At 69.2% G+C, this 53,243-nt stretch carries 57 protein-coding genes and 1 tRNA gene (1 of these 58 cut by a window edge); 25 read left to right on the top strand and 33 right to left on the bottom strand.

What is annotated here, in order from left to right:
* The 3 genes from B3K53_RS12840 to B3K53_RS12830 form a co-directional block, all read right to left on the bottom strand.
* On the bottom strand, positions 1-83 hold the 5' portion of the coding sequence (locus tag B3K53_RS12840; protein WP_292084807.1) for a Trm112 family protein. The gene continues 112 nt to the left of window position 1, outside the view; only the first 83 of its 195 coding nucleotides appear in the window; it begins with the start codon at positions 81-83; the stop codon falls past the left edge of the window.
* A gap of 162 nt (positions 84-245) precedes the next feature.
* The gene (locus B3K53_RS12835) at positions 246-902 is read right to left on the bottom strand and encodes an LON peptidase substrate-binding domain-containing protein (protein WP_292084806.1); all 657 of its coding nucleotides are present in this window, start codon (positions 900-902) and stop codon (positions 246-248) included.
* Positions 903-915: 13 nt separating this feature from the next.
* A complete protein-coding gene (locus tag B3K53_RS12830) occupies positions 916-1,809 on the bottom strand; it encodes a thioredoxin family protein (protein ID WP_292084805.1) in 894 nt (297 codons plus the stop codon).
* Positions 1,810-2,422: 613 nt separating this feature from the next.
* Here B3K53_RS12830 and B3K53_RS12825 point away from each other — a divergent pair.
* Both B3K53_RS12825 and B3K53_RS12820 read left to right on the top strand, forming a co-directional pair.
* The gene (locus tag B3K53_RS12825; RefSeq protein WP_292084804.1) at positions 2,423-3,676 is read left to right on the top strand and encodes a S41 family peptidase; all 1,254 of its coding nucleotides are present in this window, start codon (positions 2,423-2,425) and stop codon (positions 3,674-3,676) included.
* A gap of 15 nt (positions 3,677-3,691) precedes the next feature.
* Positions 3,692-4,147 carry a MarR family winged helix-turn-helix transcriptional regulator gene (locus B3K53_RS12820; protein ID WP_292084803.1) on the top strand — a complete coding sequence of 152 codons (456 nt, stop codon included), beginning with the start codon at positions 3,692-3,694 and terminating at the stop codon, positions 4,145-4,147.
* Between the two features lie 4 nt (positions 4,148-4,151).
* Here B3K53_RS12820 and B3K53_RS12815 read toward each other — a convergent pair whose 3' ends face one another.
* Positions 4,152-4,682 carry a prolyl-tRNA synthetase associated domain-containing protein gene (locus tag B3K53_RS12815; protein WP_292084802.1) on the bottom strand — a complete coding sequence of 177 codons (531 nt, stop codon included), beginning with the start codon at positions 4,680-4,682 and terminating at the stop codon, positions 4,152-4,154.
* Between the two features lie 86 nt (positions 4,683-4,768).
* Between B3K53_RS12815 and B3K53_RS12810 the strand changes: the two genes are divergently transcribed.
* Positions 4,769-5,509 carry a DUF6065 family protein gene (locus tag B3K53_RS12810; RefSeq protein ID WP_292084801.1) on the top strand — a complete coding sequence of 247 codons (741 nt, stop codon included), beginning with the start codon at positions 4,769-4,771 and terminating at the stop codon, positions 5,507-5,509.
* 146 nt (positions 5,510-5,655) lie between these two features.
* Here the strand turns inward: B3K53_RS12810 and B3K53_RS12805 are convergent, their stop codons facing one another.
* The 4 genes from B3K53_RS12805 to B3K53_RS12790 all read right to left on the bottom strand — a co-directional run bounded on the left by B3K53_RS12805 (position 5,656) and on the right by B3K53_RS12790 (position 8,134).
* Entirely contained in the window at positions 5,656-6,213 is a 558-nt protein-coding gene (locus B3K53_RS12805; protein ID WP_292084800.1) for a CC0125/CC1285 family lipoprotein, read from the bottom strand.
* Between the two features lie 87 nt (positions 6,214-6,300).
* Positions 6,301-6,939 carry a LysE family translocator gene (locus B3K53_RS12800; protein ID WP_292084799.1) on the bottom strand — a complete coding sequence of 213 codons (639 nt, stop codon included), beginning with the start codon at positions 6,937-6,939 and terminating at the stop codon, positions 6,301-6,303.
* Between the two features lie 52 nt (positions 6,940-6,991).
* Positions 6,992-7,522: a hypothetical protein gene (locus B3K53_RS12795; RefSeq protein WP_292084798.1), complete on the bottom strand. Its 531-nt coding sequence runs from the start codon at positions 7,520-7,522 to the stop codon at positions 6,992-6,994.
* A gap of 117 nt (positions 7,523-7,639) precedes the next feature.
* Positions 7,640-8,134: a hypothetical protein gene (locus B3K53_RS12790; protein WP_292084797.1), complete on the bottom strand. Its 495-nt coding sequence runs from the start codon at positions 8,132-8,134 to the stop codon at positions 7,640-7,642.
* A 117-nt stretch (positions 8,135-8,251) separates the two neighbouring features.
* Here B3K53_RS12790 and B3K53_RS12785 point away from each other — a divergent pair, with 117 nt between their 5' ends.
* The gene (locus B3K53_RS12785) at positions 8,252-9,577 is read left to right on the top strand and encodes a PQQ-dependent sugar dehydrogenase (protein WP_292084796.1); all 1,326 of its coding nucleotides are present in this window, start codon (positions 8,252-8,254) and stop codon (positions 9,575-9,577) included.
* 11 nt (positions 9,578-9,588) lie between these two features.
* On the opposite strand, the gene B3K53_RS12780 is transcribed toward B3K53_RS12785, so the two are convergent.
* The 6 genes from B3K53_RS12780 to hemC all read right to left on the bottom strand — a co-directional run bounded on the left by B3K53_RS12780 (position 9,589) and on the right by hemC (position 16,526).
* Positions 9,589-10,821 (bottom strand): argininosuccinate synthase, encoded by a 1,233-nt coding sequence (locus B3K53_RS12780; RefSeq protein WP_292084795.1) that lies wholly within the window; start codon positions 10,819-10,821, stop codon positions 9,589-9,591.
* A gap of 164 nt (positions 10,822-10,985) precedes the next feature.
* Positions 10,986-12,182, bottom strand: a complete 1,197-nt coding sequence (metK, locus tag B3K53_RS12775) for a methionine adenosyltransferase (RefSeq protein ID WP_292084793.1) — start codon at positions 12,180-12,182, stop codon at positions 10,986-10,988.
* A 76-nt stretch (positions 12,183-12,258) separates the two neighbouring features.
* Positions 12,259-14,625 (bottom strand): glycoside hydrolase family 95 protein, encoded by a 2,367-nt coding sequence (locus B3K53_RS12770; RefSeq protein ID WP_292084791.1) that lies wholly within the window; start codon positions 14,623-14,625, stop codon positions 12,259-12,261.
* Positions 14,626-14,752: 127 nt separating this feature from the next.
* Positions 14,753-14,828 (bottom strand) — tRNA-Thr (locus B3K53_RS12765).
* 48 nt (positions 14,829-14,876) lie between these two features.
* Complete coding sequence (locus tag B3K53_RS12760; protein ID WP_292084790.1) at positions 14,877-15,572, bottom strand: uroporphyrinogen-III synthase; 696 nt, start codon at positions 15,570-15,572, stop codon at positions 14,877-14,879.
* Between the two features lie 3 nt (positions 15,573-15,575).
* Entirely contained in the window at positions 15,576-16,526 is a 951-nt protein-coding gene (gene hemC, locus B3K53_RS12755; RefSeq protein WP_292084788.1) for a hydroxymethylbilane synthase, read from the bottom strand.
* Between the two features lie 50 nt (positions 16,527-16,576).
* Here hemC and tsaD point away from each other — a divergent pair, with 50 nt between their 5' ends.
* The 3 genes from tsaD to B3K53_RS12740 all read left to right on the top strand — a co-directional run bounded on the left by tsaD (position 16,577) and on the right by B3K53_RS12740 (position 19,295).
* Positions 16,577-17,713 (top strand): tRNA (adenosine(37)-N6)-threonylcarbamoyltransferase complex transferase subunit TsaD, encoded by a 1,137-nt coding sequence (gene tsaD, locus B3K53_RS12750; protein WP_292084785.1) that lies wholly within the window; start codon positions 16,577-16,579, stop codon positions 17,711-17,713.
* Positions 17,714-17,754: 41 nt separating this feature from the next.
* Positions 17,755-18,753 carry an NAD(P)H-dependent glycerol-3-phosphate dehydrogenase gene (locus tag B3K53_RS12745; protein ID WP_292084784.1) on the top strand — a complete coding sequence of 333 codons (999 nt, stop codon included), beginning with the start codon at positions 17,755-17,757 and terminating at the stop codon, positions 18,751-18,753.
* A gap of 161 nt (positions 18,754-18,914) precedes the next feature.
* A complete protein-coding gene (locus tag B3K53_RS12740; RefSeq protein ID WP_292084783.1) occupies positions 18,915-19,295 on the top strand; it encodes a Rieske (2Fe-2S) protein in 381 nt (126 codons plus the stop codon).
* A gap of 7 nt (positions 19,296-19,302) precedes the next feature.
* On the opposite strand, the gene B3K53_RS12735 is transcribed toward B3K53_RS12740, so the two are convergent.
* The 6 genes from B3K53_RS12735 to B3K53_RS12710 all read right to left on the bottom strand — a co-directional run bounded on the left by B3K53_RS12735 (position 19,303) and on the right by B3K53_RS12710 (position 24,201).
* Positions 19,303-19,464, bottom strand: coding sequence for a hypothetical protein (locus B3K53_RS12735; RefSeq protein WP_292084782.1), 162 nt, complete (start codon positions 19,462-19,464; stop codon positions 19,303-19,305).
* Between the two features lie 68 nt (positions 19,465-19,532).
* On the bottom strand, positions 19,533-19,994 hold the full coding sequence (locus B3K53_RS12730) for a phasin family protein (protein WP_292084780.1): 462 nt from the start codon (positions 19,992-19,994) through the stop codon (positions 19,533-19,535).
* Positions 19,995-20,049: 55 nt separating this feature from the next.
* Complete coding sequence (locus B3K53_RS12725; RefSeq protein ID WP_292084778.1) at positions 20,050-20,811, bottom strand: creatininase family protein; 762 nt, start codon at positions 20,809-20,811, stop codon at positions 20,050-20,052.
* Between the two features lie 86 nt (positions 20,812-20,897).
* The gene (locus B3K53_RS12720) at positions 20,898-21,497 is read right to left on the bottom strand and encodes a TetR/AcrR family transcriptional regulator (protein WP_292084776.1); all 600 of its coding nucleotides are present in this window, start codon (positions 21,495-21,497) and stop codon (positions 20,898-20,900) included.
* Complete coding sequence (locus B3K53_RS12715) at positions 21,497-23,092, bottom strand: DHA2 family efflux MFS transporter permease subunit (protein WP_292084775.1); 1,596 nt, start codon at positions 23,090-23,092, stop codon at positions 21,497-21,499. Before B3K53_RS12715 ends, B3K53_RS12720 begins: the two co-directional genes overlap by 1 nt.
* Positions 23,089-24,201 carry an HlyD family secretion protein gene (locus B3K53_RS12710; RefSeq protein WP_292084773.1) on the bottom strand — a complete coding sequence of 371 codons (1,113 nt, stop codon included), beginning with the start codon at positions 24,199-24,201 and terminating at the stop codon, positions 23,089-23,091. Before B3K53_RS12710 ends, B3K53_RS12715 begins: the two co-directional genes overlap by 4 nt.
* A 137-nt stretch (positions 24,202-24,338) precedes the next feature.
* Here B3K53_RS12710 and nth point away from each other — a divergent pair, with 137 nt between their 5' ends.
* Positions 24,339-25,094, top strand: coding sequence for an endonuclease III (gene nth / locus B3K53_RS12705; RefSeq protein ID WP_292084772.1), 756 nt, complete (start codon positions 24,339-24,341; stop codon positions 25,092-25,094).
* Between the two features lie 176 nt (positions 25,095-25,270).
* Here nth and B3K53_RS12700 read toward each other — a convergent pair whose 3' ends face one another.
* A complete protein-coding gene (locus B3K53_RS12700; protein WP_292084770.1) occupies positions 25,271-26,161 on the bottom strand; it encodes an ATP-grasp domain-containing protein in 891 nt (296 codons plus the stop codon).
* Positions 26,162-26,258: 97 nt separating this feature from the next.
* Between B3K53_RS12700 and B3K53_RS12695 the strand changes: the two genes are divergently transcribed.
* The 5 genes from B3K53_RS12695 (at position 26,259) to B3K53_RS12675 (ending at position 29,122) form a co-directional block, all read left to right on the top strand.
* Positions 26,259-27,293, top strand: a complete 1,035-nt coding sequence (locus B3K53_RS12695; protein ID WP_292084768.1) for an adenosine kinase — start codon at positions 26,259-26,261, stop codon at positions 27,291-27,293.
* A 66-nt stretch (positions 27,294-27,359) separates the two neighbouring features.
* Positions 27,360-28,079: a heme ABC transporter permease gene (locus tag B3K53_RS12690; RefSeq protein WP_292084766.1), complete on the top strand. Its 720-nt coding sequence runs from the start codon at positions 27,360-27,362 to the stop codon at positions 28,077-28,079.
* Between the two features lie 22 nt (positions 28,080-28,101).
* On the top strand, positions 28,102-28,254 hold the full coding sequence (gene ccmD / locus B3K53_RS12685) for a heme exporter protein CcmD (protein ID WP_292084765.1): 153 nt from the start codon (positions 28,102-28,104) through the stop codon (positions 28,252-28,254).
* The gene (locus B3K53_RS12680) at positions 28,251-28,811 is read left to right on the top strand and encodes a DsbE family thiol:disulfide interchange protein (protein WP_292084764.1); all 561 of its coding nucleotides are present in this window, start codon (positions 28,251-28,253) and stop codon (positions 28,809-28,811) included. The genes ccmD and B3K53_RS12680 overlap by 4 nt, the downstream gene beginning before the upstream one ends.
* Positions 28,812-28,882: 71 nt before the next feature.
* The gene (locus B3K53_RS12675; protein WP_292084763.1) at positions 28,883-29,122 is read left to right on the top strand and encodes a hypothetical protein; all 240 of its coding nucleotides are present in this window, start codon (positions 28,883-28,885) and stop codon (positions 29,120-29,122) included.
* On the opposite strand, the gene B3K53_RS12670 is transcribed toward B3K53_RS12675, so the two are convergent.
* The 3 genes from B3K53_RS12670 to ftsY form a co-directional block, all read right to left on the bottom strand.
* Entirely contained in the window at positions 29,119-29,766 is a 648-nt protein-coding gene (locus B3K53_RS12670; RefSeq protein ID WP_292084762.1) for a MarR family winged helix-turn-helix transcriptional regulator, read from the bottom strand. The two genes, B3K53_RS12675 and B3K53_RS12670, sit on opposite strands and share 4 nt — an antisense overlap.
* A gap of 276 nt (positions 29,767-30,042) precedes the next feature.
* Positions 30,043-30,687: an inner membrane-spanning protein YciB gene (locus tag B3K53_RS12665; RefSeq protein ID WP_292084761.1), complete on the bottom strand. Its 645-nt coding sequence runs from the start codon at positions 30,685-30,687 to the stop codon at positions 30,043-30,045.
* A 5-nt stretch (positions 30,688-30,692) separates the two neighbouring features.
* A complete protein-coding gene (gene ftsY, locus B3K53_RS12660; protein ID WP_292084760.1) occupies positions 30,693-31,628 on the bottom strand; it encodes a signal recognition particle-docking protein FtsY in 936 nt (311 codons plus the stop codon).
* Between the two features lie 134 nt (positions 31,629-31,762).
* Between ftsY and B3K53_RS12655 the strand changes: the two genes are divergently transcribed.
* Positions 31,763-33,811 carry an NAD(+) synthase gene (locus tag B3K53_RS12655; protein ID WP_292084759.1) on the top strand — a complete coding sequence of 683 codons (2,049 nt, stop codon included), beginning with the start codon at positions 31,763-31,765 and terminating at the stop codon, positions 33,809-33,811.
* 50 nt (positions 33,812-33,861) lie between these two features.
* Positions 33,862-34,086, top strand: coding sequence for an alkylphosphonate utilization protein (locus B3K53_RS12650; RefSeq protein WP_292084758.1), 225 nt, complete (start codon positions 33,862-33,864; stop codon positions 34,084-34,086).
* 145 nt (positions 34,087-34,231) lie between these two features.
* On the opposite strand, the gene B3K53_RS12645 is transcribed toward B3K53_RS12650, so the two are convergent.
* From B3K53_RS12645 to B3K53_RS12635, 3 genes are all read right to left on the bottom strand, one after another.
* On the bottom strand, positions 34,232-35,128 hold the full coding sequence (locus tag B3K53_RS12645; protein WP_292084757.1) for an alpha/beta fold hydrolase: 897 nt from the start codon (positions 35,126-35,128) through the stop codon (positions 34,232-34,234).
* Between the two features lie 67 nt (positions 35,129-35,195).
* Positions 35,196-35,705, bottom strand: coding sequence for a D-glycero-alpha-D-manno-heptose-1,7-bisphosphate 7-phosphatase (locus B3K53_RS12640; protein WP_292084756.1), 510 nt, complete (start codon positions 35,703-35,705; stop codon positions 35,196-35,198).
* A complete protein-coding gene (locus B3K53_RS12635; RefSeq protein ID WP_292084755.1) occupies positions 35,702-36,820 on the bottom strand; it encodes an AGE family epimerase/isomerase in 1,119 nt (372 codons plus the stop codon). Before B3K53_RS12635 ends, B3K53_RS12640 begins: the two co-directional genes overlap by 4 nt.
* Positions 36,821-37,020: 200 nt before the next feature.
* Here B3K53_RS12635 and B3K53_RS12630 point away from each other — a divergent pair, with 200 nt between their 5' ends.
* Positions 37,021-38,181: a DegT/DnrJ/EryC1/StrS family aminotransferase gene (locus tag B3K53_RS12630; RefSeq protein ID WP_292084754.1), complete on the top strand. Its 1,161-nt coding sequence runs from the start codon at positions 37,021-37,023 to the stop codon at positions 38,179-38,181.
* 5 nt (positions 38,182-38,186) lie between these two features.
* Positions 38,187-39,119 carry a Gfo/Idh/MocA family protein gene (locus B3K53_RS12625; RefSeq protein ID WP_292084753.1) on the top strand — a complete coding sequence of 311 codons (933 nt, stop codon included), beginning with the start codon at positions 38,187-38,189 and terminating at the stop codon, positions 39,117-39,119.
* On the opposite strand, the gene B3K53_RS12620 is transcribed toward B3K53_RS12625, so the two are convergent.
* From B3K53_RS12620 to B3K53_RS12610, 3 genes are all read right to left on the bottom strand, one after another.
* On the bottom strand, positions 39,116-40,789 hold the full coding sequence (locus B3K53_RS12620) for an MHYT domain-containing protein (RefSeq protein WP_292084750.1): 1,674 nt from the start codon (positions 40,787-40,789) through the stop codon (positions 39,116-39,118). The two genes, B3K53_RS12625 and B3K53_RS12620, sit on opposite strands and share 4 nt — an antisense overlap.
* Before the next feature lie 91 nt (positions 40,790-40,880).
* Positions 40,881-41,336 (bottom strand): MaoC family dehydratase, encoded by a 456-nt coding sequence (locus B3K53_RS12615; RefSeq protein WP_292084749.1) that lies wholly within the window; start codon positions 41,334-41,336, stop codon positions 40,881-40,883.
* A 167-nt stretch (positions 41,337-41,503) separates the two neighbouring features.
* Positions 41,504-42,478, bottom strand: a complete 975-nt coding sequence (locus B3K53_RS12610) for a threonine ammonia-lyase (protein ID WP_292084748.1) — start codon at positions 42,476-42,478, stop codon at positions 41,504-41,506.
* A 58-nt stretch (positions 42,479-42,536) separates the two neighbouring features.
* On the opposite strand from B3K53_RS12610, the gene glpK reads away from it, so the two are divergent.
* From glpK to B3K53_RS12590, 4 genes are all read left to right on the top strand, one after another.
* The gene (gene glpK / locus B3K53_RS12605) at positions 42,537-44,036 is read left to right on the top strand and encodes a glycerol kinase GlpK (RefSeq protein ID WP_292084747.1); all 1,500 of its coding nucleotides are present in this window, start codon (positions 42,537-42,539) and stop codon (positions 44,034-44,036) included.
* Positions 44,037-44,076: 40 nt separating this feature from the next.
* Positions 44,077-45,150 carry a phosphotransferase family protein gene (locus B3K53_RS12600; protein ID WP_292084745.1) on the top strand — a complete coding sequence of 358 codons (1,074 nt, stop codon included), beginning with the start codon at positions 44,077-44,079 and terminating at the stop codon, positions 45,148-45,150.
* Between the two features lie 91 nt (positions 45,151-45,241).
* The gene (locus B3K53_RS12595; RefSeq protein ID WP_207824132.1) at positions 45,242-45,712 is read left to right on the top strand and encodes an Rrf2 family transcriptional regulator; all 471 of its coding nucleotides are present in this window, start codon (positions 45,242-45,244) and stop codon (positions 45,710-45,712) included.
* 10 nt (positions 45,713-45,722) lie between these two features.
* Complete coding sequence (locus B3K53_RS12590) at positions 45,723-46,529, top strand: SDR family NAD(P)-dependent oxidoreductase (protein WP_292084743.1); 807 nt, start codon at positions 45,723-45,725, stop codon at positions 46,527-46,529.
* Positions 46,530-46,656: 127 nt separating this feature from the next.
* On the opposite strand, the gene B3K53_RS12585 is transcribed toward B3K53_RS12590, so the two are convergent.
* Entirely contained in the window at positions 46,657-47,355 is a 699-nt protein-coding gene (locus tag B3K53_RS12585) for a MarC family protein (protein ID WP_292084741.1), read from the bottom strand.
* A gap of 97 nt (positions 47,356-47,452) precedes the next feature.
* Here B3K53_RS12585 and pyrF point away from each other — a divergent pair, with 97 nt between their 5' ends.
* Positions 47,453-48,187 (top strand): orotidine-5'-phosphate decarboxylase, encoded by a 735-nt coding sequence (pyrF, locus tag B3K53_RS12580; RefSeq protein ID WP_292084740.1) that lies wholly within the window; start codon positions 47,453-47,455, stop codon positions 48,185-48,187.
* Between the two features lie 71 nt (positions 48,188-48,258).
* On the opposite strand, the gene B3K53_RS12575 is transcribed toward pyrF, so the two are convergent.
* Both B3K53_RS12575 and B3K53_RS16185 read right to left on the bottom strand, forming a co-directional pair.
* The gene (locus B3K53_RS12575) at positions 48,259-49,095 is read right to left on the bottom strand and encodes a hypothetical protein (protein ID WP_292084738.1); all 837 of its coding nucleotides are present in this window, start codon (positions 49,093-49,095) and stop codon (positions 48,259-48,261) included.
* A gap of 87 nt (positions 49,096-49,182) precedes the next feature.
* On the bottom strand, positions 49,183-49,440 hold the full coding sequence (locus B3K53_RS16185) for a DUF1674 domain-containing protein (protein ID WP_313412939.1): 258 nt from the start codon (positions 49,438-49,440) through the stop codon (positions 49,183-49,185).
* Between the two features lie 85 nt (positions 49,441-49,525).
* Here B3K53_RS16185 and htpX point away from each other — a divergent pair, with 85 nt between their 5' ends.
* The 3 genes from htpX to B3K53_RS12555 form a co-directional block, all read left to right on the top strand.
* A complete protein-coding gene (gene htpX, locus B3K53_RS12565; RefSeq protein ID WP_292084737.1) occupies positions 49,526-50,500 on the top strand; it encodes a zinc metalloprotease HtpX in 975 nt (324 codons plus the stop codon).
* Between the two features lie 41 nt (positions 50,501-50,541).
* Positions 50,542-51,282, top strand: coding sequence for a tRNA (guanosine(46)-N7)-methyltransferase TrmB (gene trmB / locus B3K53_RS12560; RefSeq protein ID WP_292084736.1), 741 nt, complete (start codon positions 50,542-50,544; stop codon positions 51,280-51,282).
* A 259-nt stretch (positions 51,283-51,541) separates the two neighbouring features.
* A partial coding sequence (locus B3K53_RS12555; protein ID WP_292084735.1) for a methyl-accepting chemotaxis protein occupies positions 51,542-53,243 on the top strand: 1,702 nt, incomplete at its 3' end.

The following is a 53,243-nucleotide window of genomic DNA, read 5'->3' as shown; positions in this document are numbered from 1 at the left end:
AGGCGGCCGCGCGTGACCGGGCAGACCAGGACCTCCAGCAGGCGGGGATCGACCGAGACGGGGGTGTTGAAGGCGTCGCTCATAATTTTAGGGCCCTATCGTTCGCGACGCGGTCGCTCACTGTTTGAGGGCGTTTTGCGCCCTGAGGTTCGCCGCGCGGCGGCTCGCTGCTTGAGGGCGCCGGTCGCCCAATAGTTCGCCAGAGGCGGTTGCGGTTCATAGCGCCAGGTCGAGGCAGCGCCAACTCACTGCATCGCCGGGCCGTCGTCGTCATCGTTGGCGGCGGCCTCGATGCGCAGGAGGGCGGTCAGGGCCTCGGCGCGGGCGTCAAGGGTCTCGGCTTCCAGCAGGGCCTGCTTTTCGGGGGCCTCGAAGGGCAGGGCCATGGCCAGGCTGTTGATCAGGGCCTCCTGCGGCGCGGCCTCGGCGGTCTCCCAGTCCACGTTCAGGCCCCGGTGCTCCAGATAGGGGCGCAGGGCGTCGAGGAAGCCGTGACGGTCGAAATCAGCGGCGGGATCGGGGGCGCGCAGATCGGCTTCGAACGGCGCGAAGTCGGCGCGGACCTGACGATAGGGCGTCTTGACCTGCAACTCTCCGGCCACGTTGAAGCGGCAAATCCCGGTCAGGGTGATCAGATAGCGGCCGTCCGAGGTCTCGTTGAAGCTGGTGATGCGCCCGGCGCAGCCGACGCGGGCCAGCGGCGGCTGGACGCCCAGACCGCCTATGGGCTGGATCAGGCCGATGACCCGGTCCCCGGCCATGGCGTCGTCGACCATGTTCAGGTAGCGCGGCTCGAAGACATTCAGCGGCAGCTGGCCGCGCGACAGCAGGATCGACCCCGGCAAGGGGAAGACCGGGATCACCTGGGGCAGCTCGATCGCCTTGATATAGCCCTGGGCCATCGCCGGTCTCCGATCAGGCGAAGAGGATGGAGGACAGGCGGCGACGGCCGTCGCGAGCGACCTCGCTGGTGGCGCCCGCCGCCTCGAACACGGTCAGCAGCTGCTTGCGCGCGGCCTGGTCGTTCCACTCGCGGTCGGCCTTGACGATGGCCAGCAGCTGATCGACGGCGCCGTTCAGGTCGCCCGTCGAAGCCAGGGCCAGAGACAGGTCGTAGCGGGCCTGATGGTCGTTGGGATCGGCGGCGATCTTCGCTTCCAATTCGGCGTTGGCGCCCGTCGGCGCGGCTGCGGCCAGGGCCAGCTGGGCGCGTACGCTCTGGACCATCGGGTCGGTGGAATCGGCCGGGGCCATGGCGATGGTCTGGCGCGCCTGTTCGGCGTCGCCCTCGGCCAGATAGACGCGGGCCATGCCGGCGATGGCCTTGGGGTTGTCAGGCTCCATGGTCAGGACATGGGCGAAGGCCTGGGCCGCGCCGCCGAGGTCGTTCAGCGACAGGGATTCCTCGCCCAGCGACAGCAGCTGCTCGACGTCGGTGTTGACGCCGGCGCCGCCGGTCAGCTTGTCGATGAAGGCCTTGATCTGGCTGTCGGGAATGGCGCCCTGGAAGCCGTCGACCGGCTGGCCGTTGACGAAGGCGTAGACGGTCGGGATCGACTGGACCCGCAACTGGCCCGCATAGGCCGGGTTGGCGTCGACGTCGATCTTGACCATCTTCACCGCGCCCTTGGCGCCGCGCACGGCCTTCTCCAGAGCGGGGCCGAGGGTGCGGCACGGACCGCACCAGGTGGCCCAGAAGTCGACGATGACCGGCTGATGTTTCGAGGCCTCGACCACGTCGGCCATGAAGCTGGCGTCGGTGCCGTCCTTGATCAGGTCGTCGGAAAGCTTGGGATCGGCGAAGGTCATGATCGGGTCCGCATCAGGGTCGAAGAATCGTAACGGATCAGATGGCGTCGGGATGCCTCCTCATCAAGCGCCAAGTGAGAGGCCTGAGGCGTCTGGCCGCAAGGGGCGCCGGTCCGGCGTTGAAAAACAGAGTCCAATTCGTCTGGGCCTGACGGGTCTGGGCCTGACCCGCGGGGCGGCGACCGCCGAGCCGATCAGCAAGGCGCCGGCCAGGGCGCCGCCCGCCGCCGGACCGCAGATCGCGTTGAGCGTCCCCGGCCTCGAGGCGGGTAGAGGCGACAGGGCGGTCGATCCGGTCAGGGCCAGACCGACGCCGCCCACGGCGAGGGCTTTCGACAACAGTCGCATGCACCGTCTCCCTTTGAGGGTCTGAGGCCACGAACATCGCTCGCGCCGCGCGAGCGCAGGGCGAAATAACGACGATATTAGGCGGGGCGACGCCGGGGAGACAGGGCGATTCCGGGAAACGCGGCGTTCCGCAAGCGGAAGCCGAAAGGCGCCGAGAGAGAGCGTCGATTTGACAATCGGGATTTATACAACATATTGCGCAATATATTTCAGGATTGAATCGATGATGACGTCACGCGCTTTTGTCTCCTTGGTGGCGTTGGTGATGCTGACCCCCGCGTCCGTCCGGGCGCAGACCCTGGATCAGGGGGCGCAAAGAGAGGTGGTGGCGCGCCTGGAGACGGCGCTGAAGCAGAACTACGTTTTTCCCGACCGCATCCCCGCCATCTCGGCCGAACTGGACCGGCGGGTTCAGGCCGGGCCGATCGAGGCCAGGCCGTTCGCCGAGAGCCTGTCGCAGGGTCTGGTCAAGGCCAGCGAGGACCTGCATTTCACCGTGGCCTTTGATCCCGACGAGGTCGCCGCCGACCGTCAGGCCAAGGCGGGCGGGGAGAGCAGCACCCAGGCGCGACGCGACATCGAGCGCGCGGCCAATTTCGGTTTCCGTGAAGCCCGAAGGCTGGACGGGGACCTGGCCTATATCCGCTTCGACTTCTTCGCCGACCCGCAATACGGCCAGGAGGCGGCGGTGGGGGCCATGCGCTTCGCCGAAGGGGCCAAGGGTCTGATCTTCGACCTGCGCTACAACAACGGCGGGGTTCTGGAGATGGCTCAGTTCCTGATGAGCTACCTCTATCCGGCGGGCAAGGATCAGCTGTTCTTCGACTACAACTACAACGAAAAAGGGTTTCAGGTGGCGCGCAGCCAGTGGAACCTGGCCGCCGTGTCGGGCCCGAGGTTTGCGGACATGCCTGTCGTGGTCCTGACCGGTTCGACCTCCTTTTCCTCGGCGGAGTGGATGGCGTTCTCGCTGCAGCGCCTCGGCCGGGCGACCGTGATCGGCGAGCAGACGGCCGGCGGCGCCCATCCCGTCACCCGGGCGCCGATCGACGACCGCTTCATGCTGCAGGTGCCCTTCGGCCAGATCCGCGATCCGATCAAGGGTCAGGATTTCGAGGGGGTCGGGGTGACCCCCGACCTGATCGTCCCGGCCTCGGACGCCCTGCTGGCGGCGCAGAAATTCCTGCTGCGGAGCCGGGCGGAGGCCGGGGATGCGGACGCGAAATGGGCGCTGGTTCCGGTCGAATGGGCGTTGACGGGCCAGAGGCCCAGCCCCCGCGATCTGGATGAGGCGGCGGGGACCTATGAGGGGCGAACCCTGGTGCGCACGTCCGGCGGCCTGGCCTATCATTGGCGCGAGCGCTTTGTTCTGGCGCTGGACCCGATCGGCAAGGATCTGTTTGCGGTTCAGGGCACGGATGACTACCGCTTTCGTCTGGTGCGGACGAACGGCGCCGTGGTCGGGTTGGAACGGGTGTGGAAGTCCGGCGAAACGGCCGCCTATCGTCGCCTGGATTGAGGAGCCGTCAGGCGAATGATCGAGTTGAACCGGACCTATCTGGGCCGCCTCAGCGAGCAGTTGAGCGAATTGATCGAGCAGCAGTCGGCCGAGGTGTTCAAGCGCGCCGGCCTGGTCATTCCGGTCAAGTCGTCGTCGCTGTTGAGCGCCATCGCCATGCTGGGTCCGGTCTCGGTCGCCGATCTGGGGCGGGCGCTGGACCGTTCGCACCAGCTGCTGCAGCAGAAGATCCCCAAGCTGGTGACCCTGGGGCTGGTCAGCCGCCAGCCCGATCCCGCCGACCAGAGGGTGAACCTGATCGCGATCACGGAACGAGGGCGAGATCAGCTGGCCCTGCTCGATAGTCTGGATGGCGCGTTCGAGCGGGCCTACGCCGAGATGGAGCAGGACGCCGGCCCCGTGTTCGACGCGATCAAGCGCGCCATCCAGTCCCTGCAGGCCCGGTCTCTGGCCGCGCGCATGGACGTCTAGCGACTCAGTCCAGGGCGTCGAAATCCACCACCAGGGGCGCGCGGTCCAGCAGGCTCAGGAGGCGGCGGAAGTCGGCCTGAGACAGGGCGGTGGTCGCTGTATTGGTCAGGGGGTGGAAGTTGACGATGTCGGCGTCCCACAGGCGTTGATCCAGGACGAAGGTGACGCGGCGATCCCCATCGTTGATCAGGCCCAGCGCCGTGACCGAGCCGGGGCGGACGCCGAGCGTCTCCCACATCAGCACCTCGTTGCCGAAGGACAGGCGGTCGGAGCCGAGGGTCCGATGGGCGCGCTTCAGGTCGATGACCGTGTCCTGGGCCGCCGAGATCAGCCACAGCCGGCCCTTCTTATCCTTGAGGAAGAGGTTCTTGGTGTGGAGGCCGGGCAGGTCGGCCTTGAGCTCCAGACCTTCCTCCACCCGGAAGACGGCGGGGTGGTCGTGGGTGGTCTGCGTGATCGCGTTGTCGGCCATCCAGGCCAGCAGGCGGGCGCGGTCATAGGACGGAACAGTCAGTTCAGGGGCGGTGTCGGTCATCTCGGCCTTGTCGGACGGGCGGCGGGGGCGATAGGGGAGAAGACGATATCGTTACCCCCTGTTCGACCTGTTTGGGAGCCCGCGTCTTGGAACTGGAATGCTATCCGATGACCGCCCGGCCGTGCGACCTGGTGCCGGGCCGCCAGTCGCGCAACTGGATGGACGCCTTCGCCAGCCGGCACCCTTATCGCTGCCTGCCGCTGAACATGGCCAACACCACGGGGTGGGAGATCCTCTGTCCCTTCGGCTTCACCGCCGAGTGGAACGGCGGGCCGGCCCAGTCCGACATCAAGATCACGCCCGACCGGCACCAGCCGGAGATGGACCACTTCGTCACCTCGCACTTCTCGCGCGGGGTGCTGACCATGCACCCCCAGTACCTGTTCCGCACGCCGCCGGGCTGGGGCATGCTGGCGCAAGGCTCGCCCAACCACGTCAAGGACGGCATCCAGCCGCTGACCGGCCTGATCGAGACCGACTGGCTGCCCTTCCCCTTCACCATGAACTGGATCTTCACCCGGCCCGGCAAGGTGCGGTTCGAGAAGGGCGAGCCCTTCTGCTTCATCCTGCCGATCGAGCATCGCAAGGTGGAGGCCTTCGAGCCGGTGATCCGTTCGCTGGAGTCCAATCCCGGCATGAGGGGCCAGTTCGACGCCTGGAACCGGGCGCGCACCGACTTCAACACCCGCCTGGCCTCGGGCGATCCCGACGCGGCCAAGGAGGCCTGGCAGCGCTTCTACTTCAAGGGCGAGGTGCCGGAGGACCTGGGCTCGGCGCCGGCCACCCACGCCAACAAGCGCAGGCTCAAGACGCCTCGGGTCGGCTGACATTTTTTTGGGGCCTACCGCCCTTTGGGCTACTTGAGGCCGTGATCACAGACAGAAACGCCCGCCTCAGCGATGAGGCGGGCGTTTTTTAGCGCGGCAAGTGTTCGCTCACGCAGCGAGCCGCCGCGCGGCGAGCGATAGCGCTCTTACCTCGGAGCCGGCCGCGTCACGCGCGGGCCGAGGTTGTTGATGACCTCGCGCGCGTCGAAGGCGTTGACGTCGCCGGCGGGCTTGGGACCGCGGCCCATGACGATCTCGGCCGTGGCCTCGTAGCGGTCGACCTGACGGATGTCGCGGTCGCGACCCCAGTAGGGATCCCAGGTGCTCCAGTAGCCGCGCTGGTAGAAGCGCCACGACGGACCCCAGTAGGGGCCGTAGCGGTCGTAGTAGAAGGGATCGGGCGTCGTGTAGAAGCGGGTGTCGCGGTCGGTGGCGCGGGTCACCGTGGCGAACCAGTCGTAGCCGTTCTCGACCGTCAGCTCGGCCGAACGCAGCAGCAGGGACATTTCGACCTGATCGCGCGAGGTGACCGAGTTGCCCGAGAAGCTGACGGCGTAGCGATTGGCTTCCAGACGCTGCTCGGCGTAGCCGCCGCGCTGGCCGTTGAGACCGGCCGGCTGATAGGGGGTGGCGGTGGCGCAGGCGCCCAGGGCCAGGGCCCCGGCGAGGGCGACCAGAACCGACGTCTTACGAAGATTTCTCATGGGAGGTTCTCCTTGAGCGTTCACTGAACGTCCTTGGTGCTGAACGACAGGTGAACAGCCAAGTTCCTGAGGCTGCGACACAGACGCCTATCCGTGCAATCTGGTGACGATCAGGATCGCCGCAAGGATCAGCAGGGCGCCGACGAAGATGCCGAAGCCGCGCTTGAAGCGGGGCTGGTTCATCCGGTTGGCCAGGGCGGCGCCGCCGAGGCCGTAGGCGCTCATCGACAGGACGTCCATGCCGATGGTGGCCAGGGCGAACAGGGCCAGCTGGGGCGCGACCGGGCGGTTGACGTCTAGAAAGGGCGGCAGGACGGCGGTGAAGAAGAGGATGGCCTTGGGATTGGCGATCTGGACGGTGAAGCCGTCGATCAGGGCGCTGCGCCCCCGCCTGACCTCGACATGATCCGGTTCAGCGGCGGTGGCGAAGGCGCCGCGCAGGGCCTTGATCCCCAGCCAGGCGACATAGAGGGCGCCGAGGACGGCGATAATGCGAAAGACCTGGGGGAAGGCGGCGACCAGGGCGCCGAGGCCCAGGGCGGCGGCGGCGAACCAGACCAGGGTGGCGGCGTTCATGCCGACCACGCCGATCAGGGCCGAGGCGCGGCCCTTCTCCATGCCCGTCGCCACGGCGAACAGGTTGGCCGGGCCCGGGGTGATGGCCATGACGGCCATGACGCCCAGGAAGGCGGCGTAGAGATGCGGATCGACAGGAAGCGCGGCCATGGCGTCCCCTTTCCGGCGGGGGACGGGTCAGGTCAAGCCTTGTCGGACGGGATCAGGCCTCGGCGGGCGGGGCGGGCGGCGCCGGAGGCGCGAGCGGGGCGTCGAAGGCCTCGTGGACCTCTTCGATGGCGTCCAGCGACTGGCCGACGGCGTAGTCGGCCATGAGGCCGTAGGTCACCATCTGGTCGGGATCGGGCTGGGCCCAGGTGCTGTTGACCGCCAGGCCCTGAACCAGGGGGGCGACGCCGGCCATGGCCTCGGTCACGACGGCTTCGATGTCCACATCGGCGAGGGCCTGCTGGGCGATCAGGTTCGCCTGTTGCGCGGCGACGCCGGTGAAGGCGGTCACGTGGGGCTGGTACTCGGACCACAGGGCGGCGATGCGCAGGCCCTTGGCCGTATCGCCCAGAGATGCGTCCGCCTCGATGGCTTCGGCGCGTTCGCCGAACTCCTCCATCTTCTTCTCGAAGTCGGCGGCGGCGGATTCCAGCTGGACCTCGGCGGAGGTCTTGGCCTCCTGCGCCACGGCGGCGGAGACGGGCAGCAGGGCGAGGGCGGCGGCGAGCGACAGGGCGCGGATCATCAGGGGGCTCCTTGAGCGGACGCCGCAAGGTCCGCCGAACGCCGCCCGGCCTCAAGTGAAATCGCGGTAAGGCGAGGGGCGGCCTCGACCTGAAGCCGGACCGCCCCCGTTCTGACCTCAGTTGGGCGTCGCGACGACCGTGGCGGCCGGAGCGGCGGCGGCCGCCGTGATCGCCTGCTGGACCGCGACGCGGATCTGCGGGGCGATGCCGCGAATCGCCGTGCCGACCTTGCCGCGGGCGTCGGTCAGCTGCTGGCGCTCGGCCTCGTCGGTGGACGCCGCCAGTTGACCGTCGAGGAAGGTCTCGAAGGCCGAGGCGAAGGCGTCGAAATCGGGCTGGTAGCTGGCCAGGATGGCGTCGGCGGCGGCCATGCGCTTGGCTTCGTCGCCGCCGTCGGGGCCGTCGACCACGGCGCTCAGTTCAGTCTGCAGGCTTTCCATGCGAGCCTGGAAGGCGGCGGCCTTGGCCTCCATCTCGAGCTCGGCGGGCGACTTGGCTTCGGCAGGGGCTGCGGCGGGGGCGGGGGTCGCCGGGGCGGCGTCCTGGGCGAAGGCGGGCGCGGCGAAGGCGAGCGTCGCCGCGGCGGCGGCGAGGGTCAGATGCAGGGACATGTAAGGAAGGCTCCGGCAGGGCGGGAGTGCGATACTCGCCGCAAGACAAGACCGAGGGTTCGGTTGAAGGCGAAGTTGGCCTTGTCAGACGCCGAGAGCAAGCGTCAGCATGGGGGCATGAAACGATCTTTTCTTCTGCTCGGTCTGACCGTTGCGGCGGGTCTGTTGTCCGGGGGGACGCCGACGGGCGCCCAGACAGGCAGCCCGGCGCGCGCCTATGCGACCTCCGGCGACTGCGGCGGGCGGCCTGCGACCACGGTGCGGACGGCGCCCGGCCTGTGCCTGGGTCTGGTCTGGCAGGGCGCGGGAAGCGAGGGGCCGAGGATGCCGCGCGGCCTGATGCAACTCGCGGACGGCGACTGGCTGGTCACCGACCTGGGCGGCTGGGAGGCGGGCAAGGGGGCGGTCTGGCGCCTGTCGTTCGCGGCGGACGGCGCGGCGCAATGGCGGCGTCTGGCGCGGGGCCTGTCGATGCCGCACACCGTGGCGCGCGGGCCGGACGGGCGCATCTATGTGTCCGAGATGAACCGCATCCTGACGCTGGACCCCGAGGCGGCGGACCCGGCGGCCAGCGTGCGGACGGTGATTGGCGACCTGCCGGACAATCGGCTGCACGACAACCGTCACCCGCTGTCCAGTTTCGTCTTCGACGGCAACGGCGACCTGCTGGTCAATGTCGGGGCGCCGAGCGACCGCTGTCTGGATGGGGCGGGCAAGCCGAAGACGGATGCGCCTAGTGCCGACAAGCCTGGGGCCTGCGTCGAGGAGGCCACTACCGCCCAGGTGCGGCGTCACGCCTATCTGGGGAATGGGCGTTGGGCCGAGGAGAGCAGCGTCTTCGCCAGCGGGCTGAGGAACTCCATCGCCCTGGTGCGCCATCCGTCGGGGACGGTGTTGCAGGCCGAGAATTCGGTCGATCTGCCCACGCCCGAGCATCCGTTCGACGAGGTCAATGTGCTGCGTCAGGGCGGGCACTACGGCTGGCCCTATTGCGTGGACCTATCGACGCCCTTGCCCGGTTGGCCCGCGCGACAGGCGCGCTGCGGCGAGCGGGATCAGCCCGTCGCCCTGCTGCCGCCGCACGCGGCGCCGCTGGACATGATCTATTACGAGGGGGCGATGTTCCCGGAACTGCGCGGCCGTCTGCTGATGACCTGGCACGGCTATCGGCGCACGGCGGGACGGATCACGGCGGTGGAGACGGATGCGCAAGGCGTGCCGCTGACCGACGTGGGCGGGCGTTACGCCATCTATCCGCGTGGATCGCTGGCCTATCCGGCCGGGGCGCCGAGCGTGAAGGGCAAGGTGCTGACGCCGGGCTGGGATCGCGTGGCCGGGCGTCAGCCGCGCGGCTCGCCGGTGGTGATGGCGGTCGCCGCCGACGGCTCGATCTGGGTCACGGACGACCGCAGCCGGGCGATCCTGAGGATCGCCCGGCCCTAGTCTTTCAGGGCTTAGCCCTGGGTGCGGGCGTCGCGCTTGGCCAGGACGCGCAGGCGCAGGGCGTTCAGCTTGATGAAGCCGGCGGCGTCCTTGTGGTCATAGGCCTGGACGCCTTCTTCGAAGGTCACCAGGTCCTGATCATAGAGGCTGTAGGGGCTCTCGCGGCCGATGACCGTGGCGTTGCCCTTGTAGAGCTTGACCTTGACCGTGCCCGAGACCTTCTCCTGGCTCTTGTCGACGGCGGCCTGCAGCATCTCGCGCTCGGGCGAGAACCAGAAGCCGTTGTAGACGAGGTGGGCGTATTTGACCGCCAGTTCGTCCTTCAGGTGCATGGCGCCGCGGTCCAGGGTGATGGACTCGATGCCGCGATGGGCGGCCAGCAGGATGGTCCCGCCGGGGGTTTCATAGACGCCGCGCGACTTCATGCCGACGAAGCGGTTCTCGACCAGGTCCAGACGGCCGATGCCGTTGTCGTGGCCGTACTGGTTCAGGGCGGTCAGCAGGGTGGCGGGCGACATGGCTTCGCCGTTGATCGAGACGGCGTCGCCCTTCTCGAAACCGATCTCGATGACCGTGGCCACGTCAGGGGCGGCTTCGGGCGAGATGGTGCGCTGGTGCACGAACTCGGGGGCCTCGACGGCCGGGTCTTCCAGCACCTTGCCCTCGGACGAGGAGTGCAGAAGGTTGGCGTCGACCGAGAAGGGGGCCTCGCCGCGCTTGTCCTTGGAGATCGGGATCTGGTGCTTTTCGGCGAAGTCCAGCAGGGCCTCGCGCGAACGGAACTCCCACTCGCGCCAGGGGGCGATGACGTGGATGTCGGGGTTCAGGGCGTAGTAGCCCAGCTCGAAGCGGACCTGGTCGTTGCCCTTGCCGGTGGCGCCGTGGCAGACGGCGTCGGCGCCCAGCTGGCGGGCGATCTCGATCTGGCGCTTGGCGATCAGCGGACGGGCGATCGAGGTGCCGAGCAGGTACTGGCCTTCATAGAGGGCGTTGGCGCGGAACATGGGGAAGACGAAGTCGCGCACGAACTCTTCGCGCAGGTCGTCGATGAAGATGTTCTCGGGCTTGATGCCCAGCTTCAGCGCCTTCTCCTTGGCGGGCGCCAGCTCTTCGCCCTGACCCAGGTCGGCGGTGAAGGTGATGACCTCGGCGCCGTATTCCTCCTGCAGCCACTTCAGGATGATCGACGTGTCCAGCCCGCCCGAATAGGCGAGGACGACTTTCTTGGGGGCGGGCGAGGTCATCGGTCGAAACTTCCTTCGGGAAAACGCGGGGAGGCGTGTCTGGCGCGCTTAAAGGACCAGACGCCGCGTGATGCAAGGGCATGATTGTGTTGCGGGCGCCGGATGCGAAAAGGGCGCCGCGACCGAAGCCGCGACGCCCTTTCTCATTCAGGCGGCTGCGGGGCTCAGACGAGGGCCTTCAGCTTGTCGACCAGATCGGTCTTTTCCCAGCTGAAGCCGCCGTCGGCGTCGGGCGTGCGGCCGAAGTGGCCATAGGCGGCGCTGCGGCGATAGATGGGCTTGTTCAGGCCCAGGTGCTCGCGGATGGCGCGCGGCGAGGCGCCGCCGATCAGCCTGGGCAGCTCGGCTTCCAGCACCGCCTCGTCGATCTTGCCCGTGCCGTGCAGGTCGACGTGGACCGACAGGGGCTTGGACACGCCGATGGCGTAGCTGATCTGGATGGTGCAGCGGTCGGCCAGACCGGCGGCGACCACGTTCTTGGCCAGGTAGCGGCAGGCGTAGGCGGCCGAGCGGTCGACCTTCGTCGGGTCCTTGCCCGAGAAGGCGCCGCCGCCGTGCGGGGCCGCGCCGCCGTAGGTGTCGACGATGATCTTGCGGCCGGTCACGCCGGCGTCGCCGTCAGGCCCGCCGATGACGAAGGTGCCGGTCGGGTTGATGTGCCACTCGGTCTCGTTGGTGATGAAGCCCTGCGGCAGCACCTTCTCGACATAGGGTTTGACGATGGCGGCGACCTGCGCCTGGCTGAGGCCGTCCTTGTGCTGGGTCGAGACGACGATCGAGGTGGCGCGCACCGGGCGGCCGTTTTCATAGAAGAGCGTCACCTGGCTCTTGGCGTCGGGCTCCAGGCCCGGCTCCTGGCCTGAATGGCGGGCGTCGGCCAAGGCCTTCAGGATGTTGTGGCTGTACTGCAGGGTGGCCGGCATCAGCTCGGGCGTCTCGTTCGAGGCGTAGCCGAACATGATGCCCTGGTCCCCCGCGCCCTCGTCCTTGTCCTCGCCGGCGTCGACGCCCTGGGCGATGTGGGCCGATTGCGGGTGCAGGTTGTTCTCGAAGCGGAAGGTCTTCCAGTGGAAGCCGTCCTGCTCATAGCCGATGTCGCGCACCACGCCGCGCACCGCAGCCTCGATCTCCTGCTCGACGCCGGGGGCCCAGTTGCCTTCCGTGTCCATGATGCCCTCGCCGCGGATCTCGCCGGCCAGAACCACCAGATTGGTCGTCGTCAGGGTCTCGCACGCCACGCGGGCCTCGGGGTCCTTGGACAGGAACAGATCGACGATGGAGTCGGAGATCTGGTCCGCGACCTTGTCGGGGTGGCCTTCCGAGACGCTCTCGGAGGTGAACAGAAACGACGAACGGGCCAAGGCAGGCTCCTGCAAGACGGTGAGGCCGACAGACATATAAAGATATGCTTATACCTTCAAGTGCGCTGTCGCTGCGTCAGGCGAAGTCCAGGCGCGTCTCTCCGCTCGGCGGGATCTTCACGGTGCGGACGACGTCGGCGTGGCGGACCCGCGTTTCGTCGTCCGGCGCGCCGCGCAGCACCACCTCGGTCGGTCGTCCGTCAGCCCAGGCGACATCGAGGCCGAAGCCGCCGCGCGCCCGGACGCCGCGCAACCAGCCCTTCGGCCAGGCGGAGGGCAGGGCGGGCAGGATCTCGATCTCTCCCGGTCGCGACTGGACGATCATCTCGGCCATGCCGTTGGTTCCGCCGAAATTGCCGTCGATCTGGAAGGGCGGATGGGCGTCGAACAGATTGGGATAGGTGCGTTCCGGGCCCAGCAGCAGCCTGAGCACGCGGTGGGTCCGGTCGCCGTCGCCCAGGCGCGCCCACAGGTTGATGCGCCAGCCGATGGCCCAGCCGGTCGACAGGTCGCCGCGCTGCTCCAACGAGGTCCGGGCGGCCAGGGCGAGATCAGGGGTGTCGCGGCGCGAGATCTGCCAGCTGGGGAAGAGGGCGTAGAGGTGCGAGACGTGGCGGTGGTGCGGCTCGGGCGCCGCCATGTCCCAGTCCTCCAGCCATTCCTGCAACTGGCCAGCCTTGCCAATGCGGTCGGCGGGCAGGCGGGCGCGGGCGGCCAGCACCTCACGGCGGAAAGCGGCGTCCTTGCGCAGGATCTGCGAGGCCTCGGCGACATGGGCGAACAGGTCGCGCAGGATCTGGCTGTCCATGGCGGGGCCGGCGCAGACCGCGGCCCCGAACGGGTGCAGGTTCTCCGGCGACAGCGACGGACAGGTGACCAGGCCCGAGCCGTCCGGGTGCTCGACCAGGGTGTCGAGGAAGAACTGGGCCGCCCCCTTCATCACCGGATAGACCTCGGCCAGATAGGCCTTGTCGCGGCCGTAGTCGTAGTGGTCCCACAGGTGTTCGCACAGCCAGGCGCCGCCCATGGGCCACAGGCCGAAACGGGCCCCGTCGATGGGGGCGGTGGCGCGCCACAGGTCGGTGTTGTGATGGCAGACCCAGCCGCGCGCGCCGTAGTTGACGCGGGCGGTGACGGCGCCGGTCTCGGCCATCTGCTTGACCATGGCGATCAGGGGCTCGACGCACTCCTGCATGGCCAGGGGTTCAGCGGGCCAGTAGTTCATCTCGGTATTGATGTTGATCGTGTATTTCGAGCCCCACGGCGGGCTGGTCTTGTCGTTCCACAGGCCTTGCAGATTGGCCGGCTGGGTCCCTGGGCGCGAACAGGACAGCAGCAGGTAGCGGCCGTACTGGAAGTAGAGGGCCGCCAAAGCCGGATCGTCCAGGGTGGCGGAACTGGCGACCCGCTGGTCGGTCGGCCTTTGCGCGGCCTCGGTGGTCCCGACGGCGAAACCGACGCGCCGGAACAGGGGCTGGTAGTCCGCCAGATGGCGCGCCTTCAGCCGGTCGAAATCCGCATCCAGCCTCGCCAGGGCGGCCAGGGTCCGGGCGCGCGGATCGGCGCTGACGTCCTTGGGTCCCACGTGGCTGGTGGCCATGGCGATCAGGATCAGGGCCTCGTCGGCGCCTTCGACGCGCAGGGCGCCGTCCTTGCCGAACGCACGCCCGCCGCGCGGCAGGATGCGAACCCGGGTTTCGAATCTCAGCGCGGCGGGGATGTCGAACTGGGAACCGTTGCGGCCGGTCAGGACCAGATCCCCGTTCTCGACGGCGGCGTCGCCCGCCTGGGGCGTCTCGAAGCCGGCGTCGAAGCTCAGCGCGCCCGGGCGGTCGGCGGTCAGCCGCACGACGATGACGTCGTCGGGGCGTGAAGCGAACACTTCGCGGCGATAGCCGACGCCGTCCAGGCGGTACTCCGTCGTGGCCAGGGCCTGATCCAGATCCAGCTCACGCCGATAGCCGCTCGCGCCCGATCGGACGCCGAAGGTCAGGAGCAGGTCGCCGATGGTCTGATAGCTCATCTGCCGGATCGGCCGGGCCATCATCCGGGCCTGGGCCAGAGCCTGCGCCTCCGGATAGCGGCCCTCGAAAATCAGGCGGCGCACCTCGGGCAGGGCCTCGAGCGCGTCGGGGCTGGAGGGATCATAGGGGCCGCCGGCCCACAGGCTGTCCTCGTTCAGTTGCAGTCGCTCGCGGGCGACCCCGCCGAAGACCATGGCGCCCAGCCGCCCGTTGCCGACCGGCAGGGCCTCGACCCAGGCCTCGGCCGGATTACGGTACCAGAGCTTGGGCTCGGCCTCGTCGCCGATGCGCGGCAGGGGAACGACGGTCGGCTGGGCCAGGACCATCGGCCCTGCGCCCGCGAAGGCCGCCGTGGCCGCGGCGCCCATCAGCAGTCGCCGTCGATTGAAGCCTGCCGCACCCGCCTTGAACGTCGTCATTCCCGCTTCCCCATCTTTTCGGATCAATTAGTAGTATGATACGATGAAGAACAGCGGCGCAATACGGCGCGCACGCAGGCTGGCCCCAGGCGATCGGGTCGAAACGATTCAGGCTGTCTGAAGAGAGTGGTGCCGCTTAGGTGACTCGAACACCTGACCCCATCATTACGAATGATGTGCTCTACCGGCTGAGCTAAAGCGGCTCCGGTCGGCGGCCTGACGAGTGTCGGTGGCCGCGCGAGGTCGGGTCTTTATACGGGTCCGGCGGACTTGCCAAGCGCTGTCAGCACGGAGTTTTCATCCGGGGCGTCGGCGGTGCGGATTTCGGTGAAGCTGAAGGCCGTCAGCGGGGCCGCGGCGGCGGCGGAAATGCAGACGGCGAGGCGGTTTGCGACGGTCTCGGGTGTCGCGATGCGGGCGAAGGCGCGGGCGGCGCGGGGCGAATGCAGCAGGACGGCGTCGAAATCGGCGGGCGGGGCCACGTCGGTCTCCTCGGCGGCGTAGACCTGCAGGCGTCGGACGGCGTGTTCGGGCAGGAGAGCGGGCAGGTCGCCGGCGGGCTCGCGGGCGCCGGGGGCGAGGATCAGGCCGTGGATCGGGCTGGCGGCGATGAGGCGGGCGAGGGCGTGGATGTCGCCGGCGGCCGAGCGGGCGTCGGTGAAGCCGGCGTCGCGGGCGGCCTCGGCGGTGGCGTCGCCGACCGCGAAGACGGGAAGGTCGCGCAAGTCCGGCGTCAGGGCGGCGAAGGCGGAGACGCCGTTGGGGCTGGTGAAGGCCAGGGCCGCGACCGAGGCGAAGTCAGGCGCGGCGTCGAGGGCGTCGGGCAGGGGGCGAATAGCCAGCAGGGGGGCGACCACGGGCTGGAAGCCGAGCGCCGTCAGCCGGGCGGCGGTGCGCGCGGCGCCGGGCTGGGCGCGGGTGATCCAGACGCGGCGGATCGGCCGCATGGCCTAGAGGTCGATCTTCTGGTCGCCGGCCTCGGCCTGGACCTCGCCGCCGAGACGCAGGCCGAGGGCGCGAGCGTGGTCGAGGGCGGTTGAGGACGAAACGCCCGAGATTTCCCCGACGCGGCGCCAGCGGGCCGAGCCGTCGGGGCTGAGCATTTCCGTGGTCAGGCGCAGGGTCCCGTTCTCGATCAGGGCGTAGGCGCCGATGGCGGTGCGGCACGAGCCTTCCAGCGCGGTCATGGCGCCGCGCTCGGCGGCGACGCAAAGCGCGGTCAGGTCGTGGTTGAGGGCGCGGGTCCAGTCGGCGTCGGCGTCGCCCTCGCGCGTCTGGATGGCCAGGGCGCCCTGGCCCGGGGCGGGCAGGAAATCGTCCAGCGACAGGCGCTCGCGGATGACCTCGGAGAAGCCGAGACGGTTCAGGCCGGAACAGGCCAGGAGGATGGCGTCGAAGTCGCCGTCCTTGAGCCGCTTCAGCCGGGTGTCGACATTGCCGCGCAGCATCTCGATCTGCAGGTCGGGGCGCAGGGCCAGGGCTTGCGCTTGCCGCCGCAGCGAGGCGGTGCCGAGGCGGGCGCCGTGGGGCAGGTCGGCGAAGCTGGCGAAATGCGCGCTGATGAAGCCGTCGCGGGCGTCTTCGCGCTCGGGGACGGCGGCGATGGCCAGCCCCTCGGGCTGTTCGGCGGGGACGTCCTTCATCGAGTGGACGGCGACATCGACGCGGCCGTCGAGCAGGGCCTCCTCGATCTCCTTGGTGAAGAGAGCCTTGCCGCCGACTTCGAGCAGACGGCGGTCCTGAATCCGGTCGCCGGTGGTGACGATCTCGACCAGGGGGACCAGGGTTTCGATGTCGGCCTCGGCGACGCCCAGCGCGCGGCCGATGGCGCGCTGCATCATGCCGGACTGGGCCAGGGCCAGCCTGGAGCGGCGGGTGCCGATGCGGAGAAGCGGGGTCATGAGGTCGCGCAGCCGTTGCGAAAGGGGAACCGGGCCGCTACCTCGACCCGATGAACACTGGCGCGGACTATAGCAGCGGAACGACGGGGGCAACCGAACGGCGATCGGACGGATTGACCGTGCTGGGTCTGGAGACCAGCTGCGACGAGACCGCCGCCTCGGTGGTGCGCCTGTCGGCGGCCGGGGCCGAGGTCCTGTCCAGCGTCATTCACAGCCAGATCGACGAGCACGCGGCTTTCGGCGGGGTGGTGCCGGAAATCGCCGCGCGCAGCCATGTCGAGATGATCGACGGCGTCGCCCGCCGGGCCATGCTTGAGGCCGGGATCGACTATGCGGCGCTGGACGGGGTGGCGGCGACCGCCGGGCCGGGACTGGTCGGCGGGGTCATGGTGGGGCTGAGCTACGGCAAGGCCGTGGCTCTGGCGCGCGACCTGCCGCTGATCGCGGTCAACCATCTGGAAGGCCACGCCGTGTCGGCGCGGCTGGGGGCGGAGACGACCTATCCCTTCCTGCTGCTGCTGGTCTCGGGCGGGCATTGTCAGTTGCTGGAGGTGCGAGGCATCGGCGACATGAGCCGGCTGGGCACCACCATCGACGACGCGGCGGGCGAGGCCTTCGACAAGATCGCCAAGGCCATGGGGCTGGGCTACCCCGGCGGGCCGGCGCTGGAGAAGCTGGCCGAGAAGGGCGACGGGTCGCGCTTTGACCTGCCGCGCGCCCTGCTGGGGCGCAAGGACTGCGACTTCTCCTTCTCGGGCCTGAAGACGGCGGCCTCGCGGCTGGCCCAGACCTGTACGAGCGAGCAGGACAAGGCCGATCTGGCCGATGCGGTGCAGAAGGCCATCGCGCGTCAACTGGCCGAGCGGACCGAGCGGGCCATGGTCGCGTATGCAGAGCAGCATGAGGTTCTGCATTTCGTCGTCGCTGGGGGCGTGGCGGCCAACAAGACGATCCGGCGCACGCTGGAGGATCTGGCGACCAAGCACGGCTTCAGCTTCCTGGCGCCGCCCATGGTCTATTGCACCGACAACGCGGCCATGATCGCCCTGGCAGGGGCCGAGCGGCTGGAAAAAGGCCTGACCTCGGACATCGATGTCGCCGCCCGGCCGCGATGGCCTCTGGACGAGGCGCGCGCGAACGCCGATCCTGTGCACAAGAAAACGGGCCGCAAGGGCGCCAAGGCTTGATCTGCCGGCGTTCGAGCGGTGGTCGGGGGACCGGAGAAGACATGGAATTTCATACGGCAGGCGTGATTGGCGGCGGCGCATGGGGCACGGCCCTGGCGCAGAGCGCGGCGGCGGCGGGCCTGGCGGTCGTCCTGCAGGCGCGCGAGCCGGAGGTCATCGAGAGCATCCGCACGCGGCGGGTCAATGACGCCTTCCTGCCGGGGATCGAGCTGGACTCGGCCATCAACGTCACCTCGAACCTGGCCGATCTGGCCGACTGCGATCTGATTCTGGCGGTGCCCCCGGCCCAGCATATGCGGGCGACGCTTCAGGCCTTCGCCCCCTACGCCCGGCCCGGCCTGCCCATCGTCCTGTGCGCCAAGGGCGTCGAGCGCGGCTCGCTGAAGCTGATGACCGAGGTGCTGGCCGAGACCGTCCCCTCGGCGACCCCTGCCGTCCTGTCGGGCCCCAGCTTCGCCGCCGAGGTGGCGCGCGGCCTGCCCAGCGCCGTCACCATCGCCTGCGAGGACGAGGACATGGCGGTCGCCCTGGCCACGGCCCTGTCGGGGCCGGTCTTCCGACCCTATCTGGCCGACGACCTGATCGGGGCCGAGACGGGCGGGGCCTTGAAGAACGTCCTGGCCATCGCCTGCGGCATCGTCGAGGGCCGCGAACTGGGCCGCAGCGCCCACGCCGCCGTCATCACCCGCGGCTTCGCCGAGATCGTCCGCGTGGCCCAGGCCCTGGGCGGCAAGGCCGAGACGGTCGCCGGCCTGTGCGGCCTGGGCGATCTGGTCCTGACCTGCTCCAGCCCGCAGTCGCGCAACATGAGTCTGGGTCTGGCCCTGGGTCAGGGGATGAGCGTGGAGCAGGCCCTGGCCGGCAAGCGGTCGGTGGCCGAGGGCTATGAGAGCGCGCCCGCGGTGCGCGAGCTGACCCGCAAGCTGGGCGTCGAGACCCCCATCTGCGAGGCCGTCGCCGCCGTCCTGGCGGGCGAGACCACGGTGGACGCGGCCATCGAGGCCCTGCTGACCCGGCCGCTCAAGCCCGAACGCGAATAGTCAGCCCGCATTTTTCCGCTCATCCCCGCGGAGGCGGGGACCCAGTTCGAGCCGTTTCTCAGACCCATGCCCATCTCTATTCAACGTGCGCCGTCTCTGGCCAAAGCACTTCTGGCCAAAGTACTGGGTCCCCGCCTCCGCGGGGATGAGCGGGTGTGGGGATGACGGACCAGCCCGTCGCCGAAGAGCGTAAGCGCGTCTGGAAGACGCCGCCGAACGTGCCCCTGTGCGCGGAAGACGACATCGCCGATCCCGGCTCGCGCGGCTTCGTGCTGCAGATCGGCGAAGCCTTCTTCCACGGCTTCGTGGTCAAGAAGGACGGCGCGGTCGCGGGCTGGGTCGACCGCTGTCCGCACGCGGGCTTCCCCATCGCCATGGAACTGGACCGCTATCTGACGCCGGACGGGTCGCTGATCCTGTGCGGTTGGCACGGAGCGGTGTTCGAGCCGCTGTCGGGCGCCTGCGTCGGCGGACCGTGCGCGGGCGGCAAGCTGACGCCCTGGCCGGTCGAGGCCAGGGGCGGGATCATCCGGACGGCCTGAGGTCGGGCTATTCCTTCGGGACGATCTTGGGGTCCTTGGTGAAGGCGTCGTCGACCTCTTCCTCGGTGATCCGCTTGGACGGGTCGCCGGGCTGGTTGAGGTTCTGTTCCTCGGTGCCGTCGCCCATCATGCCGGGATGGGGATCGGTCTTCTTGGGGTCTTCGGCCATGTCGGGCTCCTTGCTGGACACGCAAGCAACACGGGCGGCGGGACGGCGTTCCATCACGCCGCCTTGAATCAGGGTTTCAGGCGTTCGGCGTTGGCCACGACGGCGGCGTGGATCGGCGACAGGGCCTCGGCCTGCAGCTTCAGCATGGCCTCGCCCAGGCCCCAGCCGTCAGCGATGGCCCTTGACCACACGCCCATGCCCCAGGCGGCCTGCAGGGCCGCGGCGCCGGCCAGGCTGTCGACGCCGGCCAGCCGGGCCAGGTGGGCCGAGGCTTCAAGACCCTCGCGGTCGGCGATGCGGCGGCCCTGGTCGGCCAGATCGAGGGCGCCTGTGGCCACGGCCCCGGCCGAGGCCGTCAGGGCCTCGACCTTTTCCACGCCCATCCGCCCCAGCTCGGCGTGATCGGCGCGCAAAGGGTCGGCCAGGGCCTCGCCCATGATGGCCAGACGCCGGGCGATGACCTGGGCCGAGGCCTCGGCGGTCTCCTGTCCGACGCGGGCGGTGCGGGCGGCGCGAGCAATGGGGTTCATGCGGTGAGCCTGGGCCTGTTCCGCTCGCGGGGCAAGCGGATCAGGCCCCTTAGCTTCAGGGCAGGACTTCGGCGGCGAAGGCCGAGACGTCCTGGATCAGCGCCGGGATGGAGGCGTCGATGATGCGCTGGCCCTTCTCGGGGCTGGCCTGGGCCGGGTCCGAGCCGATGCGGCCGTCCGGGAAGCGGGCGCGGTAGTCGAGCGCGTCGCGGATCGGGCCCATGGGGGCGATCTTGGGGCTGTAGTCGGCGATCTTGATGTGGTCGGGATAGGCGGCCTGGGTCACCGCGATCTCGGACGGAGTGGCGTGGGCGCCGTGACCGACGGGGAAGATCTCCTCGCACAGCTTGTGCACGCCGGGCAGGTCCCACCAGTTGCGCAGCTTCAGGATAAACGGAGGTTGCTCCTCGACGAAGGACCACTCGGCGTAGATTTCCGAGAAGGTGGCCTCGATGGTGGCGACGTTGCCGCCGTGGCCGTTGAGGAAGTAGATGCGCTCGAAGCCGTGACGGGCCAGCGACGACACCCAGTCGGTGATGGCGGCCATGAAGGTCGAGGGGCGCAAGGAGATGGTGCCGGGGAAGGCCAGGTGATGCTGGGCCATGCCGATGTTGAAGGTCGGAGCGATGATCAGGCGCTCGTCGCCCTTCTCGGCGGCTTGGGCGATGATCTCGGGGCAGAGCCAGTCGGTGCCCAGCAGGCCGGTCGGGCCATGCTGCTCGTTGGAGCCGATCGGCACGATGACCGTCTTGGACAGGGCGGCGCCGTCCTTCAGGCGCGCGTCGATCTCGGGCCAGGACGACAGGTGGATCAGCATGGGAGAACTCCGCGAGGGGGGCAGAAAGACCTCGGCGCTTTACGCCGATCCGGCGAAAGGGCCAAACGCCGCGCTCGGGTTGGCGCCTAGGTCGGAGCGAAGGCGCGGATGAAGCGGCGGGCCGTCTCGCGGGCGCGACCCGGGACGTCGTCCTGATGCGGGTGCGGCAGGCCCAGGACCGACCGCAGGTGGCCGTGGCCCAGGACCATGCCGGCGAACATCTCGGCGGCGGCGGCGGGATCGGGCACGGACAACAGGCCCAGTCGTTCCTGCTCGGCCAGCCAGGCGGCGATGCGGCGCACGCTCTCGCCCGGTCCGGCGTCGTAGATGGCGCGAGCCAGTTCAGGGGCCTGGGGCGACATCAGGGCCACGCCGCGCAGGGAAGCGCCCTTGCCCTCGCTGCAGATCTTGCGGATCAGGGTCTCGGCGATGGCGCTCAGAACCTCTTCGGGCGTGGCTCCGGATTTCAGCGGCGCCGTCACCGCGTCCGAGCGCCGGGCGGCCAGGGCGCGGGCGATGTCGAGCTTGGTCGGAAAGCGGTTGTAGAGGGTCTGTTTCGACACGCCGGCGCGTCGGGCGATCTCGGTCATCGAGGCGCCCGCCCCCTTTTCCACGAACAGGTCCGAGGCGGCCTGGAGGATGGCTTCGCTCTTGTGTTCGTCGACCTGACCGGGGGCGCGGGGCATCAGTGGACCTCGGACGGGCCGGCCGAGGGATCGGGCTTGCCGGGCTTGGACAGCAGGGTGACGAAGGCGGCGCAGGCGCAGGCCACCGCCAGCAGGGCGAAGGCGTCGCCGAAGGCCAGGGTCGTCGCCTGCTTCTGCAGCATGCCGTAGAAGGCCTTCATCGCGGCGGCCTGGGGGTCGATGGAGGCCGAGAAGCGCTGGGCCATGCCGGCGATCATGTTGCGCGCCGCCGTGTCCGACTGGTTGATGGCGCTGGTCAGCTCGACCATGTGCAGGGCCGAATTCTGGGTCAGGGAGGTGTTGAGGATGGCCAGGCCGAAGGCGCCGCCGACGTTGCGCGACAGGTTCACCAGACCCGAGGCGTTCTTGACCATGTGCGGCGGCAGGGTGGACATGGTCACCTGCTGCGAGGCGATCATGGCGATCATGACGCCGCAGCCGCGCACGGCCTGAACCCCGGCGAACTCCCAGAAGCCCCAGTCTCCGGTCACCAGTCTCGCGTCCCACATCCCCCAGGCGCACAGCATGAAGCCGAGGAACATCAGGATGCGGGGGTCGACGGCGCGCACCAGCCGCCCGGCGAAGGGGGCGGTGAGGAACATGGCCAGCCCCGAGACGACCATGGTGGTGCCGACCTCGGCCGCCGAATACTCGCGCACCCGGCCGAGGAAGAGGGGCAGCAGGAAGGTGCCGCCGAACAGGGCCGCGCCCACGATGAAGGTCATGACGACCCCGACGACGAAGTTGCGGTTGGCGAAGGCGCGCAGCTCGACGATCGGATTGAAATAGGTCAGCGAGCGCCAGATGAAGGCCGGGCCGCAGATGGCCGCGACCAGGCTGAGCAGCAGGATGTGGTCGTCGGCGAACCAGTCATTTTTAGCTCCTTCCTCCAGCACGAATTGCAGGCTCATCAGGAAAGCCGCCATCAGGCCCAGACCCCACCAGTCGAAGCCCTTGGCCAGCGACGGGTCGCCCTTGTCGAAGTGGGCGTAGCGGCTGACCAGGAAGAGGACGAGCACGCCGGGGAAGACGTTGATGAAGAAGAGCCAGCGCCAGCTGAGCGCCTCGGTCAGGTGGCCGCCCAGGGTCGGGCCGACGGTGGGGGCCAGGGTGACGATCAGACCCATGATGACGCTGGCGGTGACGCGCTTTTCGGGCGGGAAGGCGGTGAAGGCCACGGCGAAAACGGTCGGGATCATGGCCCCGCCGAGGAAGCCCTGCAGCGCGCGGAAGAAGATCATCATCTCGACCGAGGACGACAGGCCCACGACCACGCTCATGATCAGGAAGCCGGTGCAGGAGGCCAGGAACAGCTTCTGCGTGCCCCACAGCCGCGACAGGTATCCCGACAGGGGGATCATCACGACCTCGGGGATCAGATAGGCGGTCTGGATCCAGCTGATCTCGTCGGCCGAGGCGCCGACCCCGGCCTGAATTTGGGGCAGGGAGGCGGCGACGATCTGGATGTCCAGGATGGCCATGAACTGGCCGATGACCATGCCGGCGAAGCCGAGCAGAAGGACGGTCCAGTTGATGTCTGGTTTGGCCGAGACCGCGACTGCGACCAGACCCTCCGCCGGGGCGGCCTCGGTCACCGGGCCGTGTCCAGCGAGGCGACGGCGACGTCGCCCAGATGGGCGTCGGCGAAGGCGGCGCCGCCCTGGCTCTTCAGGTCGACCTTGACCTCGACCGACAGACCGGGGCGCAGGGTGACGGACTCGCCCGAGGCGCGGCGGTCGACGACGATGCGGACCGGCACGCGCTGTGTGATCTTGGTGAAGTTGCCGGTGGCGTTCTCGACCGGGATCAGGGCGAACTCAGAGCCGGTGGCGGGGGCGAAGCTGTCGACGCGGCCGACGATTGCCTGGCCCGGGAAGGCGTCGGCCTTGATCTCGACCGTCTGGCCCAGACGCATGCGGCCGACCTGGGTCTCCTTGAAGTTGGCCACCACATAGGTGTCCTGCACCGGCACGATGGACATCATCTGTCCGCCGGCCTGCACCACCTGGCCGACGCGCACGCCGCGAGCGCCGACGACGCCGGCGACGGGGGCGCGGATGACAGTGCGGTCGAGGGTCAGTTGAGCCTGTTCGACCAGGGCGCGGGCCTGCTCGACGGCGGCGACGCTCTGGCTGCGGGTCGAGCCGAGGACGGCGGCGGTGCGCTGTTCAGCGGTCAGGGCGGCCTGGGCCTGGGCGACCGAGGCGCGGGCGGTTTCAGCGGTGGCGCGCTGGGTCTCGATGCGCTGCTGCGACACCCAGCCCTGCTCGGCCAGCTTGCCGTAGCGATCGACCTCGGCGCGGGCCAGCTTGGCCTGGGCGTCGGCCTGGGTCACGGCGGCGGCGCGAGCGGCGATATTGGCCTGTTCCTGTTCGGCGCGGGCGTCGACATTGGCCACGGCGGCGGTCAGGGCCGACAGATTGGCCTGGGCCTGGGCCAGCGCCGCCTTGGCGTCGGCGTCGTCCAGACGGGCCAGGACCTGACCGGCCTCGACGCGCTGGTTGTCCCTGACCAGGACCTCGATCACCGAACCGCTGATGCGGGGGCTGACCGAGACGGTGTCAGCCTGGACGAAGGCGTTGTCGGTCGCCTCCCAGCGCTGCTTGCCCTGCCACCAGACCACGCCGCCGGCGATCAGGGCGAGGCCGACGACGCCGCCGACGATCAGGGGCAGGCGTTTCTTGAGAGTGGCGGGGAGGGCCATGGGGAGACAGCTCGCTTCGATTTCGGCGCGTAAAATGGACAGAAGCGTCCATAAATCAAGAGGCGTCTGCGCGATTTTGTCGCACCGTGTCGATTCCGTTCGGTTGACGCCGCGTTCGCGGAAGGCGAAGCGGGAGCATGACCGTCCGCCAACGTCCCCCGTCCAAGGCTGTCCGCGCCGCCCTCAGCCCGCCGCCGGGCAAGCGGTCGCGCGCGCCGAAGAAGGCGCCGGTCGGGGCGGTGATCGGCTGGCCGCCGGACGAGGACCGGGTGGAGGAGATTTTCACCCGGCTGTCGGGGGTCATGCCCGATCCCAGGACCGAGCTGGACTTCGTCAATCCCTACACCCTGGTCGTGGCCGTCGCCCTGTCGGCCCAGGCGACCGACGTAGGGGTCAACAAGGCGACCAAGGCCCTGTTCGCGGTGGCCGACACGCCGCAGAAGATGCTGGCGCTGGGCGAGGAGGGGCTGATCCCCCTGATCGCCTCCATCGGCCTCTATCGCACCAAGGCGAAGAACGTCATCGCCGCAGCGCGGATGCTGGTCGAGCAGCACGGCGGAGAAGTGCCGCTGAACCGCGCCGATCTGCAGGCCCTGCCCGGCGTGGGGCGCAAGACCGCCAGCGTGGTGCTGAACGAACTGGGCATCGAACCGGCCATCGCGGTGGACACCCACGTCTTCCGGGTCTCGCACCGGCTGGGGCTGGCCAACGCCGCGACCCCGGACAAGGTCGAGGCCCAACTGCACAAGGTGGTGCCCGAGGCCTGGCTGCCCAAGGCCCACCATTGGCTGATCCTGCACGGCCGCTACACCTGCCTGGCGCAGCGGCCAAAGTGCGGGGCCTGCGTCATCGCGGACCTGTGTCCGTCGCGGGCGAGTTTCGTGGGCGTTTGATTTCTGTCGTCATCCTCCGGCGAGCGGCGCAGCCGCGCAGACCGGGGGACCCAGCGGCGCCCGGAGGGCGAAAGCTCCGCACGCCGCGCTTGTCGTGAAGATCGCCTTCGGCGCCGCTGGGTCCCCCGGTCGCCCTGCGGGCGCCGGAGGATGACGGAAGAAGAGGGGACGGGCTGTTAGAGCCCCAGCCGCTCCGCCACGGCGCGGCCGAAGCGGGCGCCGGCCTCGGGGGCGGCGCCGAGGTAGAAGTCGGGCTCGATCAGTTCGGCCTCCATCAGCAGCCACTGGCCGTCGGCGTCGGGGACCATGTCGATGCGAGCATAGAGCAGCGGCTCGTCGATGGCGGCCAGGGTGCGTTCGGCCAAGCTCAGCGCGCCCTCGGGCGCCTGATCCAGCCGCTGGTACTGACCGCCGTACTGGACCTGGATGCGGAACTCGTCGGCGTGGGCCGGGCGCTTGTTGACGACGTGGCTCAGTTCGCCGCCGAAGAAGAGGAGGGAGGTCTCGCCGGCCGTGGCGATGGTCGGCAGGAAGGGCTGGATCATGGCCCCGCCTTCCGGAGCGTCGGTCAGCACGTCTTCCAGCAGGTCCCCCGCCGCGACCTTGAGCGTGCGCCAGGCGCCGCCGGACACGGTGGGCTTGACGATCAACTGCTCGGCGCCGGTGGCGGCAAAGGCCGCCTCGACCACGGCGGGGCTGGCGTGATCGGTCCAAATGGTCGGCGGGATGGCCACGCCCTTTTCCGCCAGCCGGGCCAGGTAGCGTTTGTCGGAGTTCCAGCGCAGGACCTCTGCGGGATTGGCCAGGGGCGCGCCCGCGTCGGCCCAGGTCGCGCAGGCCTGCATCCAGCGCTCATGGTCGCGGTGGTAGCCCCAGACGATCAGGGGCAGGACCAGGGGAAAGTCCATCAGGCCGTGGGCGTTCTCGATGTGATCGGTCCAGGGCGTCGGACGCGCCTTGATCCCCGCCGTGGCCAGGGCCGCCGCCAGTCGGTCCAGCACGCCCGGCCATTGCCCGGCGTAGGAGGGGTCGGCGGGGTCGGGGGTCAGGACGGCGACTTCGGTCATGCGATTGCTCCTCGGAGGCGACCTGCATAGGCTGTTTTCGGCGGCGTCGAAAAGCCCGGCGCTGGCGTCGTGGCCCTTGTCCCGCTATGGGGCGCGCATGACCCAGAACTCCTCTTCGTCCGTCTCGGGCGCCCGCTTCGACGTCTGCGCCGTCGGCAACGCCATCGTCGATGTGCTGAGCCCGTGCGAGCCCGCCTTCCTTGAGGCTCAGGGCCTGACGCCCGGCTCGATGCAGCTGGTGGACGAGGCCCAGAGCGCGGCCCTTTATGACGCGATGGAAGCGGGGGTCGAGGCCTCGGGCGGGTCGGCCGGCAACACGGTGGCGGGCGTCGGCTCGTTCGGCGGTCGCGCGGCCTATATCGGCAAGGTCGCGAAAGACACGCTCGGCGAGGTCTTCAGCCACGACATCCGCGCCGCCCACGTCCATTTCGACACCCCGGTTCTGGAAGACGGCGCGGGCGCCGGCTTCGGCACCGGCCGCTGCCTGATCAACGTCACGCCCGACGCCCAGCGCACCATGTGCACCTTCCTGGGCGCGGCCAACCAACTGACGACCGCCGACATCGACGTCGACCTGATCGGCGCCAGCGAGATCGTCTATCTGGAAGGCTATCTGTTCGACCCGGCCCCGGCCCGCGCCGCCTTCGAGGCCGCCGCCGCCGCCGCCCATGCGGCGGGCCGCAAGGTCGCCATCACCCTGTCGGACAGCTTCGTCGTGCACCGCTGGCGCGCCGAACTGCTGGCCTTCATCGAGGCCTCGGCCGACATCGTCCTGGCCAATGAAGGTGAACTGCACGCCCTGTTCGAGACCGAGGACTTCGATCACGCCGCCGCCCACCTGGGCCGCATCGTCGAGGTCGCCGCCGTGACGCGCGGTGAAAAGGGCTCGGTCATCTTCCGCGGCGACGAACGGGTCGAGGTCGCCGCCTTCCCGGTCGACAAGGTGGTCGACACCACGGGCGCGGGCGACCAGTACGCCGCCGGCGTGCTGCTGGGTCTCGCGCGCGGCCTGTCGCTGGCCGAGGCCGGGGCGCTCGGGTCGCTGGCCGCCTCGGAAGTGATCGCCCACTGGGGCCCGCGTCCCATGGTCAAGCTGGAGGCCCTGGCCGCCGAGCACGGGCTGAAGCTCTGATCGCGATCAAGGGCTGTGTGCGGGGGGCGCTTGCCGTTCCCCGTCGCGCCGCGTAATCGGCGGACCATGTTCGGCCTCGCCAATCCCGACCGCTTCATGCGCTTCACCCGCCCGGTCACGCCGGTGCTGTGGGGGCTGGCGCTTGTCCTCCTGGTGGTCGGAACCTGGCTCAGCTTCACCGCGCCCGCCGACTATCAGCAGGGCGACACGGTGCGGATCATGTTCATCCATGTGCCCGCCGCGACCCTGGGGCTGGGGGCCTATGCGGCCCTGGGCGTGTCGAGTTTCTTCGCCCTGGTGTTTCGCCATCCGCTGGCCGACGCCGCCGCCCGCGCCGCCGCCCTGCCGGGCGCGGTGCTGACGGGTCTGGCCCTGATCACCGGCTCCTTGTGGGGCCAGCCCATGTGGGGGACCTGGTGGGTGTGGGACGCACGGCTGACCTCGGTGCTGGTGCTGTTTCTCTTCTACCTCGGCTACATGGCCCTGCGCGCCTCGATCGACGACGAGGCCAAGGCCGGGCGCGCCGCGGCGGTCCTGGGCCTGGTCGGGCTGATCAACCTGCCTATCGTCAAGTTCTCGGTCGACTGGTGGAACACCCTGCATCAGCCGGCCTCGCTGCTGCGTGCGGGGGGGACCAGTCTGGACCCGGCTTACCTTGCGCCCCTGCTGACCATGATGGCGGCCTATGGGATGCTGTTCGGGGCCATCTGGCTGACCTCGATCCGCACCGAGGTGCGCCGCCGCCGCGTCCTGACGCTGCGCGCCCGCGCCGCGCAAGAAGCCTGATTGGAAGCCTAAGGAGCCGCCGATGCTGGATCTCGACATGAGCCCCTACGGCGTCTTTGTCTGGTCGTCCTGGGCCATCAGCGCCGTGGCGCTCGCCGCCATCTCGATCCGGGCCTTGGTCTCCGCCCGGCGCTGGAAGCGTGAACTGGCCCGTCTGGAAGAGGCGCGCAAATGAACCGCTGGTTCGCCCTGGTCCCCATTGCGGCGCTGGTCGCTCTGGGCGTCTTTCTGATGGTGCAACTGAACACGCTGTCCGGTGCGCCGGGCGAGGGGCGTGAATACAAGCCCGACGCCCTGGTCGGCCAGCCCATCCCCGAGACCGTCCTGCCCATCCTGCAGGGCGAGGTCGAGACCGATCAGCGGCTGGACCTGAAGACGGCGGGCGTCGGCAAGCCGATGATCGTCAACCTGTTCGCCAGCTGGTGCGCGCCCTGCCGCCTGGAACACCCGCAGCTGATGAAACTGAAGGCGCAAGGCGTCAATGTCATCGGCGTGGCCTACAAGGACGAACCGGTCGCCACGCGCGCCTTCCTTGACGAACTCGGCGATCCCTACGCCCTGGTCCTGGTGGACCGCGAAGGCCGGGCGGGGCTGGACCTCGGCGTCTCGGGCGTGCCGGAGAGCTTTGCGGTGGACGCCTATGGGACCATCGTCGCCAAGTCGTCGGGGCCGGTGCTGACCGACGCGGACCTGCAGAAGCTGGTCGATGCGTTGAAGGCCCCGCCGCGCTGAGGTCATCCGGCGTGAAACAGGGTGAATCGCGTATTAACCATATCTAGACCGTTTGGGCGGATCGTCGGCTCATGTCCGCGATTCCTTCAGACCGTCCGGCCTTTCCGCCTCCCGCAGGCGGCGCGGCCCATGCGCTGAGAACCTCCCAGTCCGCCTTCTTCCGCGCGGCCATGGGCATGAGCGCGCCGGCGCCCGCGACGGCTCCGGTCGAGACGCGGGCGGACACGCCGGTGCGATCCGTTCAGACGCCCGAAGCGCCCTCGACCGCACGCTATCAGCGGCCGGGCTCCCTGCTGGATATCCGGGTCTAGGCTTTCGCCACGTCCTTGAGCGGGATGACGACCGCGTCGATCGTAACCGCGTCAGCCGCTGGTTCGACGACCTTCTTCTTCTTTTTCGGCTTGGCGCCGTCCAGCGCCTTCTTGGCGGCCTTCTCGGCCTTGCGGGCCTCCTTGGCCGCCTTCTTGGCGATCTTGGCTTCGGCCCTGGCCTGTTCGGGGGCGGCGTCGGCGGCGTCGGTCAGGCTGGTCAGCAGGTCGAGGAAGCCCTCGCGGCGGGCCTTGGGCAGGAGGGCCAGGATGCGCTTGTCGGCGGCGGCGACGCGGGGGCGGGCGGCCTCCAGCGCGGCCTGACCGAGCTCAGAGAGGCGCACGGCCTTGGCGCGGGCGTCCAGCGCCGAGCGTTCGCGTTCCAGCAGGCCCTTGGTCGTCATGCGGGCGACCAGATCGGCCAGGGTCGAACGGTCGATGCCGGTGGCCTTGACCAGATCGGTCTGGGTCAGGCCCGAACGGACTGAGACCGCCTCCAGCACCGCGAACTGGCGCTGGGTCAGGCCGTCGGGGCCGGCCTCTTCGGCGTAGATGTCGAGGGCCAGTTGCAGCACCCGGTGCATCAGGTGGCTGGGCGATTCCGCCAGCCCGCCCTTGATCTTCGCCTGCTTGCCCGACTTGACCATCGTCTTCGATCCCCGTTCCGGCCGCGAGGAGAGGGCCGGATATGGCGCGACAGCTAACAGTCGCGCTTTACGCTTTGACGACGGTAAGCCTGACGGTTTGAAGACATTTTGTCTGGTCCTACCGCGCTTCGCGCTACTTGAGGCGCGACGTCATCGTCATCCCGGAAGTGGTGAAGTCGCTATCCGGGACCGCAGAGGAACGCCACGCTCAGGCCAAGGTTGCGCCTGTCGCGGTCCCGGCTCGGCGCCCTGGCGGGCTTGGCCGGGATGACGGGGCTAGAGCCCCGTGTCGGGCGAGATGGGGCCGGGCTCCTCGTCCTTGATCATGTTCTTCATGATCAGCGGCACCTGGCACAGGCCGAAGATGGAGGCGGCGATCCACAGGACGCCGCGGAAGGCGGTCCAGACGCCGTTGGGGTCGGGCGTGCCCAGGTTCAGCGCCGACCAGATGGCGGTGACGGCGGCCGGGCTGCGGAACACCTCGTTGGCGATGGCGACGCAGAGGAAATAGAGACCGTAGCGCAGGGTCAGGGTGCGCCAAGCCTGGTCCGTGACCTTGATGGCCGAGCCGAGCAGGGCCTTGAACGGCGACTTCTTCAGCGGGATCGAACCCAGGAGGACGGCGGCCAGCAGGCCGTTCTGCACCGTCAGCTTCAGCTTCACGAACAGGTCGTCGTCGGTGAGGATGGTCAGGGCGCCGAAGACCAGGGCGAAGCCGCCGGTGATCAGCGGCATGGGGGCCAGGCGGCGCTCCAGCACGAAGCCGACGGTCAGGGCGATGGCCGAGGCGATGACCAGGACCCAGGTGGCCTTGATCATGTCGCGGGTGATGAAATAGGCGGCCATGAAGGCGATCAGGGCGCCGAAATCGACGGCCTGACGGATCCACTGCGGGCGCTTGGTTTCGACGGCTTCACTCATACGCTTTAGTTCTCAAGCCCGACCAGTGATCGGGAAAACGCGCGCGCGTCGAAGGCTTGCAGGTCATCGACGCCCTCGCCGACGCCGATCAGCTTGATCGGGGCGTCCGAGGCCTGGGCCACGGGGACCAGGACCCCGCCGCGCGCCGTGCCGTCCAGCTTGGTCATCACGACACCAGACACATAGGCGGTGCGGCCGAAGATCTTTTCCTGTTCCAGGGCATTGCGGCCCACGGTGGCGTCCAGCACCAGCAGGGTCTCGTGCGGAGCGTCGGCGTCGACCTTCTTGAGCACCCGGACGATCTTGAGCAGTTCGTCCATCAGGGTCGACTTGTTCTGCAAGCGACCGGCAGTGTCGATCAGGACCACGTCGAAGCCCTCGGCCTTGGCCTTGGTGTAGGCGTCAAAGGCCAGACCGGCGGCGTCGGCGCCGTCGCGGCGGCTCTCGAAATGGGCGCCCGCACGGTCGGCCCAGACCTTGAGCTGTTCGCGGGCGGCGGCACGGAAGGTGTCGCCGGCGACGATCATGACCCTGGCGCCCCTGGCCGTCAGGTCAGACGCGATCTTGCCCAGGGTCGTGGTCTTGCCCGAGCCGTTCACCCCGACGAACAGGACGACATAGGGCTTGGGCCCGCTGAGGGGATCAAAGCTGGCCTGACGCGGCAGCAGCTCGGCGGCCACGGCCTCGGCCAGGGCCTCCTTGACCTCGCGCTCGTCCGAGCTCTTGCCGAAGCGTAAGGCGCGGAAACGCTCGACGATGCGGGCCGAGGCGGCGGGGCCCAGGTCGCTCTCGATCAGGTGCTCTTCCAGACGCTCCAGCGCCTCTTCGGACAGGGGCTCCTTCACGAAGGTCGAGACGACCTGTTCGGTCATCTGCTTGGAGGACCGGGACAGACCCGCGCTCAGTCGCTGGAACCAGCCTTTTTTGGGCGTATCGCTCATGCTGCGAGCCTTAGCCGACGCCGGTTCGCAGGTCACTACAAACCGCTAGTCCTTTGGCTTCACCGCGCAACCCTATATTGATCCATCAGCCCTAGGGCTCTGGAGCCCGCATGGCGGGATGAGCGGAAAGATTGATGGCGAAGTCCGAGACGCATTCCTTCCACGCCCCGCGCCGCCACGGCTTCGTGCGCGTCGCCGCCGCGACCCCGGTGGCCCATGTCGCCGACCCGGCCGCCAACGCCGAGGAGCACGCGCGGCTGATCCGTCAGGCGGGCGAGGCGGGCGTGGACCTGCTGGTCTTCCCCGAACTGTCGCTGAGCGCCTACGCCATCGACGACCTGCTGATGCAGGCGGCTCTGCTGGAAGAGGTCGAACGCCGGATCGCTGAACTGGCCGAGGTCGCGGACGAAGCGGGCGTGATCGCCGTGATCGGCGCGCCAATCCGCAACGGCGACGCCCTGTTCAACTGCGCCGTCGTGTTGGGCGGCGGCGAGGTGCTGGGCGTCGTGCCCAAGACCTATCTGCCCAACTACCGCGAATATTACGAGAAGCGCTGGTTCGCGCCGGCCGCCAGCCGGTCCGAGGACAGCCTGGTCCTGAACGGTACGAGCGTCGATTTCGCGCCGGGTCTGATCTTCGAGGCGACCAATCGGCCCGGCTTCGTCTTCGCCGTTGAGATCTGCGAGGACTTCTGGGCGCCCCAGCCGCCGTCGACGCGGGCGGCGCTCGCGGGGGCGCGCATCCTGTGCAACCTGTCGGCCTCCAACATCGTCATCGGCAAGGCGGACGAGCGCGCCCTGCTGTGCGCCAGCCAGTCGGCCCGCACCCTGTCGGCCTATGTCTTCGCCGCCTCGGGATGGGGCGAGAGCACGACGGACCTGGCCTGGGACGGTCAGGCGACCATCCACGAACTGGGCGCGCGGCTGGCTGAGGGCGAGCGGTTCGCGCTGGAAAGCCATCTGACCGTCGCCGACGTGGACGTGGACCGCATCGGTCTGGATCGCCTGCGCAACGGCACCTTCGCCGACTGCGCCCGGCTGGAAGGCGAGGCCGCGACCGTGGTCCCGTTCGAGGCCGGAGACGGTCCAGGCGATGCCCTGATCCGTCCGCTGGACCGTTTCCCGTTCGTGCCGGACGATGCGGCGCGTCTGGATCAGGACTGCTTCGAGGCCTTCAACATCCAGGTTCAGGGCCTGATGCGGCGGATGACGGCGACGGGGTCCAGGACCCTGGTGATCGGCGTCTCGGGCGGGCTGGATTCGACCCAGGCCCTGCTGGTGGCCTGTCGCGCCTTTGATCGGCTGAAGCTGCCGCGCACCGGCATTCTGGCCTTCACGATGCCGGGGTTCGCGACGTCGGAGGGGACGAAATCCAACGCCTGGGCCCTGATGAAGGCGCTGGGGGTGACGGGGGCCGAGATCGACATTCGCCCCGCCGCCGAACAGATGTTGCGCGACATCGGCCATCCCTTCTCGAATGGCGAACCGGTGCACGACATCACCTTCGAGAACGTCCAGGCGGGCCTGCGCACCGACTATCTGTTCCGTCTGGCCAATCAGAACCACGGCTTCGTCCTGGGCACCGGCGACCTGTCGGAGCTGGCCCTGGGCTGGTGCACCTATGGCGTCGGCGACCAAATGAGCCACTACAACGTCAACGGCGGGGTGGCGAAGACCCTGATCCAGCACCTGATCCGCTGGGTGGCCGAGCGCGGTCTGGTGGGCGAGGCGGCGACGCCGACGCTGCAGGCTATTCTGGCCACCGAAATCTCGCCGGAACTGGTCCCGGCGGGCGCCGACGGGGCGATCCAGTCGACGCAGAGCATCGTCGGCCCCTATGCCCTGAACGACTTCTTCCTCTTCTACATCAGCCGCTTCGGGCTGAAGCCGTCCAAGGTCGCCTATCTGGCGCATCAGGCCTGGGGCGATGCGGCGACGGGGGCCTGGCCCGCCGGCCTGCCGCAGGCGGAGCGGGTCGCCTATGACCTGCCGACCATCAAGGGGTGGCTGAGGAAGTTCCTGATCCGCTTCTTCCAGACCAGCCAGTTCAAGCGCTCGGCCGTGCCGAACGGGCCCAAGGTGGTGACGGGGGGCTCGCTGTCGCCGCGCGGCGACTGGCGGGCGCCGTCGGACAGCAGCGCGCGGGTCTGGCTCGACGAACTCGACAATAACGTCCCCGCTTGAGTAGGACCGTCGCCCCGGCTTTCGGTCGGGATGACGAGAAAGAGACGACCATGACCGACGACGTGACCAAGGACTCCAACGGCAACCTGCTGGCGGACGGCGACAGCGTGACCCTGATCAAGGACCTGAAGGTCAAGGGCTCGGGCGGGGTGACGCTGAAGCGCGGCGCCCTAGTCAAGAACATCCGCCTGACCGGCGACCCCGACGAGATCGAGGCCAATGTCGAGAAGGTGCGGGGTCTCGTCCTGCGCACCGAGTTCGTGAAGAAGGCCTAGGGCTAGAGCGACCCCTCTTGCCGTCACCCCGGAAGCCCGCAGGGCTGTCCGGGCCCCAGACGGTCGAGATCAACACGGGCCATGCCGGTTGCACAACCGCCTGGGTTCCGGGTTCGGCTTCGCCGCCCCGGAATGACTGCGGATATTAGCTAACGCTCGCCAGGAAGGTCAGGATCGCCGCGCGGGCCTCGGGCTCGTCCAGCATGGGGGCGTGGCCGATCCCGGGAACCTCGACATAGGCCATGGACGGCGCCGCTTCGCGCATCTGGCCGGCGATGTCTGCACTGAGCAGGTCCGAGGTTCCGCCGCGCACCAGCAGGGTCGGGCGCCCGGTCGCCAGGCCCATAAAGGCCGGCCACAGGTCGGGGACCAGGGCCGCGGCTCCCGCCGCCCGGATCGGGACCGAGATGTCAGGGTCGTAGTTCAGCGCCGGTCGACCATCCTCGCCCTCGCGGAAGATGCGGCGGGCGAAGGCGTCCCAGTCGGCGTCGTCGTAATGGGGGAAGGCGACGGCGTTGATGTCGAGGGCGTAGGCGGCGGCGTCGGCCCAGTTGCGGATCTCGATCTTGCGGCCGGTGTATTCGGCGATGCGGGCCAGACCCTCGGACGCCACCTCCGGCCCGATGTCGTTGAGAACGGCGGCGGCGACGCCCTGAGGCCTGATCGCCGTCAGGGCCATGGTGATCAGGCCGCCCATGGAGGTGCCGAGGAAGACCGCCTTCTCGATTCCGGTCTGCTCCATCAGGGCGATGACGTCGCGGGCATAGACGTCGGGCGTATAGGTCATGGGGTCGGATGCACGGTCGGACAGGCCGCGTCCGCGCACGTCCACCGCCAGGACGCGGCGGCCGCTTTGAGCGATCAACCCGGCGATGACGCCGAAGTCGGCGCTGTTGCGGGTCAGGCCGTGGATGGCGATGACGGGCAGCGTGGCCGGACCCTCGGCGGGGGCGTAGTCGCGGGCGTAGAGGCTCAGGCCGTCCGGCGAGGTCCAGCGACGCTCGACGTAGCGATCTGCGAAGGGCGAGGCATGGGCGGGCATGAGCGTCTTCTCCGGCGGCTTCTTCTGACCTTGGCGGCAGAGTAATTCACCAGATGAAGAATTGCGATCAGGTCGAAAGGATGGCCGCGACGAATTGATCGAGGTCGCCGCCTTTGGGGAAGCGATGCCCGGCCACGCCCGCGCGGCGCGCCGCCTCCATGTCCGAGGGCTGGTCGCCGATCATCAGCGAGCGGGCCGGGTCCAGGTCGTGCTCGGCGATGGCGCGCAGCAGCATGCCGGGATTGGGCTTGCGGTCGGGATGGTCGGGGTGGCGGTAGCGGTCGTCCACGGCCTCGGCGTGGTGGGGGGCGGCGTAGACGGCGTCGATGCGGGCGCCGCTTTCGGCCAGGCGCTGGACCAGCAGGGCGTTGAAGCCGTGCATGACCTCTTCGCTGAACAGGCCGCGCGCCACGCCCGACTGGTTGGTGACGATGACGACGACATAGCCCGCGTCGTTCAGCCGCTTCACCGCCTCGGCGGCCCCGGGGATCAGGACCAACTGGTCGGGACGGTGGGGATAGCCGCAGTCGATGATCAGGACGCCGTCGCGGTCGAGGAAGGCAGCCGGTCGGCTCATGCGGGCTCCGTCAGCAGGGCCGAGAAGGCGGTCATCAGGTGATAGAGGGTCGAGGCGGGCGCCGAAGCGTCCTGCGGACGGCCCTCGGCGTCATAGCTGTCGACCCAGAGGCCGGGCGTCGCCGTGGCCAGATGGGTGGCGAAGACGCCCTCGATCAGGCGCAGGGCGTGGTCGGTGCGACCGCGCAGGAGGAGGGTGCGCAGGGCCTCGGTCTGAGCCCACAGACGGCGACCGCCGTGGCGGACCGCGCCGATGCGGTCGACCTCGCGGACTGCCATGCCCTGGGCGTCGAAGCCGTTGGTCAGGGCCGAGGCGAACAGGGCGTCGGCCTTGCGGTCGTGGCCGTCGAGGCCCAGGCGGCGGGCCTGATCCAGCAGCCAGACCCACTCCATGTGGTGGCCGGGCTCGATGACTTGACCGGCGCCGCCGGGCGCGACGCTCCAGTCCGCAGTGAAGAACTCGCCCAGCATCAGGTGTTCGCGGTCGAAGAAGCGGGCGGCGAACAGGTCCAACACGCGGCGCGCCGCCGCCTCGAAGGCGGGCTCGGGGGCGATCGCCTGCCAGGCCAGCAGGGCCTCCAGCATGTGCATGTGCGGGTTCTGGCGGCGGGGCAGGACGGGGGGCAGGGCTTCCTGCCAGCCGCCGTAGGCCGGATCGGCCATCCGCGCCTCGATGGCGGCGAGGGTCGAAAGCGCGAGGGGCAGGGCGCGTTCGTCCTTCAGCACGCGATGAGCGGCGGCCAGGGCGAACAGGACGAAGGCCAGGTCGTAGAGGTCGGGCGTGGCCTCGATCACGGCGCCCGCGTCGTCAACGGCGCGCACCCATAGGTCGTCGTCACGGCGGTGGTCGCGGATCAGGGCGTCCAGCCCGCGGCGGGCGATCGTTTCGCCCCCATTTTTCTCTTCTGGCCAGCCGAGCGCCGCGGCTTCGGCGAAGACATAAACCTGACGCGCCTGCACCCGCGTGCGGCGGGGGACGCGGGTGATCGGGCGGCCGTCGAAATCCAGCTTCTCGAAAAAACGGCCCTCGGCGTCGATCCCGGCCGACGCCCACAGCGGCAGGGCCTGGTGGAACAGCCAGTCACGGACCCGGTTCTGTGCGTTCGAAAGCGTCATGGTCAGCCGGGCTTAGGCAGGGTCGCCAGTTTTGCCAAGCATGGCTTTCGTTGCAACCGGCAACGCGAAGTGACCCTCGCGGGTTTGTCGAGAGCCCCCGGGCTTTGGTAGGAGGCGCTCAAGATAGTTGATCCGCCTTCGCGCCCGCCCGCCGAACCCGAGTTCCGCCTGCGCGGCCCCTACCGAGAGAGCGACCCTTCATGACCATTCCCTTCATCGACCTTCAGGCCCAGCGCCTTCGTCTCGGCGGCAAGATCGAGGCCGCCGTTCAGGAAGCCGTCGTCGGCGGCGCCTGGGTCATGGGCCCGCAGGTGCGCCAGTTCGAGGCCGATCTGGCCGACTTCGGGGCCGCCAAGCACGCCCTGGGCTGCGCCAACGGCACCGACGCCCTGGCCCTGCCGCTGATGGCGTGGGGCGTGGGACGCGGCGACGCCGTCTTCGTGCCCAGCTTCACCTTCGCCGCCACCGCCGAGGTGGTGCCCTGGTTTGACGCCGAGCCGGTCTTCATCGACGTGGACGAGGCCACCTACAACATGAGCCCGGCCCATCTGGAGGCCGCCATCGAGGCGACGCTGAAGGAAGGCCGTCTGAAGCCGCGCGTGGTCATCGCTGTCGACCTGTTCGGCCAGCCCGCCGACTATCCGGCGATCAAGGCGATCTGCGACAAGCATGGCCTGAAGCTGATCTCGGACTCGGCCCAGGGCTTTGGCTGCACCATCAACGGCGAGCACCCGCTGAAGTGGGCCGACATCACCACCACCAGCTTCTTCCCGGCCAAGCCGCTGGGCTGCTACGGCGACGGCGGGGCGGTGCTGACCAATGACGACGAACTGGCCCAGCTGATCGATTCCATCCGCGTCCACGGCAAGGCGGTGGCGGTCGATCTGAAGGACAAGACCTTCGATCACGATCCCAAATACCTGAACATGCGCGTCGGTCTGAACAGCCGTCTGGACACCATCCAGGCCGCCGTCCTGATCGAGAAGCTGAAGGTCTTCGGTCAGGAGATCGAATGGCGAAACCGCATCGCCGCCCGCTACAACGAGGGTCTGCGCGCCCACGTCGCCGCCGTGCCGGACGTGCCGACGGGCAATGTCTCGAACTGGGCGCAATACACCATCGAGCACGAGGACCGCGACGGTCTGGCCGCGCACCTGAAGGCTGAGGGCATCCCCACGGCGGTCTATTATCCGATCCCGCTGCACCTGCAGCCCGCCTATGAGATGTATCCGCGCGGACCGCAGGGCCTGCCGGTGACCGAGCGCCTGATGGAGCGCGTCATCAGCCTGCCGATGCACTCGGATCTGGACGAAGCGACCCAGGATCGCATCATCGCCGCCGTCGCCAGCTTCAAGGCCTGATCCTCATGACCCAGCACACCCCCCTCAAGATCGGCGTCGCCGGCGCCGGCGTCATGGGCCGCAACCACGCCCGCGTCCTGTCCGAACTGCGCGACGTCGAATTGACGACCGTGTTTGATCCCGACGCGGTGACGGCCGAGGGCGTGGCCGAGGCTTACGGCGCGACCGCTGTGACGACCGCTCAGGCCTTTGTCGCCGCCGGTCTGGACGCCGCCGTCATCGCCACGCCGAACCGCTTCCACGCCGAGCTGGGCGTGGCCTTGCTGAACGCGGGCGTGCATGTCCTGGTCGAAAAGCCCATCGCGGCCACGACCGCCGACGCCCAGGCCATGATCGACGCGGCCAAGGCCAACAACCGCGTCCTGATGGTCGGCCATGTCGAGCGCTTCAACCCGGCGGTGGACACGGTCAAGCGCGCCATCGACGGCGACGAGATCATCTCCATCCAGATCACCCGCGTCGGCCCCTTCCCGCCGCGCATGGGCGAGGTTGGCGTGGTCATCGACCTGGCCGTGCACGACATCGACATCATCCGCCACCTGACGGGCTCCGAGGTCGTCGAGGTCCAGTCGCTGCTGGGCCACACCCACGCCTCGCGCGAGGACTCGGCCCTGCTGCAGTTCCGCATGGCCAATGACGTGATCGCCCACATCACCACCAACTGGGTCACGCCCTACAAGACCCGCACCCTGCAGGTCGCCACCAAGAACCGCTTCATCGTCGCCGACCTGATCACCCGTCAGGTGACGGAGTATTTCGGCCAGCAGCCGGACGGTTCCTACTCGACGCGGATGCTGAACTCGTGGCCCGCCGAGCCGCTCAAGAAGGAGCACGAGGCCTTCGTCCACGCCATCCGCAGCGGCGAGACGGCGGCGGTTTCGGGCGAAGACGGTCTGCGCAATCTGGAAGTCGCCCTGCGCTGCCTGGGCGAGCCCTAGGCGTTCGGCGCGCCGCCGGGCCGGAAGGTCAGGCGGCAATGCAGGCGACCGGCGGCGTAGTCCATGGTCGCCGAACCGGCGAGGGTCGTGCGGATACTGGTGTCGATCAGGCGCGAGCCGAAGCCCGAGCGCGTCGGCGGGGTCACGACTGGCCCTCCGTGCTCGATCCAGTCCAGAGTCATCCGGCCGTCGTCCGACACCTCCGACCAGCACACGTCCACTCGGCCCGCAGCCCCGTTCGGGCATTTGAGCGGGCCGTATTTGGCGGCATTGGTGACCAACTCATGCAGGATCAGGCCCATCGACAGGGCTTGCTCGGGGCCCAGGGTTACTTCCGGCCCGGTCATGCGCAGACGATCCTCGGCGTAGGGGCGGAATTCCTGGATCAGCAGATCGCGCAGTCGCGCTTTTTCCCAGCGGTTGGCGGTCAGAAGGTTGTGGGTGTCCGACAGGGCGATCAGCCGCGCCTCGAACAGGCGCATGAAGTCCTCGACGCTGCTGGAGCGGCGCGCGGTCAGGGCGGCGATCGACTGGATGGTGGCCAGGGTGTTCTTCACCCGGTGGTTCAGCTCATTGATCAGCAGACGCTGGCGATGCTCGCTGGTGGCCAGGGCGGCGAAGGCCTGATGGCGGTCGGTGACGTCGGTGATGACCCCGGCCAGCTTGATCGGCTTGCCCGACCGCGAGCGGATCAGCCGACCGCGCACCTGAAGCCACCGGCCGCTGTCGCGGATCTGATATTCCGCGGCGTAGTCGCCCTCTCCCCTGAGGGCGCGCTCCAGGGTTTCCGTTCGGCGGGCCATGTCCTCGGGCTTCAGCTTGCGGGGGAGGTCGCGCGCCGAAAAGGGCTCGCCGCGGGCCAGGCCCAGGTATTTGCGCGCCCGCCCGGACAGCCAGAGGTCCTGCCGTGGAAGGGCCAGCTCCCAGTAGCCGACCCCGCCCGCGTCGATGATGGCGATCAGCTTGTCACGCTGGTCCACCATGGCGACCGCCAGGGCTAGAAACAGGATGAGGATCGTCACCCCGGCGACTCCGACGGCCAGCAGCAGGGGCGGGGCGCCGGGGGGGGCGAGCGTGGCGGCGGTCTGGCTCGGCGCGACCGTCAGAGCCGCCATGGCCACATGGTGCATCCCGACCACGGCCATGCCCAGGACCAGGGCTGCCGTCAGCCGCCACAGCCGTGAGCGGTCCTGATTGACTGCGAACAAGGCGGCGATCGAGGCCAGAAGAGCGACAGCCGCCGACACGGCGACCAGGCCGGGCGCATAGGTCAGGACGGCCGAAGTCTGCAGGGCCGCCATGCCGACATAGTGCATGGCGCAGATGCTGGCGCCCATGACCAGGCCCGCCAGGATCATGCGAGGAGGGTTTGCGCGTCCTGCCGCGATGAGGAAGGCGAGGCTGGATCCGGCGACCGCCAGAAGGAAGGAGATGACGGTCAGGGTCAGATCATAGCGGACCGGCGAACCGGGATCGAAGCCCAGCATGGCGATGAAATGCATCGACCAGACGCCGCCGCCCATCGCCGTGGCCGCGGTGCCCAGCCAGGCCAGGCGCTCGCCGCCCTGGTGGGACCGCACCTGCTGGAACAGGTCCAGGGCCGTCCAGGCGGCGAAGACGGCGACCAGAAAGGACAGGCCGTCGAAGACGGAAACGCCGTGTAGGTGCACTGTCCAGCCTCCCTCGATCTGACCGTGCCCGGACTATGGTTACTGGAGCGCCGTTATCCTGTCCTTGTCCAGCACCGGAAACGGGTGAGGCTCAGGCCTTCACCATCTGCATGCCCAGCCATTCGGCGATCAGGGCGGGTTTGTCGCCGCCCTCGATCTCGACCGTGAGTTCGTGCTTCAGCAGCCAGCGGCCGCCTCCCTTGTCTTCGGCGGACAGCAGCTTGAAGCGGCCGCGCACCTTCGATCCGGCCGGAACGGGAGCGAGGAAGCGCAGCTTGTCGAAGCCGTAGTTGACCCCCATGACCACGCCGTCCAGCGGCGCGACGGCGTCATAGCTCATGGCCGAGGCCAGGCTGAGGGTCAGGAAGCCGTGAGCAATGGTTCCGCCGAAGGGCGTGTGTTTCGCCGCCTCGGGATCGACGTGGATGAACTGCTCGTCCTCGGTGATGCGGGCGAAGGCGTCGATGCGGGCCTGATCGACCTCGATCCAGCGGCTGACGCCGACCTCCTGTCCGATCAGGGATGGCAGATCGCTCGGCTTTGTCATCGGGCCCCTCCGTTTGATGCAGCCTTGCCTGCGTCGCGGGCGGGCGCAAGAGGCGCATCCTGCGTCATCCCGGACATTGCGTTAGCGATGATCCGGGACCGCCGGAAGCGCGGACGGCGGCGTCTTGGGCGGTCCCGGATCGCCCTGCGGGCGTCCGGGATGACGATTTAGGCGCTGAACCGCCCCTCGATGACGGCGCTGAACAGGCCCGGATCGACGTTGCCGCCGGACAGGACGATCCCGGTGGTCAGGCCCTTGGCCGCGACCTTGCCCGACAGAAGCGCGGCCAAGGACACGGCGCCGCCCGGCTCGATGACCAGTTTCAGCCAGCGGAAGGCGAAACGCATGGCCTCGGCCACCTCGGCGTCGGTGACGGTCTCGGCGCCCGCCAGGCGCCGGTTGATCGGCCAGGTCAGTTCGCCCGGCATGGGGGCCATCAGGGCGTCGCAGATGGAGGGAGCGCCTTGCGGGTGGGCGGTCCGTTCGCCGACCTCGAGCGAGCGGCGGGTGTCGTCGAAGGCCTCGGGCTCGACGACGATGACGCGGGTCTGGGGGCTCTGTTCGGCCATGACCAGATTGAGCCCGGCGATCAGGCCGCCGCCCGAGGCGCCGCACAGCAGCTGATCCATTTCGACGCCCGCCTGCTCCAGCATCTCCAGGCCCACCGTGCCCTGACCTTCGATGATGAAGGGATCGTCGAAGGGCGGGACCAGGATGGAGCCGCGCTCGGCCGCGATCTCGGCGCCGATGGCCTCGCGGCTCTCGGTCCAACGGTCGTAGAAGCGCACCTCGCCGCCGAAGGCGCGCACGCCTTCGACCTTCACCGTCGGGCTGTCGGACGGCATGACGATCAGGGCGCGGGTCCCCACGGCCTGCGCGGCGGCGGCCACGCCTTGCGCGTGATTGCCCGAGGAATAGGCCACGACGCCGCGGGTCTTCTCGTCGGCGCTCAGGCGGCTGATGCGGTTGTAGGCCCCGCGAAACTTGAAGGCGCCCGCCACCTGCAGGGTCTCGGCCTTCATCAGGACGCGACCGCCCACGGCCTCGTTGAGGGCCGGATGCTCGATCAGCGGCGTGCGGACGGCGGCGGGGGCGATCTGGCGGGCGGCGTCGAGGACGCCTTGGAAGCTGGGCGTATGCATGACTTCCCTCTTACGCGGGGACGCAGGCTCTGCATAACTCTCCATCATGCAAGCGAACATGATCCTCGCCATCGACCAGGGCACGACCTCGACGCGGGCCATCGCGTTCGAGGTGTCGCCCGAGGGGGCGTTCCATTCCGTCGCCGTCAGCCAGATCGAGCTGGCGCAGCACTTCCCGCAGTCCGGCTGGGTCGAGCATGACGCGGCCGAGATCTGGCGCGCGACCCTGCAGACCTGTCGCGAGGTGGTGCGAAAGGCGGGGGGCGTCGGCCGGTTCGCCGCCGTGGGCATCACCAACCAGCGCGAGACCTCGGTGCTGTGGGATGCGACGACGGGCGAGCCGCTGCACCGGGCCGTCGTCTGGCAGGACCGGCGCACGGCGGACGTGACCACGCGGCTGGCGGCGGACGGACATGAGGCGGCGGTGCAGGCCGCGACCGGCCTGATCCTCGACCCCTACTTCTCGGCCTCGAAATACGCCTGGCTGCTGGACGCCGTGCCGGGGGCGCGCGAGCGGGCGGTCAAGGGCGAGGTCAAGCTGGGCACCATCGACGCCTGGCTGATCTGGAAGCTGACGGCCAGAGAAGGGGGAGTGGGCGCCAGCCACGTCACCGACGCCACCAACGCCAGTCGCACCAGCCTGATGGACCTGAAGACGCTGCAGTGGCGGTCTGATCTTTGCGACCTGTTCGATGTGCCGATTGAGGCCCTGCCCGAGATTCGGGGCTGCGCCGATCATCTGGGCGACTGCGACGCCAGCCTGTTTGGGCGGGCCCTGCCGATCCACGGGGCGGCCGGGGATCAGCAGGCGGCCCTGGTCGGGCATGGGGCGCTGGCGGCCGGGGACGCCAAGATCACCTATGGCACCGGGGCATTTCTGGTCGCCAATGTGGGGGACCAGCCGGTGGCCTCGACCTCGCGGCTGCTGGGGACGCTCGGCTATGCGGCTGACGGCCATGTCGCCTATGCCCTGGAGGGGTCGATCTTTTCGGCCGGGTCGGCGATCCAGTGGCTGCGCGACGGGCTGAAGGTCATCTCGGACTCGCGCCAGTCCGAGGCCATGGCCCAGACGCTGAAGGACAATGGCGGGGTCTATCTGGTCCCCGGCTTCACCGGCCTGGGCGCGCCCTGGTGGCAGCCCGAGGCGAGGGGGACGGTCATCGGCCTGACCCGCGACAGCGGCCCGGCCCACTTCGTCCGCGCGGCGCTGGAGAGTCTGGCCTATCAGACGCGCGATCTGCTGGACGCCCTGAAGAAGGACGGGGCGCCGTCGCTGACGCGGTTGAAGGTGGACGGCGGGGTCACCGCCAACGCCTTCGCCATGCAGTTCGTCGCCGACATCTGCCAGGTCGAGGTCGAACGGCCCGCCTTCCAGGAGATGACGGCCATGGGGGCGGCGCGGCTGGCGGCCTTCGGCGTCGGCCTGACGCCTGAGCTGTGGACCGCCCCGGCGGAGGCCCCCGCCGTCTGGCGTCCGCGCATGGGCGAGGACGAGCGGGCGCGGCTGCTCAAGGGCTGGCGCGGGGCGGTGAAGGCCGCCATCATCGCCGCCGAATGATCGCACGCGCGCCAAAGAGCGTCGGCGGGGGAGACGAGACATGACCGATCATCTGGACGCCCAGTCGGCTTTCTCCGGCACGCGCGAGGTGGACGAGCGCTATCGGCTGGACGAGGCGGCTCTGGACGCCTGGCTGGCGACGAACGTCGAGGGCTACGCCGGGCCGCTGACGATCCGCCAGTTCAAGGGCGGCCAGTCCAACCCCACCTATGAGCTGACCACCCCGGGTCGGACCTATGTGCTGCGCCGCAAGCCGCCGGGGGCCCTGCTGGCCAGCGCCCACGCTGTGGACCGTGAGTTCACCGTCATCTCGGCCCTGCACAAGCAAGGGTTTCCGGTGGCGCGGCCCTATGCTCTGTGCGCGGATGAAGCCGTCATCGGCTCGATCTTCTATGTCATGGACAAGGTCGAGGGGCGGGTCTTCTGGGACCTGAAGCTGCCGGGTCTGGCCCCCGCCGAGCGTCGGGCCATCTATGAGGCCCAGACGGATACGCTGGCGGCCCTGCACGCCTTTGATCCCGTCGCCATCGGCCTGTCCGACTACGGCAAGCCGGGCAACTACTTCGCCCGCCAGGTCGGGCGCTGGACCAAGCAGTATCGCGCCAGCGAGATCGAGCCCATCGCGGCCATGGACCGCCTGATCGCCTTCCTGCCCGACAGCCTGCCGCCGGAGGGGCCGACGCGGATCGTTCATGGCGATTTCCGCCTCGACAACATGATCCTCGACCCGAACGAGGCCAGGGTGAGGGCGGTGCTGGACTGGGAGCTGTCGACCCTGGGCGATCCCATGGCCGACTTCTCCTATCTGCTGATCGCCTGGGTCATTCCGGCCAGCTTGAGGAATGGTCTGGCGGGGGCGGATCTGAAGGAACTCGGCATTCCCTCGGTCGAGGAGACGGTCGAACGCTACGCCGCAAAGACCGGGACGACGCCGCCCCAGAACCTTGACTGGCTGTTCGCCTACAACCTGTTCCGGCTGGCCGCCATCTGCCAGGGAATCGCCGGGCGGGTGCGCGACGGCACCGCCGCCAGCGCCCACGCCAGGACCATGGCGGCCCAGGTCGGGCCCCTGTCGGACGCGGCCTGGAGCTTCGCCCGGAAGGCCGGCGCGTGAAGCTTGGCGGTAATTAAAACAGTTTTTGTTGCGGTTGGATTTGTGAAACGGCGGCGGAAGCCCTACCTTCCGGTCTGGAGCATTGATCAAGATGTCTGACAGCCAAAGATTCCCCGTCGCCGCACACGCCCTGGCCTATCTGGCCCACAAGGGCGCCTATTCGGCCGCCGACGCCGCGCCCAGCGCCGTGCTGGCCGCCTCGGTGCCGACCAATCCGGTGGTCATCCGCCGGGTGACGGCCCTGCTGGCCAAGGCCGGGCTGATCGCCACGCGCCCCGGCGCCTCGGGCGGATCCTGGCTGCTGCGTCAGCCCGAGACCATCCGCCTGGACGAGGTGCTGAAGGCGGTGAACGGCTGCGCTCATCTGGGCTCGACCCCTGCCGGCGCCAAGGGCTGCCCGGTCGGCGAGCACATCCCGCGTCAGGTGGCCAAGGCCCTGACCGCCGCCGATCAGGCCGCGGGCGCGGCCCTGGCCAAGATCACCATCGCCGACCTGCTCGAGGCCGACCCCGCCTCGCTGCGCGATTTCGCGCCGCATTCCTCCTGTCCCGTCGCCGCCTGACGCGCGTCGCTTGGGGGAGCATCGCCGAAGCATCCTGATCACGGGGGCCAGCGCCGGCATCGGCGCGGCGCTTGCTCGTGTCTGCGCCGCGCGAGGATACGACCTGATCCTGACGGCGAGACGCGAAGGGCCGCTGCAGGCCCTGGCCGAGGAGGTGACGGCGCAGCACGGCGTGACCGTCAGCATAATCACGACTGACCTGGCCGAGTCTGGTGCGCCAGCCGCTCTCGTCGCGGCCATTGCGGCGAGGGGCCTCAAGGTCGACGGCCTGGTCAACAACGCGGGCTTCAGCCGCACCACGGGCTTTCTGGCGACCGATCCGGCCGATCACGCCGCCATGATCCGGGTCATGCTGACCGCGCCGGTCGAGCTGTCGCGCCTGCTGCTGCCCGGCATGGTCGAACGCAACTGGGGTCGGGTGCTGAACGTGGCCTCCCTGGCCGGACAGATGCCGGCGACCGGCGGCGACACGCTTTACGGCCCGATCAAGAGCTTCCTGATCAAGGCCTCGCAGGGTCTGTGGCTGGAGACGCAAGGGACGGGCGTGCACGTCACGGCGCTTTGCCCCGGCTACACCTATACCGAGTTCCACGACGTCAACGGCTCGCGCGAACAGGTCTCGAGCGCCTATCCGAAATGGATGTGGATGGACGCCGACCGCGTGGCTCGGATCGGCTGGGACGCGGTCGAGGCCAATCGCCCGCGCGTCACGCCGGGCGTCGCCAATAATGTGCTGGCGGCGCTGGGCGGTCTGCTGCCCGACAGCCTGGCGCTGAAGATGGTCGGCGGTCACGCCAGACGGCTGGACCGGCTTTAGCTAACCTTCTCCGTCATCCCGGAAGCGGCGAAGCCGCTATCCGGGACCGCTCAGGGCTCAGCGGCTGGTGTTTGTGGCGGTCCCGGATCAGCGCTTCGCGCTTTCCGGGATGACGCGCTTGAGGGGCTTAGTGACCGCCGGCGGGGTAGGGCGCCGTCACACCGATGCTGAACATGCCGGGGATGGCCTCGCCCAGACCGGCGATGATGAACTGGATGGCCAGGGCGCACAGGATCAGGCCGAGCACGCGGACCACGATGGCCATGCCGACGTCGCCGAGAATGCGGCTGATCGGCCCGGTGCAGGCGAAGCAGATGAAGGTGACGACGCAGGCGCCGACCATGGCGATCAGCGACGAGGCCGTGCCCGCCGCGCCCAGCTTCTCGGCTTCACCGGCGTTGATGATGATGGCCGAGATGGCGCCGGGGCCGATCATCAGCGGAATGGCGAAGGGCACGATCAGGCGCTTGAAGCGGCGCTTGGCGTAGCCGCGCACGTCCTTGGCGTCGGTCACGGCGTCGGCGTCGGCGAAGATCTTGAGGAAGTCCTCGCGCGCCATGTCGAGGCCGAGCAGCAGCAGCAGGATGCCGCCGGCGATCCGGAAGGCGGCCAGGGAGATGCCGAAGAACTGCAGCAGGCCCAGGCCCGTGAAGAAGAAGAAGCCCAGGAAGACCGCCGCGAAGGCGCAGATCATGGCGGAGACGGTGATGCGCTGACGCAGCGAGGCCCCGGCGGTGGCGGCGGCGAAGATCGGCACATTGCCGATGGGGTCCAGCAAGGCGAACAGCGCCACGAACAGGTTGACCCCCAGATCGACCGCGTTCATTGCTTGCCCCCGCCTTAAATCCCGCCGCGCGACCCGCGACCCTTGGTCTCACCTATCGGGGCATCCGCGCGCGCCTGCAACCCGCCGAGAGCCGGAAATGTCCGAAGCCCATCCAATTGACCTGGCCAACCGCCCGTTTGATCCCCGCGTCATCTGCGCCCTGGACGTGCCGACGACGGACGAGGCCCGCGCCCTGGTCGAGCGGATCGGCGACGCGGTCGGTTTCTACAAGGTCGGGCTGCAACTGTTCGCCTCGGACGGCATGGGCCTGGCGCGCGAGCTGAAGGCGGCGGGGGCTCAGGTCTTTCTCGACTGGAAGCTGCACGACATCGGCGCGACGGTGGAGAAGGCGACGGCGGTTCTGGCCAATGCGGGCTGCGACCTGCTGACGGTTCACGCCCGGCCGCAGGTGATGGCGGCGGCGGCGCGCGGGGCGGCGGGCTCGGATCTCAAGATTTTGGGCGTCACCGTCCTGACCAGCCTGACCGAGGCGGATCTGGAGGCCGACGATCACAGCCTGTCAGCGGCGGATCTGGTCGAGCTTCGGGTGCGGCAGGCTCTGGAGGCCGGGATCCACGGCGTGGTCTCCAGCCCGCATGAGGCGGCGCGCGTGCGCGAGATCGCCCTGAGGGCGGGCCGCGAGAACTTCCTGATCGTGACGCCGGGCGTGCGGCCGACCGGCGCGGCCCTGGACGATCAGGCCCGGGCGGCGACCCCGGCCAGCGCCCTGCAGGCCGGCGCCAGCCATCTGGTGGTCGGGCGTCCGATCACCGCCGGGGCTGATCCGCGCGCGGCGGCTCAAGCCATTTCGGCCGAGATTGCGCTGATCTGATCGCGCGCAACCTGTTGATCCACGTGAAACAAAAAGGGCGGCCTCCTCGCGGAGGCCGCCCTTTGTCGTGATCAGCCCCGCTCGCCGGGCTCCTGCATATAGGGCCGCTCGGTCGGCGACCTGTGATGGTGCGGCGGCGGAGGGGGCGGGGGAGGGGGAGGCGGCGCGTCGGGCACGGCGTAGTAGCCCTGTTCGAAGTTCACGATCGGAGGCGCGGCCTCGACGCGCGGCGGGGCGACATGGACCTGGGGCCGGGCGACCTCGACCTGGGCCGGGGCGACGCGGACATCGGCGGGCGCCACATAGACGGGCGGCGGGGCGACATGGACGCGCGCCGGTTCGACATAGACCGGAGCCGGCTGCACATAGACCGGCGGGGATTCCACATAGACGGGCGGCTGCGAGACATAGACCGGGGGTTGGCTGACATAGACCGGCTCGGGACGGTAATGGACCGGCTGAGGCGGCGGGCCGCAGCGGCAGTCCGAGGCGTAGCCGCCGCCCTGATAGCCGCCCTGATAGCTTTGCTGAACCTGGCCGGGGGCCCAGGGGTAGCGGCCATAGCCGTCGACGACATAGCCGAAGGGCATGGAGCGGGACACGCCGCTGTAGGCGTAGCCGCCGTGGCGGATCGGCTGCTGTTGCGGGGCGACGACCACGGGCGGGCGATAACCGGCGCCGCCGTAACCGTAGCCGTAGCCATAGGCCTCGACCGGGCCGTAGCCGCCCTGCCAGCCGGTGTCGCTGTAATAGGTCTGGACCCGGCTCTCGACGATGGGGCCGCGATGGGCATAGGCCTGCTGGGCGTAGCCGGAGGCGGCGTTATGGCGCACCTGGCGCTGATGGGCCTCGGCGGTTCCGGCGGCCAGCAGGGCCGCGCCGACGGCGATGTATGCGACTGCCTTCATGGCCACGCTCCTTGTTTCAGCCGCAAAGGTTAATGCGGCTTCGGCCGAAGCGTTCACTATTCTCCCCTCGGGCGAACGGCGTCCGGCTCAGAAGTCGACGGCCAGGCCCTTCTTCTCCCAGTCGCCGTAACGGGTCGGCTCGGGGCCGCGCGGGCCGCCGTGTTCGGTGTCCAGAACTGGCGCTTCGGCGGCCTTGCGACGTTCGGCCGCTTCCATGAGGGCGCGACGCGCGATCGCGTTCAGGGGCCGCTCGGGCGTGGCGTGGGGGACATCGGCGTTGAAGGCGGGGGCGCCTTCGTCGGCGGCGTCGTCGTCCGCGGGGGGCGGGGTGGGCTGTTCGGTCACAGGGGGACTGCCTTGAGGGCGAGGATACAGGGCCTCACATAGACGTTCAGGACTTCTTCGCCACCCCTGACGACGCCCGGACCCGATGAACCATCTCAAGACCTTCGCCCTGCTGGCCGTGATGACCGCCCTGTTCATGGGGATCGGCTATCTGATCGGCGGCGCGACCGGCATGATGATCGCCCTGCTCGTGGCGGCGGGGATGAACCTGTTCAGCTACTGGAACGCCGACAAGATCGTGCTGAAGATGTACAAGGCGCAGCCGGTGGATGAGACCCATCCCAACGCCGTGGTCCGCGCCTATGTCGCGGACATCAGGCAGATGGCGGCCGACGCGGGACTGCCGCAGCCGACCATCACCATCATTCCCAATGACCAGCCCAACGCCTTCGCCACGGGCCGCAATCCGCAGAACGCCGCCGTGGCCGCGACCAGCGGCCTGCTGGACATGCTGACGCGCGAGGAGGTGCGCGGGGTGATGGCGCACGAACTGGCCCATGTGAAGAATCGCGACACCCTGACCATGACGGTGACGGCGACAGTGGCGGGGGCCATCGCCATGCTGGCCAACTTCGCCATGTTCTTCGGCGGCGGCGACGACCGCGAGCGGCCGGGCGGCATGATCGGGACCATCGCCCTGATGCTGCTGGCGCCCATGGCGGCGGGTCTGGTGCAGATGGCCATCAGCCGCGCCCGTGAATACGAGGCCGACCGCGTCGGGGCCGAGATCGCCAACGACCCTCAGGCCCTGGCCTCGGCCCTACAGAAGATCGAGGCCTATGCGCGGGGGGCGGTGAACGCTCCGGCCGAACGCAATCCGGCCACGGCCCATATGTTCATCATCAATCCGCTGAACGGGAAGGGCGCGGACAACCTGTTCTCGACCCACCCGGCCACCGGCAACCGCGTCCGCGCCCTGATGGAGATGGGGGCGAAGATGGGCATGAGCCGACGCCCGGCGGCGGCTCCCGTCGCAGCCGCCCCGTCGGGCGGCGCGCCCCGGACCAGCGTGCCGACCACGCCCTCTGCGCCGAGCGCGCCGCGCGGTCCCTGGGGCTGATCGACTTTGCGCCTTCGGGCGTAAACGGTTAGAGCGCGCGCATGACCGACAAGCCCGAACCCGCCGATCTGCCCGTCTTCGACAGCGACCGCCCCGAGTGGGCCCAGGCCCACGGCCCGCTGCGCTCGTTCGGACGCATCAAGTCGCGGCCGATCAAGGCGCGTCAGGCGGCCCTGTTCGACACCCTGATGCCGCAGATCGCCGTGCCGGACCCGGCCAAGGGGCCGATCGACCCGCTGGCCCTGATGCCGGAGGCCAAGGAAGTCTGGCTCGAGATCGGCTTCGGCGGCGGCGAGCATCTGGCGGAACAGGCGACGCGCAACCCCGACGCCCTGATGATCGGCTGCGAGCCCTTCCTCAACGGCGTGGCCTCGGCGCTGCGTCATGTGGAGGAGGGCGGTCTGAAGAACGTGCGCCTGCACGCCGACGACGCCCGCGCCGTGATGACGGCCCTGCCGGACGCCTCGCTGGACCGGGTGATGATCCTCTTCCCCGACCCCTGGCACAAGGCGCGCCACAACAAGCGCCGCTTCCTGCAGGACGAGACGGCGGTGGAGATCGCCCGCCTGCTGAAGCCCGGCGGTCGCGTGCGTTTCGTCACCGACTGGCTGGACTATGCCGAATGGGCCCTGGAGCGGCTGGATCGCACGCCTGGCCTGACGCGGATCATGTCCGAGGGGGAAGACTGGTTCGCCGTCCCGGCCGACCACGTCGTCACGCGCTATGAGGAAAAGAAGCTGGGCGACACCACGCCGATCTTCCTTGAGTTCCGGCGCGCCTGAACGGTCTGAAGTCCGATGCTGAGGCGTCGGGCATTACGGGAAATTACGCAAGGGATATTCCGCAGGCGCCGCTTCGCCTGCCGTTTACCCGTATCAACGATTTTCGCTGAAATTTCGTCAGGGGAGGCGCGTCGTCGCTCGTCTTCTGACGGGACCTCCGCGCGGCCGCCCCGGGCCGTCGGCGACGCCTGACCTTTTTCAAGCTTGATCCATCGTGTCGGCGCGCGCCGGTGCGCGTGCAGTAACAGGACTAATCCCGGTGAATCTGGACAACGTAAGAATTTCGCGGAAGCTGGCGGGCGCCTTCGCCCTGATCGTGGCGGTGATCATCGCGCTCGGCGTGGTGGTCTTTATGCAGGTGAGCGCGCTGGAGAAGGCCAAGGAGACGGTGGCTCTGGCCGAGGCGGTCACCGCCAAGACCAGCCAGCTCAAGCGCTCGGTGGATCAGCAGGAAAGCGCCGTCCTGGCCTATATCCTGACCGGAAAGCCGGATCACCTGGAGCGGATCGAGCGGCACAAGGGCGGCTTCCGTGACGGCGTCGCTGAAATGAGAGCTATGACCGCGCATCTTCCGGGCGCCGGCGAGCGTATCGATGATCTGGTGAAGGCCGTGAGCGCCTATCAGGCTGCAGTCATTGATCCCGAGGTGCGTCTGGCCAGCCGTCCGGAAACGCGGGCGGAGGCCATGGCGCTGACGGAAAGCGCGATCCCCGACCAGTTCATGGAACCCGTCGACGCGGCCTTTGATGCGATCGTTGAGGCCCAGGCCAATCGTAAGAAGGCGGCGGTCGAGGATCAGAGCCAGGCCTTCGCCGCCACCAAGGTCGCCTTGGGCGTCGGCATCCTTTCGGCTCTGGCCCTGTCGATCCTGTTCGGTCTGGGGCTGGCCAAGATGATCGCCACACCGATCGCGGCCATGACCTCGGCCATGCGCCGTCTGGCCGGCGGCGACAAGACCATCATCGTGCCCGCCGTGGGCCGCAAGGACGAGGTCGGCGAAATGGCCGGCGCCCTGCTGGCCTTCAAGGACGCGGCCATCGCCAACGAGCGTCTGGAAGCCGAGGCGGCCGCCCAGCGCGCCGCCGCCGAGGAAGAGCGTGCGCGCGTCGAGGCCGAGAAGGCCCGCACCGCCGAGGAGGACCGCATCGCCGTCACGGCCCTGGGCCAGGGTCTGCAGGCCATGGCTAACGGCGATCTGACCCACCGCATGACCGCCCAGGTGGCGGCCCGTTCCGAGCAGCTGAAGACCGATTTCAACACCGCCATCGCCCAGCTGGAGCAGGCCGTGGCCGTGGTCGTCGACAACGTCGCCGCCATCCGTTCGGGTTCGAGCGAGATCAGCCAGGCCTCCGACGACCTGTCGCGCCGCACCGAGCAGCAGGCGGCCTCGCTGGAGGAAACCGCCGCCGCCCTGGACCAGATCACCGCCACGGTGAACCGCACCGCGGACGGCGCCCGGCAAGCCTCGGGCGTGGTCCAGTCGGCGCGCGGCGACGCCGAGAAGAGCGGCGTCATCGTCCGCGACGCGGTCGAGGCGATGAACGCCATCGAGCAGTCCTCGGCCCAGATCGGCAACATCATCGGGGTGATCGACGAGATCGCCTTCCAGACCAACCTCCTGGCCCTGAACGCGGGCGTCGAGGCCGCTCGCGCGGGCGACGCCGGCCGCGGCTTCGCCGTGGTGGCCTCGGAAGTGCGGGCCCTGGCCCAGCGCTCGGCTGAAGCCGCCAAGGAGATCAAGACCCTGATCTCGGCCTCGGGCCAGCAGGTCGGGGCGGGCGTGACCCTGGTCGGCCAGACCGGCGAGGCCCTGCAGCGCATCGTCAGCCGCGTGGCCGAGATCGACGGCCTGGTCTCGGAAATCTCGGCCTCGGCCCAGGAGCAGGCCACCGGCCTGCAACAGGTCAACACCGCCGTGAACCAGATGGATCAGGTCACTCAGCAAAATGCTGCGATGGTCG

It is taken from the genome of Brevundimonas sp. UBA7506 (assembly GCF_002479495.1).
Classification (GTDB): domain Bacteria; phylum Pseudomonadota; class Alphaproteobacteria; order Caulobacterales; family Caulobacteraceae; genus Brevundimonas.
Note: the sequence above shows the minus strand (reverse complement) of the source record. Positions and strands in the feature narration are given on the sequence as shown.

What these genes read in the sequence shown, in the direction of transcription:
- B3K53_RS12595 (WP_207824132.1), top strand. Translation starts at nt 45,242, where the DNA reads ATGTCTGACAGCCAAAGATTCCCCGTCGCCGCACACGCCCTGGCCTAT.
- ftsY (WP_292084760.1), bottom strand. Translation starts at nt 31,628, where the DNA reads ATGAGCGATACGCCCAAAAAAGGCTGGTTCCAGCGACTGAGCGCGGGT.
- B3K53_RS12630 (WP_292084754.1), top strand. Translation starts at nt 37,021, where the DNA reads ATGACCATTCCCTTCATCGACCTTCAGGCCCAGCGCCTTCGTCTCGGC.
- B3K53_RS12820 (WP_292084803.1), top strand. Translation starts at nt 3,692, where the DNA reads ATGATCGAGTTGAACCGGACCTATCTGGGCCGCCTCAGCGAGCAGTTG.
- nth (WP_292084772.1), top strand. Translation starts at nt 24,339, where the DNA reads ATGACCGTCCGCCAACGTCCCCCGTCCAAGGCTGTCCGCGCCGCCCTC.
- B3K53_RS12690 (WP_292084766.1), top strand. Translation starts at nt 27,360, where the DNA reads ATGTTCGGCCTCGCCAATCCCGACCGCTTCATGCGCTTCACCCGCCCG.
- B3K53_RS12650 (WP_292084758.1), top strand. Translation starts at nt 33,862, where the DNA reads ATGACCGACGACGTGACCAAGGACTCCAACGGCAACCTGCTGGCGGAC.
- B3K53_RS12770 (WP_292084791.1), bottom strand. Translation starts at nt 14,625, where the DNA reads ATGACGACGTTCAAGGCGGGTGCGGCAGGCTTCAATCGACGGCGACTG.
- B3K53_RS12815 (WP_292084802.1), bottom strand. Translation starts at nt 4,682, where the DNA reads ATGACCGACACCGCCCCTGAACTGACTGTTCCGTCCTATGACCGCGCC.
- B3K53_RS12645 (WP_292084757.1), bottom strand. Translation starts at nt 35,128, where the DNA reads ATGCCCGCCCATGCCTCGCCCTTCGCAGATCGCTACGTCGAGCGTCGC.
- B3K53_RS12830 (WP_292084805.1), bottom strand. Translation starts at nt 1,809, where the DNA reads ATGACCTTCGCCGATCCCAAGCTTTCCGACGACCTGATCAAGGACGGC.
- B3K53_RS12710 (WP_292084773.1), bottom strand. Translation starts at nt 24,201, where the DNA reads ATGGCCCTCCCCGCCACTCTCAAGAAACGCCTGCCCCTGATCGTCGGC.
- B3K53_RS12730 (WP_292084780.1), bottom strand. Translation starts at nt 19,994, where the DNA reads ATGAACCCCATTGCTCGCGCCGCCCGCACCGCCCGCGTCGGACAGGAG.
- B3K53_RS12825 (WP_292084804.1), top strand. Translation starts at nt 2,423, where the DNA reads ATGCTGACCCCCGCGTCCGTCCGGGCGCAGACCCTGGATCAGGGGGCG.
- B3K53_RS12665 (WP_292084761.1), bottom strand. Translation starts at nt 30,687, where the DNA reads ATGAGTGAAGCCGTCGAAACCAAGCGCCCGCAGTGGATCCGTCAGGCC.
- B3K53_RS12835 (WP_292084806.1), bottom strand. Translation starts at nt 902, where the DNA reads ATGGCCCAGGGCTATATCAAGGCGATCGAGCTGCCCCAGGTGATCCCG.
- B3K53_RS12805 (WP_292084800.1), bottom strand. Translation starts at nt 6,213, where the DNA reads ATGAGAAATCTTCGTAAGACGTCGGTTCTGGTCGCCCTCGCCGGGGCC.
- B3K53_RS12760 (WP_292084790.1), bottom strand. Translation starts at nt 15,572, where the DNA reads ATGCGGCCGATCCGCCGCGTCTGGATCACCCGCGCCCAGCCCGGCGCC.
- B3K53_RS12695 (WP_292084768.1), top strand. Translation starts at nt 26,259, where the DNA reads ATGACCCAGAACTCCTCTTCGTCCGTCTCGGGCGCCCGCTTCGACGTC.
- ccmD (WP_292084765.1), top strand. Translation starts at nt 28,102, where the DNA reads ATGCTGGATCTCGACATGAGCCCCTACGGCGTCTTTGTCTGGTCGTCC.
- B3K53_RS12800 (WP_292084799.1), bottom strand. Translation starts at nt 6,939, where the DNA reads ATGGCCGCGCTTCCTGTCGATCCGCATCTCTACGCCGCCTTCCTGGGC.
- B3K53_RS12575 (WP_292084738.1), bottom strand. Translation starts at nt 49,095, where the DNA reads ATGAAGGCAGTCGCATACATCGCCGTCGGCGCGGCCCTGCTGGCCGCC.
- B3K53_RS12635 (WP_292084755.1), bottom strand. Translation starts at nt 36,820, where the DNA reads ATGACGCTTTCGAACGCACAGAACCGGGTCCGTGACTGGCTGTTCCAC.
- B3K53_RS12745 (WP_292084784.1), top strand. Translation starts at nt 17,755, where the DNA reads ATGGAATTTCATACGGCAGGCGTGATTGGCGGCGGCGCATGGGGCACG.
- B3K53_RS12670 (WP_292084762.1), bottom strand. Translation starts at nt 29,766, where the DNA reads ATGGTCAAGTCGGGCAAGCAGGCGAAGATCAAGGGCGGGCTGGCGGAA.
- hemC (WP_292084788.1), bottom strand. Translation starts at nt 16,526, where the DNA reads ATGACCCCGCTTCTCCGCATCGGCACCCGCCGCTCCAGGCTGGCCCTG.
- B3K53_RS12785 (WP_292084796.1), top strand. Translation starts at nt 8,252, where the DNA reads ATGAAACGATCTTTTCTTCTGCTCGGTCTGACCGTTGCGGCGGGTCTG.
- B3K53_RS12790 (WP_292084797.1), bottom strand. Translation starts at nt 8,134, where the DNA reads ATGTCCCTGCATCTGACCCTCGCCGCCGCCGCGGCGACGCTCGCCTTC.
- B3K53_RS12780 (WP_292084795.1), bottom strand. Translation starts at nt 10,821, where the DNA reads ATGACCTCGCCCGCCCCCAAGAAAGTCGTCCTCGCCTATTCGGGCGGG.
- glpK (WP_292084747.1), top strand. Translation starts at nt 42,537, where the DNA reads ATGATCCTCGCCATCGACCAGGGCACGACCTCGACGCGGGCCATCGCG.
- B3K53_RS12740 (WP_292084783.1), top strand. Translation starts at nt 18,915, where the DNA reads ATGACGGACCAGCCCGTCGCCGAAGAGCGTAAGCGCGTCTGGAAGACG.
- pyrF (WP_292084740.1), top strand. Translation starts at nt 47,453, where the DNA reads ATGTCCGAAGCCCATCCAATTGACCTGGCCAACCGCCCGTTTGATCCC.
- B3K53_RS12655 (WP_292084759.1), top strand. Translation starts at nt 31,763, where the DNA reads ATGGCGAAGTCCGAGACGCATTCCTTCCACGCCCCGCGCCGCCACGGC.
- B3K53_RS12795 (WP_292084798.1), bottom strand. Translation starts at nt 7,522, where the DNA reads ATGATCCGCGCCCTGTCGCTCGCCGCCGCCCTCGCCCTGCTGCCCGTC.
- B3K53_RS12735 (WP_292084782.1), bottom strand. Translation starts at nt 19,464, where the DNA reads ATGGCCGAAGACCCCAAGAAGACCGATCCCCATCCCGGCATGATGGGC.
- B3K53_RS12725 (WP_292084778.1), bottom strand. Translation starts at nt 20,811, where the DNA reads ATGCTGATCCACCTGTCGTCCTGGCCCGAGATCGACGCGCGCCTGAAG.
- B3K53_RS12640 (WP_292084756.1), bottom strand. Translation starts at nt 35,705, where the DNA reads ATGAGCCGACCGGCTGCCTTCCTCGACCGCGACGGCGTCCTGATCATC.
- htpX (WP_292084737.1), top strand. Translation starts at nt 49,526, where the DNA reads ATGAACCATCTCAAGACCTTCGCCCTGCTGGCCGTGATGACCGCCCTG.
- B3K53_RS12720 (WP_292084776.1), bottom strand. Translation starts at nt 21,497, where the DNA reads ATGCCCCGCGCCCCCGGTCAGGTCGACGAACACAAGAGCGAAGCCATC.
- B3K53_RS12585 (WP_292084741.1), bottom strand. Translation starts at nt 47,355, where the DNA reads ATGAACGCGGTCGATCTGGGGGTCAACCTGTTCGTGGCGCTGTTCGCC.
- B3K53_RS12600 (WP_292084745.1), top strand. Translation starts at nt 44,077, where the DNA reads ATGACCGATCATCTGGACGCCCAGTCGGCTTTCTCCGGCACGCGCGAG.
- B3K53_RS12680 (WP_292084764.1), top strand. Translation starts at nt 28,251, where the DNA reads ATGAACCGCTGGTTCGCCCTGGTCCCCATTGCGGCGCTGGTCGCTCTG.
- tsaD (WP_292084785.1), top strand. Translation starts at nt 16,577, where the DNA reads ATGAACACTGGCGCGGACTATAGCAGCGGAACGACGGGGGCAACCGAA.
- trmB (WP_292084736.1), top strand. Translation starts at nt 50,542, where the DNA reads ATGACCGACAAGCCCGAACCCGCCGATCTGCCCGTCTTCGACAGCGAC.
- B3K53_RS12675 (WP_292084763.1), top strand. Translation starts at nt 28,883, where the DNA reads ATGTCCGCGATTCCTTCAGACCGTCCGGCCTTTCCGCCTCCCGCAGGC.
- B3K53_RS12615 (WP_292084749.1), bottom strand. Translation starts at nt 41,336, where the DNA reads ATGACAAAGCCGAGCGATCTGCCATCCCTGATCGGACAGGAGGTCGGC.
- B3K53_RS12610 (WP_292084748.1), bottom strand. Translation starts at nt 42,478, where the DNA reads ATGCATACGCCCAGCTTCCAAGGCGTCCTCGACGCCGCCCGCCAGATC.
- B3K53_RS12700 (WP_292084770.1), bottom strand. Translation starts at nt 26,161, where the DNA reads ATGACCGAAGTCGCCGTCCTGACCCCCGACCCCGCCGACCCCTCCTAC.
- B3K53_RS12625 (WP_292084753.1), top strand. Translation starts at nt 38,187, where the DNA reads ATGACCCAGCACACCCCCCTCAAGATCGGCGTCGCCGGCGCCGGCGTC.